Origin of the sequence: Photobacterium sp., from assembly GCF_033720175.1 — a bacterium.
Lineage (GTDB): Bacteria > Pseudomonadota > Gammaproteobacteria > Enterobacterales > Vibrionaceae > Photobacterium.
The window spans coordinates 57,672-115,342 of the sequence record NZ_JAWWDA010000010.1 but is presented as its reverse complement, the minus strand read 5'-3'; the positions used below and the strand labels follow the sequence as shown (position 1 = coordinate 115,342).

Genomic DNA, 57,671 nt, shown 5'->3' with positions numbered 1-57,671 from the left:
CAGCTTTACGTACAGCCAACTCGGTTAGTAAGGTCACATTAATCACCGGATCGGTAGTCGAAACCTCTTTAGCTGCTTGAATAGATCCTATTAATTGGGTCAATTCACCAGAGGCTTCATCAATATATTCCCCCCCGCTGGCTTCAATACGTATTACCCCTTGATACTGGCTACTCAGTGGCAATAAGTAATAGCCCTTAGCATCAGTGTCCGTAGTACCTAGCTGGTTACCTGCAGCATCAAAAGCCACAATATTAGCCTGCGCTAAGGGGCCTTTAAACACCTGACCAGATATCTTTGTGAAAGTAATAGGTACAGACGGATGAGCGCTGCCATCATTTTCAGAGTGTCCATGCCAGCGACAGCCTGTCAAACTGATAGCAGAAGCGAGCAACAGAGCTCGCTTTATATTTAAAGATGTAAACATTGATTTGTCTCAAGTTCTAGTGCTTCATGATTAAGTATCATTGAGCATATAAAGAAAATTAAATGACGAAATGACATGGGTGATTTAAAACCCATCGGTGTGTTGACTTATTATTACAAGTAATAAATCACACAGAGAAATTTAGCCCTAGCAGGGTATTCCTCTATCACATAAAGAGAGATATTTTCCTATTACATAGGATGATTGTTATCAGCGTTAGCCGGTTATTTTACCTATGCGTGTACAAGGCTAATCTACTCCTTTCATATGAAAATCCAGATAAAGCGTCTATTAAATACAATAAATTTAAACTCATTTACGAAGTTTATGATTAAAAATGTATTATAAACAGATGCATTACTCTAAAAAAGCAGTATTTTTTTCTATCTTCATGCTTAATTCCCACCGCTGCGCAATATATTCCAATGGAAAAATCTGTAATCAATTGATTTAAAATATAATATTGTTTTTTTAGTGCGCTATAACAGTGAGAGATCGTCATATCATTTTAATAAATTCGATTTAATGTTTGTATTAAAGGTTTGTTTCATAGAGCTGGCTGGAAAAATGATTTTTTGAAGCTTAAGCGAAGCGACGTTCAGTTAAAAATCACCGTAACATTGAATATCTGGATTAAGATGGCGGAACGATCCCATACCGTCAGTGAACTGAGGAATTATTCAAGATCGATCTGTTCTGATTCGTTTTGTTTTTCTTTTTGCTAATGTCAGAGACCATATAATTCACTGCTTATCTATAAATATCATCCAAATTCTACATTCCACCACCGTGAATAAATCAAGCAGAACTTGGCATAATTACGGCAGGTTTTAGCTAGTGTTTTGGTGTCAATATTTCTAATATCAAACCATCACTGCATGAGTATCCCGGGACTCCTCTTGGCACTGACACAACTTAATATGTTAATTGAGAGGATCAGAGCATGGCAAAGACAGTCGCACGTCCCTGGAATGATACCAAATCACCAAAACAGGTTATTCTTGGTCTGGCCGATCGCTGCTGTGTACCGCCACCAGACCCCTCAATGGCATCACAAGTGATTATTCCTTCTTCTTCAACTCTTGCAGGGACTCGCCAGAGTAACCATGTGGTTGGCAAAGAAGCGGACGATTATTCTACGGATATCAGAGTAAGATCCGCACGGCTGGCCGATCTTGATGCTATTGAAAGCATGGTGCAGTACTGGGCTGAATTAGGTGAAAATTTACCCCGTGAGCAACAGGAAATTGTGCGTGAGATTGGATTTTTTGTGGTTGTAGAAGCACAGGGGATTGTGACAGGATGTGCCTCTTTATACGCTTATGATTCTCGCTTAGCTGAAATTCGCTCATTGGGCGTGTATCCGGGAGCTCAACGGAGAGGCCAAGGCAAGGCGCTTGTGGATCACTTGGTGGAAAAAGCCAGACAAATGGCAATCCAGAAAGTGTTTGTGCTGACCCGAACTCCCGAGTTCTTTAAGAAGCAAGGGTTTATTTTAACGTCACGTGCTCTGTTGCCTGAAAAAATCATGAAAGATTGCGAGCGTTGTACGAAGCAGCATGTATGTGATGAAGTGGCACTAGAAGTGTGTTTTGAGCAATAACCGTTTGGCGCATTCACTCCCTTAATGATTGACCACGAATTCAACCTGAAACCGGCCATTACCGAGGCTGGTGTCAGCCCTGGACGTCGGTTTAGACGCCTGCGGGGTGCTTGATAGTAACAGCATGGATACTCAGTGTTGGACATGAGCAGCAAGCCTGTACTTGTAAAGTATTGATTAATATTTATAATTCAGGGATAGGAGATCCATCATATTAATGAATAAGTCACTTTTTCTGACGGCCTTCAAGGCGACCGTTCCCGTTCTGTTTGGTTACATCCCACTGGGGATTGCGTTTGGGATCCTGTTCAACGAGCTTGGGTTTCACTGGGTTTACGCCACGTTGATGGCGACGGTGATCTACGCGGGTGCCGGGCAATTTATGGCGGTAGGCTTGCTGGCCAACCATGCTGGTTTGATGGAAGTGGCGATCACTACCTTGCTGTTGAATTCTCGGCATGTGTTTTACGGGATCTCGCTGATCAACAAGTTCAAGACCAACGGGTGGCGCAAGTTTTACCTGATCTTCGGGTTGACGGACGAGACCTATTCGCTGCTGACCGGCATCCGGCCGCCCGAAGATAAAGATGAGACCGACTTCTATCTGTTGATCACCGCATTGAATCATAGCTATTGGGTGCTCGGCTCGACCCTCGGTGCTATTTTGGGTGCCAATATAACGATTGATACCACAGGGCTCGATTTTACCCTTCCGGCGTTGTTTATGGTGCTGGCGATCGAGCAGTACAAGACGATCCGCGAGTCTCGACCTTTTGTGATGGCAGGAGCCGTGGCATTCCTGTCGATCTGGCTGTTCAGTCGGGACAATATGCTGCTGATGTCGATCCTGCTGTCTATTATTGTCCTGCTGGTCCTTCGCCGGGGACAAAAGCCTACCGAAGCGATCGCACAGGGATCTCTCTAGATGCAAGATATTCACTACTTGTTGCTGGTTATTGCGGTGATGGCCGTCGCGACTTTTATGACCCGGGCGCTGTCGTTCGTTCTGCTGTACAAGATCAGCGACCATCCGATGTTGCTCTACCTGGGGCGTTACCTGCCGCCGGTGATGATGGTGCTGTTGCTGATCTACTGTTTTCGCGACCTGCGCTTTACCACGTACACCGATGGCCCAGCAGAATTGCTGGCGCTTGCTCTGGTGGTGGTTTTGCATCTCTGGCGCGGCAATGCCCTGCTGAGCATCATGGCAGGCACCGGACTCTATATGTTTCTGTGCCAGTCATCCCTGCCGCTGCCTGGCGCATAATCAAGCTCTGTTCTACGGCAATGGGGCCGAACGCCGGAGGCCGATAGTGAAGTCGATCACACTATGATCACTTGGCCTCGGAGAGTCGGCTTGAGGGTGGGATATCAGTAAAATATGTGCTTATATGGTTGATAATAAATGTAATATCTAGAGCGTACTATGAAGATTGAGGCTGCTGTTCAAATGCCAATTCAATTCAACAACGCTATGACGGAAGATTTATGCCGTATTGCGTTATTTTCTCAGGTTAAAGACCGTTTTTCCCATCGAACACGCACAGAGTTGTTTCAAAAACTGACTTTTAAGCGTAAGGCACAGATTTTACAACTCAAACCAGAACTCCACAGCGCGAATCTGGCAACCATATTCAAAGCAGTTAACTATTCTGAACTATGCTTGGGGGATAGTGAGGGCCTGCCGGATGATCTGTTACTGATAGAGCAAGCGGCGTGTTTGTGGTATCCACACTGGCTAGCGTTTTGGTGTGATTACGAAATCCACGACGTGAAAGCCAAGTACGCCGAGGCGCCATTGAAGCGCTTATCCCCTGATCCCCTGACTTATGAAGACAAGGACTATCGAGGAGAGCTGATCGACAACATTGAAACTGATTGTCGTTTGTTCAATACCCTTTATGATGACGCGCCGATGAAACTCTGCGACGCAATATGCCTGATAAACCTAGAACTTTTTGTCCGTGGAGAAGAATGGTATGAAATGCTGTTTGCTCTGTCGCTTTCCAGGGAAGGGAAGCACTTCATACTGTTTAGCGACCAGGCCGATAGCGGAATACGAGTTATCGTCGCATCAGCGTTGATTCAAGATTGGAACCAAAAAGCAACCTGGTTGAGTCTGGCTCCGCAATTTGAAAGCGAAAAATGGACAATGTGCTTACCTCCTCATGCATATTGCGAGTTGAATCGGCACCAGTTATTTGATCCTCCGCTAATGAAAAGCTGTGATACGGCTTCAGAGTTTAATCAGATATTGGCGTTTAACCTTGATAATACGTCCTCAATCTGTGAAGTGTTGCGTTTGACCGTAAGTGGGACACATCAGCAAAGGCTGTATTACTTATATCTGACTCAGAAATTGCTGATGAGCACGTTGTGTAATGCGGGTTATGTGGTCGGTCTGACGATCATAGAGCAGCCATTTATGCTTAACTTCTATAAAGCCATTGATAAGAGAGCTTACTTCCATAGTTGCTATTGTGATATCAATGGTGAAGGCGTGATTACATATCGGGGTTTTTGGAACTTCGATTATATGGACAAAGTATTTGAGAATGTCTTATTCCGAGATTATAAGCGGGCGGTTTTAATTGGACGAAAGAATAAGGCGAACCTCTAGGTGACCAATGTTTGACTTGAACCTGCAATCAATTATGTATCCCAAAGCCATTATCCTACTGCTCGCTACCAGTATGGTCATGGCGTGGTTGCTTTACTACTGCTATACCCTGAAGTTAAAAAATGAAAAGATTTTAGGGACTTATCACGCAGCATATATTGCATATTCCAGCTGCATCACGTTGTGGATTTCAAGCAATGCTTATTTCCACACTGATCTGCTTGTCGAGTTTGGTGACGCTGGCGGCATATTCATGGCCAAATTGGCTAATCTGGCGTCCTTCTTTGCTTTTGCATTTGCGTTTTATTTTTCATGCCGTCTCTCAGCTGCAAAGGAAAAACGGCAGGTTTTTAAATGGCAATTTATTGTTTTTTATGGGCTTTCTTTCTACTCTCTGTATGTGAACCTACAACCAAATCTAACGGTAAAAAATGTTGCGATCGTGGCTCCAAGTGATTTCATTATCGACTTTGGACCCCAGACCTCCGTGTTCTTTATGAGCTTGATAACGCTGGTCGTACTCACCCTGACGAACCTTATCGCCATGCGCAGGCGGAGTAGTAAGCTCAGTCTGACCAAAAATAACTACATGATTGCTGGTATTGTGGTGTTCATGCTGTCAACGGCAACGATTCATCTGGGAATGACTTATTTCCTCGGTGATTTTTCCCTTACCTGGCTGCCACCCGCTTTCTCGATCAGCGAAATGCTGCTGATGGGTTACGCCTCGCTTACTTCCCGCTTTTACAGTATCAAATATTTGTTTTTCTTGGCTTTAACGGTAGCGGTGACCAGTGTGCTGTATTTGGTGCCGCTCTCCCTTGTGATGGATTTCACGGCGTACCAATTTGAGCTTATTGTTGCTTACAGCGTGATCCTTGGTCTCACATGGCAGAAACTGTTGAACCGAGTGAAAAAATACACCAGTTTAATGGTGTACAATTCCCCTATGCCACCAACAGAGCAAATATACTCTTTGGTTGAAGAGTTTCAATCATCACCGACAACGGCTATTCAGAAGCTGGCAACACTGTTGAATGTTCCCGGCAACAAAATGCAGCTAGTGAAAAACTCTCATGATTCAGATGTTTATACTCATTATTTAGCCAAAATCCGAGAACCCCTGGTATTTGAAGAGATTACCGATAAGCTCGATAACAGTACCGGCCAAGATACCCTTGCTGCATTACATTATAAAATGAGCCAGAACGAAGCGGCCGTTGTTATGCCGCTTTTTGACAGCCAGCAGATGATTTCGCATCTGTTGATTTCACCCCATAAGCAAGACGGTCGATTGTTTTCAAATGAAGAGTTAGTGGTATTAGAAAAAGTGCTGAAACAAGCGCAAGGTTACATCAATTTTGAGCGACGGATTTGTCAATCTCAGGCATTAGCAAATTCAATCGCGCATGAAATGCGCAACCCCCTGACTCAATTGCAACTCAACCTGGAAACACTCCAAATACAGGTGCAAACACAGGCTGATCTCAAGACGCTTCTGGATCAGATAGAAAAAGGTAAGATGGCAATTGACAGGGGGAGGCAGCTGATCAATATCATTTTGCGAGAAGTGAACAACTCATCGCTCGATCAAGAACCAATGACGACATCACCGATCAAGCGCTTATTGATGCAGGCCCTTAATCAATATGGTTTTGAGAGTGAACAAATTGAAAGCAGGGTGCATCTGAATATCAATGAAGACTTTTCTGTCAGGGTCAACGATACGTTATTTAACTTTGTGATTTTCAATTTATGCCGTAATTCGATTTACTATTTTGATTCCTATCCAGAGAGCCGCATTGAAATAACATCTTGTTCTAACGGTCACGAAAATAGGGTCGTTTTCAGAGATACCGGGCCAGGTATACCAGAGAATATCCGCACGCGGATCTTTGACGACTTTTTTAGTTATAACAAAAATGGTGGTAGTGGTCTTGGGCTCGGGTATTGTTTACGAGTCATGAACTCCTTTGGCGGCCGTATTCAGTGCAAATCAAAACATGGGGAGTACACCGAGTTCCATTTGATTTTCCCGATCTTGTCTGTTGAGAGTTCAATTTACGATGAGGTAGTGAACCATTCATCTGTGATAGACGCTGTGCAACGTCAGCCAGGTTCTGTTGCCAATCAACCGCTATCTACGCCGGCGACAGGAGATTATGGCGGAAAAACGATTCTGATCGTTGACGATCAAGAGGTTCAACGTGCCTTGATAAAGCTCTACCTCGAACAACTGGGTATTGATACGATTCAGGCAAATAATGGCAAAATCGCGGTCGATATATTCCAGAACAATCCTATCGATCTTGTTCTCATGGACATTCAAATGCCAGTGATGAATGGTTTTGATGCAGCAGCAAAAATCAAACAGCTCAGCCCTGCTACCCCCGTCATAGCGCTATCAGGCGAGTCTGGATCGCGAGAGCTGGAAATCATCAGCAACATGATGGATGGCTATCTGACTAAACCAGCCTCTAAGCCTGCCTTGACCGCAATGTTGAACCAATGGCTAACTGAAAAATCTCCTGTTAGCTGTTAGCTGTTAGCTGTTAGCTGTTAGCTAAATGCGATGCCGATGGCCAACCTGATCCAGCAGATATCCCGCGCTGCCAGTTGGCGTCAGCCAGGCTATAGACAGGCACAAAACGCTGGGATGCATAGGCGAGCCTTCCCTTTGCCGCACCAATGATGGCGAGGAATTGTCAAAATCTTGACCTCTGTCACTCTATTCGACATAAAAATTGATAAAACGCATAGCCCTTTGGTTGCGGCATGCATAATGTCTCTGATGTTCCGTTTTATTTAAGTTAAAGGTTACAAATATGTCTGATGTGCCAGTCTCTGTTGCAAATGCTGTCGATGTGGTTCAGCCGGTTGTTGAATCTTCAGGTTCAATTTGGGGGTATGTGGCAGGTGGTACTGTCTTACTGATTCTTGCGGGTTTCTACGGTTATCGGAAATTAAACACGCCTGGATTTATCATTAAGCAAGTAAGAAAGCGAAACCTGAAAGAGATGAAGAAGCAGGGTGTAGAGAACTCTGACTTTATGCTTGATTTGGATAAGTTGTTTGATTCTGTTCTTGAGTATGCCAATAAGTACAACAAAACGGGCGGGGATGTTGTTAAAATCATCAGTCCGCTAAACGACGCTGCACGCATCAAAACACCACGCGATATGTACCAGTCGATGATTTATATCGCGAACGAAATGCACGATGTGGCATTGGCTCGTGAGTTTAAGGCTAAGTCTAAACAGGTGAAGGCAAGCTCACCATTGATGACTGGCTTGTTAAAGCGTGCAGGCATCTAACCTGACTAATGAATCTGAGGTTGTTGGGCAGGTCCTAGCACTTGCTTAAGTCATCACAAGCAATCTCAGTTTTACCTTCTATCCTCGTGTAAAGCCAAGCCGTCGCTCTTCCCCCCCGGCGCACTCAAACTTCCATCGCATCTATCTTCTCTTTTATTTGCAGGTAGTATCCAGATCTACTTGATACAGCTTAATAAGCTAATATTAATCTATGAGGGTTATTTGAGGTATTAATATGGCTGACTTCACTGAGCGTATGCGTCTGAAGGGAAAGGCGGAAGAAGATATCTATTTTGCCGAACTAAACCGAAAGTTAATTGATGCTCTGCATGAAAAACAAGCGGAGAAACAAAAGCTTGTTGAAGATGATGCTGATGATATTGGGCTTGAGGATAAAGTGAATAAATAAAATATCATCGCACTTTTTTTTTGTTTTTCCCTCGCTACTTTCAATCAACGCCACATATTCGCTAAGCCTTTGGCTAATTAAGCCAAACGTGGGAATGTAGATAGAAAGGCAGGCATGGCTGTCTTGTAAATTTTATTATCGTTTACTAATCTGGAATGTAGATGGCCAAGGATTAGTGTGCTTATGACAACGATAAAAATATCAATGATAAGTGCCGTGCTTATCCTTTGTTCTTCATCTTTTTTTCCTCAATCAGCCTATTGTGCTGAGAAAGTCTTATCGATTCTAAACTGGAGTGAATACCTTGACCCCGAGCTTGTTCAGCGTTTTGAACAACAGTATCAGGCCAAAGTGGTTGAAATATACTTCGGCTCTGATCAACAGCGATCTGAAATGTTGCTGCAAAATAATGCTGAAGGGTATGATCTGATCCTTTCTTCCGGTGTTGATCTGGCAAGCTATATCAAGCGCGGTTGGCTGGCTGAGCTGGAACAAGAGAAACTCCCTACCTTACAACATATCAACCCGGAGTGGCGAAGTACCTTCTCAGGGGCAGAGCAGTATGCAGTCCCTTACTTCTGGGGAACCGTGGGTATTATCTACCGGCATGACTTACTTGAAGAGCCAATCACCCGCTGGCAGCAACTTTATCATCCCATTCCTGAGCTACGAGGTAAAATTGGCATGTTTGAGGATACCCGTGATCTGATTGGTATGGGGTTGAAATCACTGGGCTATTCGGCCAATAGCGAAGAGAGTACCGAACTTAAAGAGGTCGAAGCAGTGTTGCATGCCCAAAAAAACATGGTTAATTCCTATATTTACATGACACTTGATGAAACTTCACCCATCGTATCCGGGACGATTCTGGCGTCGATGGTTTATAACGGTGATGCCGTGATGGTACAGAAGCACAGTGAAAATCTGACTTTTGTGCTGCCTGAAGAGGGAGGTGGGATCTGGGTCGACTATTTAACTATCGGCGCGAACGCAAAACAGCCTGAACTGGCCTATGCCTTTCTCAACTTTATCAACCAGCCGGAGAATGCGGCCCAACTGGCCCAATTTGTTTGCAATGCCTCACCCAATTTGGCGGCGGAAAAGCTGTTACCTGAGGCGTTTTTGAGCAACGAGGCGATTTACCCGGACCCGGACAGCCTGAAAAAATCCGAGTTTTATAAGTTACTTTCAGCCGATGCGCAGCGTCAACGCAATAGGCTTGCCATCAGTATTATTCAGTAGCTTTCGCGATGAAACTAAAAGTCAAGCTGCCAATCCTTCTTGTACTGTTGCTTTGCATACCGCAAGTGCTGCTAGGTACCATTGCTTTTGTTGAACTCAGAAGCACTGCAGAGCAGGGCAGTGTGACTCAGATAACAAAATTTCTTGAGCAAATTGTTGCTCAGACCGACAGGCTTGTGAAAACAGCACAAGCCAATGTCGAACTGATCACGGAAGACGATTTATTAAGAAACTATATACTGACCGATGATAAAGAAGAGCGCTATACGTTGATGCAGCGCCCTTTGTTAAGCAAGCTGAAAAGTATTATGCAGGTATTTCCCGAGTATTATGAAATGCGGGTGATATTGCCCGATGGTTATGAAGATCTCCGGTTAACGGTTCCTTTTATTCCGAACCAGACAGAAACCGAACAGGGGAGCGTATTGTTTTCGGCCATCGCGAAAAATGAGAATAATCACCATGCGAAATTTATGGTTAATCCAGACAATGGTGAATTCAGCCTGTATGTTTCTAAACGGCTAGATATTATCAACAAGGCGGTCGATTCTTTTACCGCCCTTCCGAAAGTGCGTGGTTACCTGGTAATAACCGTAAACTTGGAGGTGTTAAATGATGCCTTGAGTGATTTTTCCTGGAGTGGGGGACGTTTTTTAATCACCGAACAATCGGGGGAAGTCGTATTACCTTATTCGGCAAAAAATGCGAAAACTATAACGCCACTTGATTTAGCATCGAAATTAAAATCGGCCGAAGAGAGCACTTTTAATCTTCTCGATATAGAGGGAAAAGATTACTACCACACCAGCGTTAACCTGCAACATCAATTACGGCTTCATGCACTGCTACCGTATAAGGTCTTATTACAATCGAGCCGTAATATCAGTATGCTTGTGGCCATCATTACTCTGTTTTCTATTATAATATTTATCCCCTTGCTGGTTTCTTTCAGCCATTTTCAAATTGTCCGGCCACTGAAAAATCTGCATCAGGCTTTTTTACGCTTAAGTCATGACAATGAATTGGTTCAGGTGAAAACGTCGGGAGATGACGAACTGAATGAGCTAGGCCATGAATTTAATCGAATGAGCTTTAAACTCTTTAAATCGAATGAAAAGATCCGCGATCTGGCATTCAATGATTTCCTGACGGGCTTACCTAACCGTTTCATGTTTACCAAGCATCTCAACAGAACGTTAGAAAGCGCAATTAATGATAATAGTCATCTTGCCGTCATGTTCATCGACTTAGATAATTTTAAGCAGATCAATGACAGCCTTGGTCATTGCGCCGGTGATCAGCTGCTTCACGAGGTGGCGCTTCGTATTCATAAAAATCTGCGCGAGAAAGATTGCATCAGTTATATCAACGAAAGAGATATGATTGCCAGACTTGGCGGCGATGAGTTTACGGTGCTGCTTACTGGCGATTCCGCGGTGGCTGGTGTGGAAAAAGTCGCTCAACGAATTCTTGATGTGATTGCTTTACCAATCAAGATTGACGATAAAAATTATTATATCAGCGGCAGTATTGGTATCGCGTGTTATCCCGAGAACGGCATTACGACCCAGGAGCTGATAAAAAATGCCGATATTGCTATGTATCATGCTAAAAAAATGGGTAGAGGGAGATACCAGAACTTCACTGATATGCTTAGCCAGCAGAATTATGAGTTTTCGAACATCGGGCAAAAAATGCATGAAGCGATAGAAAGAGAGGTGTTTGAACTTTATTTCCAGCCAATCATCGATGGCCGTACCCATCATATTACTTCACTGGAAGCCCTTATTCGCTGGAATGATCCAGAATTAGGTTGGATCCCACCCGATCTGTTTATTCCGTTAGCCGAAAAAAATGGTTTGATCACGGCCATTGGTGACTGGGTTATTCGAGAAGCATGCCGTCAACTAAAAGTTTGGCAGGATATGGGGATTACCGAGATCCAGCTGGCAATCAACGTATCTGCAATACAACTGAATAACCTTAATTTTGCTGAAGAGTTAAGTGATTGCATTATGAACAGTGGAATCATTCCGGGCTCACTCTATATTGAGTTAACAGAAACAGCCATTATAAATGGCGAGCAGGACGTTTTCGCCATGCTGGAGCGGTTGCATGATAAAAATATTAACATTGCACTTGATGATTTTGGAACCGGTTATTCTTCTCTTAGCTACCTGAGAAACCTGCCCATTGATATTCTTAAGATAGACAGAAGTTTTATGTGTGAAATTAATAACAGGAATAACAATGTGATTTTATCTGCCGTTATCACCATGGCCCATGCTCTGGGGTTTAAGGTGGTGGCGGAGGGGGTTGAAGAGCCGGAACACCTAGCCTTTTTGCTCAAGGAAGGCTGCGATATGCTGCAAGGCTATATGTTCAGTCGACCCAAGCCGGCAGGGGAAATCACCACATTGCTGGTTAATGAGCTAACGGGCAAGACCAAGAGAGGAGCCGGAATGACAGTGCCTGATTATTTTTAAGTTGCCCAGAACGCCGCCCGTCACGGGCCAGTAATCCAGTAAGTTCAGCTTACCGAACCGTGTTTTTTCCGGACATACCTTCTCTGAGAATGTCTTCGCCGGAAAGATCTTCTCCGAAATGCCGCTGGGCCAACGCGCGAAATGCATTGAGGGCTGGCCCCGCTTCTTTCCCGCGGGTGATGCAAATCACTGTATCGTGATGCTTAAGGCCAAGCAGGGTGATTTTATTGATGCTTTTGGCATTGATTTGCTGCCCACCTTTGCTGAGCCATACGTCGGCATCAAACGGACTGACGGCGGTGACAATGGCTGCGGCCGAACGGAGGTGGATACCGTGTGGATTTTGGATCTGCCATGAAAACTGCAATTGCTCAGCAGGCTGCGGGATCACCGCTTTTCGAGTATCGGTTGAAAGAGGCGCGGCTACGAGAGATGCAGCCGATGGCTTTTCAGCGGGTAGCGGCATGGTTTGATTCAGTTGTCGGTATTTGGCGGCAAGCGCTCCGTGGGCTTCATGGATCACTTGTTCAATCGGCATGCCGGCCGCGGCGGCGACACTGGCGGCAATAGAGCCTTCAACCAGTGGTGCGGCACAAACGTATACGGCTTTTGCCTGTTCACTACCGAGTAATTCCAGCGCCATATCTGCACTGAGAATGGCACTGCCCATATCAACCAGCACCAATACCCCGTCAGCGGAATAGACCTGCTCAATGGCTGACATGACAGCAACGACATCGGTACCGAGGCCGTTTTTTTTGTCGTTGTCGGGCTCGTCGATACCTGCGGCAATGGCCATTTTTATTCGTCCGCGGGTCATTTGAACGGCCAGCTCTACAACGCCTTCAGCTAAACGCCGGCTATGAGAAACAATGACAATATTTACCATGTTAAACCTTGGTCAGACCTTACCGTGACAGTAATACATTGTCACACAGGGCGGTAAATAAGAAGTATGACGAGGTTGCTCCGGGATCTTGGTGGCCGATAGAGCGTTCACCCAGATAGCTTGCCCGCCCTTTACGAGCTTGCATTTCTATAGTGGCTTTCATGCCTTGTTCAGCCGCTTGTGCTGCGTGTTCCAGCGCGAGGTCCATTTCACTACCTGGTTGCTGTCGTAGGCTGTTGATCACCGCGAGCCAGGTGTCAACCATGGTTTTATCGCCCGCGACAGCCTTACCTCGTAGCTGCACGCCTTTGACACCGTCATCGAGTATTGTCACAAGCTCCTCTAATGTCAGTTCTTCTTTTCCCATAACGCTGGATGCTGCGCGAATGAAGAAGGTGCCATACAGCGGCCCGCTGGCACCGCCGATGCTTGACAGCAGTGTCATTCCGGTGGCTTTTAATATGCTCCCAATGTCTTTGTCGGCCACGGCTGGGAGCTTCTCCATCACTTTTCGAAAACCACGATTCATATTTAAGCCATGATCGGCATCGCCAATCTGACGGTCTAATTCGGTGAGAAAATTCTCCTGCCGGGAAAAAATATCAGCGGCGGTTTCCAGCCATTTAACAATGTGCTGCTTAGTCACTATCATGTTGGCCTCCATCATTCGCTTTAGCTAACAGCCCCAGCGTAGCACTGGTGTATTTACGGGCCTATCCCACAGTGACAGCATTTCATCATCGACTTTCAGAACGGTAATCGAGACACCTTGCATATCAAGTGATGTGCAGTAAGCGCCGATCAGGTTACGCTTGATGGTAATACCTTGTTGCTCAAGTAATTCAGCGACTTTACGGAAGACACAATAGAGTTCAGAAATAGGGGTGCCGCCGAGGCTATTAACCAGCACAATCACTTTATCGCCCCTATTCAGGGCTTCCGTCGTCCAGCTTTCTTCTTGCCATTCGCCGGTGTCGTTGTTCCAGCGGCGAATGGTGCGTTGATATGGGGCGTTATCAAATATTTCTGCCATCATCTCGGTGGTAACGGTGTCGCTGTCAGTGAAAGGCGCTCGTCTGATCCCGGGTTCGCCATGAATGCCGACACCAAATTCAATTTCGTTGTCTGCCAAATCAAAGCCCGGTTTACCGACTGCCGGCACGGTACAGGCAGACAGGGCAATACCTATTGAGCGGCCACGGTTAGTGATGCGTTTAGCGAGTTTGGTGCATTGCTCCAGGGTATAGCCTTCTTCTGTCGCGGCGCCCAATATTTTTTCTGCCAGCACGGTAGCGGCGACACCGCGCCGGCCTGCAGTGTATAAACTGTCTTTTACGGCGACATCGTCATCGATCAATGCGGCTTGAACTGCAATGCCGTCGCCATGAAGCAGCTCGACGGCGGTTTCAAAATTCAGCACATCGCCGGTATAGTTTTTAACTAAAAACAGAACCCCTTTTCCGGAATTAACCTGCTGGCCGCATTCGTACATTTGATCCGGGGTTGGTGACGTAAACATTTCCCCCGGGCATGCGCCGTCTAACATGCCAAAACCGACATAGCCGCCATGCATCGGCTCGTGACCGCTACCGCCGCCTGAAATCAGTGCGACTTTAGGCTTGCCGCGTGTTTTGCGACAGATATAAAAAGGTTCAAAGTTTACCTGTAGTTCCGGGTACGCCTTAGCGATCCCTTCCAGTTGCTCTCTTACGATGTTATCAACATGATTAATCATCTTTTTCATCATAGTGTCCTTATGTACTCCGGGGCGGCATGCAACATATTTAAGTGTATACCTAAGTGATCTCAATATGCTGTCTCTGTGATAATTTCCAGGCACTAAGGTCGGGCGCAGATCTGCAGATATTATTCTTATTCGAGCCTTTACAGGAACAAGTTACTATTGCACACTGTTTCTTTTTTGAAGTGTGAATCCGTTCGTTGTTTTTGTTTTAGAGGAGTCATTTGTTTTTATTGATATTTTTAACACCTTTTCATAAAGGCTAATATGCTGATTAATTTATATATATGGGACTAAAAACATGAGGCAAGGCATTATATCGAGAATAGTTGTATTGTTTTCTTTGGCTATAGTTTTGATTGGTTGCAGCCAAACCAATCTTGCTGAGCAGAAACCGATAGTGCCAGATCCGGATTGGCAACAAGGTGTGCTGACCAACGGGATGAAATACCACTTTCACCCTAAAGCCGGTGAGCCGGTAGAAATTCGCTTTTTGATCCACGCCGGTAGCCTGCAAGAAACAGAGCAGCAGCAGGGGTATGCCCATTTCCTCGAACACATGGCATTTAACGGCAGTCAGCACTTCAGCGAAAATGACGTTGTCGCCTTGTTTGAAAAGGTCGGTGTTGATTTTGGTAACGACCTGAATGCTTATACTTATTATGACCATACGGTTTATCAGATAGCGCTGCCTGATCAAACTGAACTGCAGCCGGCCCTGACCTGGTTCAGAGATGTTGCTGACGGCCTGTTATTAACCCCCGACGCCATTGAAGCCGAAAAAGGAGTGGTGTTAGGTGAAATTCGTCAATCACGACCAAATGAAATGCCGCTTGATCTGCAGGCGCATTTTGCTTTGTTGGCTAATAGTGAACACAGTAAGCATGATGTACTGGGAACCAAAGCTTCAATTGAAAATATTGATCCTGCAGAATTAGCGGCCTTCTATGCAAGCTGGTATCAGCCTAATAATGCTGAACTGGTTATTTCCGGCGACTTTACGGCAATGCAAGCCGAGCAACTTGTCAGTGAGATGTTTACGAGCTGGCAGCAAGATCCGGGTGCCCAGCAAGCAGAAGATTTTAAGGTGAATCCTGTCGGTGAGAATCCGATAGCCCTGATTGCTCCGCAAGGTCAGCTTGCAACCATGAGTATCGTGTTTGATCTTGAGGCGAGGGCATTTAGCTCTCATGCCGATCAGCAGAAGATCATGAATGATAATTTGCTGAATATTCTGATTGAGCAACGATTACGTGAACGGATGTTAGCCACCAATACCCCGATCCACGCAGTAATGGTTATGCCGTTTGATCTGCTTGATCGCAAGCAGGTAGTGATTGATATTTCATTTAACGCATCAGATCGCATACAGAGTCAGGCTTTCTTGGCCAAGGAGTTGGCGAGCCTGCGCGATCACGGGGTGGGAGCTGTTGAGTTAAGCACAGCATTAGCCCTGTTTAACCGTGATTTGGAAAATATTGACGGTGACTGGCGGCAGATGACGTCGGGTAAAATGGCGGATGTCAAAGTATATGCATTGATTGATCAAATGCCTGTTCAGGCAAAAGAGGATTATAAAGCCAACCTGACAGCCTTTATTGAATCCAACGAGTTAGCGAAAACAAATAAGGCACTAAAAAACAGGCTGAGCAAAAAGTCTACAACACCCTTTTTTGGTATCGAAAAGCAAGAGCAACCCTTTGAGCTGGAGCTGACTAACCAAGCTTATAAGGTACTTTTCGATGCTGAAGGGGCGCCTCTGCTTATGGCTAAAACCATGACGGATTTTCCGGTTCCGTCAACATTGGGAGCCATTGTAAGCACTGAGCAAATAAGTCCAGATACCACGAAGTGGCAATTAGGCAATGGGGTGGAAGTGTGGCTGAAGCAGATGCCGGCCGCCGAAAAGCAAGTCTATATGTATTACTCATCGTTGGGGGGAATAGCGGCATTGGATCCTGCTTTGTATGCGGCCTCTAATTTAACCGTAAATACATTTCTTCGCAGCGGGTTGGGCGATTTTAACGCGGCACAGCTGAATCAATATATGACGCGTAATGAAACGATGCTCAATCCGTTTATCGATGAAACCCAACACGGTTTTTACCTTCAGACTCGTTACGAAAAAGTACCGCTGGCTTTCGCGGCATTGCGAGAAGCGGCAAGCCATGCAAAGGTAAATGAAGTTCAGTTTAAGCAAGTACAGCAACAATTTGCCAGCGAGCGTGATAATTGGTTGGCATCGTCTGGCGGCAGGTTTAATGCAGAGATCTATAGTCATCTCTATACGCCTGATAGCCTGCGTTATATTCATGACGGTAAGACCTATCAAGGCGTGAGTGCAGGGCAGGTTCAGCAAGTTTATCGGCAATTGTTTGGTCAGAACCGAGGTTTCAAGCTGGTGGTTGTCGGTAATATTGAAGCCGATGAGCTCGTACCGCTACTGACCCGCTATGTTGCGAATATCCCTATGGCGAAGCCAAGTGATAACCACCATATTATTGAATTTGATAAGCAGCCAGAGGATATTTTACTGCCGATATCCAATGAATCCGGCATGTTTTACGGGGTGAGCTTTCTGGCCGAAGGTAACGCCAAAACCGTCGAGGATGTCTTTGCCGAAGATATGATGCTGAGGGTATTTTCTCAGCGAGCGATAACGTTATTACGTGAGAAATATGGCTTGGGTTATTCGCCGACGGCCTTTAATATCATGCCTGATGGAAGTAAAGTTTCGCGGTTGATACTTGAAATTAATGCCGATGCCGGGAAATTGGATCTGGTGCGCAGCGCGATGGCCGAACTTATCGGTGATTTACGTTCAGGTATTACCGAGGAGGAGCGAGATTCTGCCGCGAAACAGCTGGCCAGTGACTTGAAGCCAATGGCGACCAATGCACAAGAAATGTCCTGGTTTATGACGCGCTATCTGGTACATGGTTATGGTCTGGATGCGGTTAATGATCCTGACAAGCAGATCGAGCAGATCAGCAGAGATGACATTAACCATTTAATCGAGCGGTTAATGGGCAGTAAAACAACGCAGCTTGAACATGTCTTAATGCCTAAATCTTAATTTATTCCGGGAAAAATAACAAAGAGCCTTTGCTGAGCAAAGGCTCTTTTTTTATCCAATAGAAGGTCTTGGGTTAACTTGTCGTTTCAGCGGTGATTTCTGCCGTTGCATTCTCAACAGGAGTCTCCGTTGCTGAAACCTCCGTTTTTTGTACCGGCTTTTGGTCTGCTTCAGTATTTTTCACCGGAGAGACTTGCTCTGGCTGGACGGCTTGGGGTGATTTAGCCCGGTTAAGCTGTGCCGACAGCTCGGCAACCTGCTGTAAATAGCGATTCTTTTCTTCGCTGAGCATCCGGCGCTCTTTGGCGGATGTTGCTTTGAGTTCGGCGATTTCCAGCTGTAGAGCGCTGTTCTGATCGTGTTTGTTTTCTAACTTGGCTTCGGCTTCTTTCTGCGCCATCAGGCTGTCGTTTTGCCCTTGCAGGTTAGTTTTGATGTGATTGACCAGATGCTTGCCTTGCAGGGATATCGGCTGATCACGCAGATCACCAGAGCCGAGAGCGACGCTGACTTCCAGCAGAATTTTTTCATAGCTGACAATGTGGCGCTCATAATCGCTTTGCGGCATCGCTTTCAGCTTTTGCACGGCCGTAGCAACTTGCTGTGAATGGGCAAGGGCAAAGCGGGCTTCTTCTGCTTTATCAGCAATGCGCGAGATGGCTCTTGGTTCAGCGTTAATAAACGCTTCGGCCGCTTTTAGTGTTGCTTCAGCATGGCGCAGGGTCTCTGGTGCATGCCTGCTGATATTCGCTGTTTTCTGGCGTATTAGCTCTTTCTGACTTTCAGACAGGTAAATGTTGGTAACTGTTTTGACCTCCAGAACGCGCTGTTTTCGCACGAGTTCTGGTTGGTATTTGATTGCATTTTCAGCGTTGTCATCGGCAACGTAATTAACCAATTTCTTTAGTTGCTGTTCTAATTGTTTAGTTGTGCTCGGGTAATATTTCTCAGCCTCAATGCTATCCAGTTGCTTGCGATAACTAAAGGCTTCTTCTAATACCGTTAAAGCTTCACTACGGATAGCGTTAGCCTTTTGAATATAAACATTAAATTGTGCTAATGCATCTTGAGTTTCCTGAATATTGGTTTTAGAACTGAATATTCCTGCACTGCTATTTGCCTCTGATGGATCATGTTCAAATTCAGCAAAATACTCTTTGGCTTCATTCAGGGCATCGACGGCATCTTTTACTTGTTCTGTTGCAAACCAAGCTAATTCTATTTTGTGTGATTCTTCTAATGTATTGTTCGCGAAATCAAGTGCTTGGGTGACATCCTGAAGTTGAGTCTCGTTTTGAGCCTGATTGGTTTCTAATGGTAGACTGGTTGTTGAATTAGAATCTGACGCACAACCTGATAGCGTAATGGCTGCAACAATCGCAGCGATACGAAATTCCTTCTTCATGAATAAACCTTAGTGATGAAAAATAAGTATTAGCCATCATTATTATTGAGTGATATTTAATGATGATCTGAGAAGCCCATTCTATTTATTTTCGAATCAAGATGAAATGATATTTTAAATAATGTGCTGTCAGCACAAAAAACGTTAATTATATGGCGATCAATTAAACAAATGGTCAATTTTATGACTCTTTATTTGAGCTGGAATGAATAAGAGCAAAGAATGAATCTTTACCCTAACTTAGCTTCCAGATCTTTCTTTACGATCTCCAGGGCTGAAAGAGCCACCTGCGGTTCGATTTCATTACTTTCTAGCAGATAAATGAGATCGACAGCCAATTGAGTGTCTTCAGGGGCTTCTGCCAGCGATGCTGAGGGATTGTCTTTTGTCATACTGACCTTTCTTATGGATGAGTGTGGTGTACGAGTTGCCGGGGAACAGGGCGCAGTAAAGCCTTTTACCCTTTTCGCTCACGATGAGTAATGCTCTTTTCAATGCTTACCAGCGCAGTACGACAGCGTGATAATCGCCCTTCAAGCGCCAGAATTTCTTGTTGTAGATTTTGCTGTTCAGTCATTGTCGAGCAGTGGCGGAATAACAGTTCTTTATCCCGTAGCATTGCTGCCAAACGGCGCTCCCAGTCTTTGTGCTGGGACAGGTCCTGATAGAGCTCATTGATTGGACGGCGCCAGCTACCTGGCCTTTTGGGTTCATTTTTACGGATTTTCAACGTCGCCAGTTCGCGTTGGATCGCCTGAATTTGAGCGATGACTTTCTCGCAGATATGTTGAGTCCGAGAGGGGAGCAGCTTTCCGGCCTGGCGCTCTTTACGCAATGCTGTTATTTCATGGTGGATTTCATCAACACACGGTGTTAGTAGCTTGCTGCGGCAACGAAATAATTGCTCATCAAACAAAGGCCGTAAGGCCTCACCACGCTGGCGGTCAATTTGAGCTGCTTCGGTCGTCAGTTGGTTAATGATAGCTTCTAAGCGAGCGAGATCAGACATTGGCGTGTACCTTGAATATTCGTGTCTATTCTATGGCCAAAGCGGCCCTCTAAGCGAGTACCGAGAATCTCGGTCGTTACTACTTTTAAGTATATTCAATCACACGCTTAAAAGGCGGCAGGGCATCAAGCAATGCCTTGCCATAACGGCGATTGATCACCCGGCGGTCAAGCAGCACGACTCTACCAGAATCATCTTCTTTTCGCAGTAAACGTCCTGCCGATTGGATCAGCTTTTTACTGGCTTCAGGCACTGAAATTTGTAAAAACGGATTGCCGCCACGACTTTCAATGTATTCCGCATGCGCTTCTTCAACCGGAGATGTCGGCACTGCGAATGGGATCTTGGTAATAATGAGATTGGTAAGTAAATCACCTGGTAAATCAAGGCCCTCAGAGAAACTCCCCGTACCAAAGAGGATGCTTATTATGCCGTTTTTACAGTTTTCTTTATGTTTTTTTAGAATAATATGGCGAGACTCTTCGCCCTGAACCAGTAATTGCCACTTGTTTTTTTTCGCCAGAGGGCGAAGCTGTTCTGTGACCTTGTTCATTTGCCAATAGGAAGAGAAAAGGACCAGACTGGCCGTTTCCCCTTCTAAGTATTCCGGCAACGTTTTGATCAGCAAATCGGTAAACTTATCTGCCTGTGGTTCCAGTGGCAATGCAGGGATGACTAAGCGGGCGTTATTCTGGTAGTCAAACGGGGAGGCTAAAGCCAGAAAGCGAGTACCGTCATTTTCTGAGATACCGGCCTGACGGCAGAAATAGCTAAATTGATTCAGCGCGCGCAGCGTTGCTGATACCAAGATTGAGCCAGCCGCGCGGCTCCACAGTAACTGATCGAGGCGATAACCCACTTCAAGGGGAGAGACTTCTACAATGAAATCATTTTCCCGCTCCGGACTTTTTTCTATCCAGCGTGCTAAAGGCGCGCCTTTATCCTTGCTCGGCTGAGCCATTAATGTCCAGACCTTTTCCAGGTTTTCAAGACGCTGTAGGTAGAACCCGGATTCAGCCAGGGCTTGCTCACCCAATCGAGGCACTATCTCGTTCTCTTTTAACCGTTCGGAAATTAAATCATGGATCTTACCCAGTGATTGCCCTGCTTTTTTACTCGCCTCTTTACAGCCTTTGGCTTCTTCTTCCAGCCAGGCTGGTAGTTCACCGTGTTCGAAGCGATAGACTCCATCTTTATTTAACAAGGCGGGATCAATATTCGTGGCCATTTGACGCAGCGTAGGGATCAGATGCTGGATATTTTCTTGTAAGGTAGTCTGAAAGCGCCCGGATTTACTGTATTCAGCCAGATCGGCCAGTTTGCTGACGGACTGGTTCAGCTTTTCCAGCCAGCTTGCCGCGCCTTTAAGACTGGCGGCGGCAGAGGAGAAATCTCGCGCGACCTGCGGCAAGTGGTGCGCTTCGTCAATAATATAAATTGTATTCTCGGGCTCAGGCAGGATCACGCCCCCGCCAAGCTCTATATCCGCCATCAGCAGGGCATGGTTGGCTATAATAACGTCGGCTTTATCCATATGCTCTCTGGCTTTGGCAAACGGACAGCTACGGTGTTTGGGCATACCGGCATGGCAACTGTGCTTGTCGGCCATAATCTGTTGCCAGACGCGATCGGGGATCGTTGTCGGCCAGCTGTCACGATCACCATCCCATTTCCTTTCCTGGCTGGCTGTTAGCATTCGTCGCAAAAGTTCTAAATCAGACTTTTTAGGTTTTTCTTCCCATAATGCCACTTGCGGGTCGCTGTCTGTGGTACAGCATGCTTCCAGTTTATGGGTGCAACAATAACGTTGACGACCTTTTGCCAGAATGAAGCTGAACTCTCGAGGATAAATTCGGTTGAACAGGGGAAGATCTTTGTTTATCAACTGCTCTTGTAATGCCACTGTTGCCGTCGAGATTAGTAATTTTTTGTTATTAAATTGTGCAAAAGGGATCCCACCCAGCAAATAAGCCAGCGATTTACCAATACCCGTCCCCGCTTCTGCCACGAGCATTCGGTGTTTCGGATCATATTCACCAGCCAGAGTTTTGGCGATTTCTGCAACCAGGTAGTTTTGTGCTCGACGGGGAATAAAATTGTCCAGCTGGTTTCCCAGGTTCTCATAGCATTGTTTGATATCACTTTTGATCTGGCTGTGTAACATTTCTTAAACTTCGTTTTGGCAGGGATGGGGATTATAGCATGAAGCCCTAAATGTGAGCGGTGACAAATTTCCGAATAGTTTATAAATAAAATGAGAATCTCATCACGAAATAAGATTGAACCTTTGTCGGGAGTACCGTTGAGCGGTTCAAAAACAATGATATATCCATTAATGGTACTTTTTTGTGGTAATTTAGGTTTATTTGCTGTTTTATGGTGGCCATATCGGGATTATATTCTGTTTATTTTATCGTGTTAAAAAGTGAACCTTGATTTATCAACGCTTAATTGTGTTTGATAATTAATCTCAATTAGCTCCAACTCATTGGTTTTTAGTTAGTTTTATGTTTTTTGAGCATGCTATTAGAATATTTGACATGCAGTTTGAAGTTCTGCAGGATGAGTTCCACAAGTTACTCACTCTTGGTTGTTTTTTCTCTTGATGCTTAAAGCAGATGGATGACCGGGGGAATATAAGAAAAGGAATTCTGGAAACGGAAATTCCATACTCAATAAGAATAAGGCAGTGGATATCATGAAAAAGACTCTATTAGCACTAGCTGTACCAGCTCTACTAGCTGCAGGTTCTGCATCAGCAGGCGTTACTCTGTATGATCAAGACGGCGTTTTCGTTGACCTGTCAGCTGCAGCTGAAGTTCAGTACTTTCAGGCAATTCAAAAAGACACGTCTAACGACGATGCAGGTTTTCACCTTGATGACGGTGACCTAGCGCTTAACACAACTATCGCGCTTACTGGTGATCTAAACGCAGTTGCCGGTATTGGTTTTGCGTTTGAGAAATCAGACGTAACTAACGATGATCTATGGGTTGGTCTGAGTGGCGACTTCGGTACGTTTACTTTTGGTCGTCAGCTGCTTATCTCTGATGATGCAGGCGTCGGTAAAGACTACGAGCTAGGTTTTGAGCAAATTAGCTTTGGCGATACTGAAGGTTCTGAAACTGTTAAATATGTATTTGACAACGGTCAGTTCTACTTTGGTCTTTCACACGATTTAGATGCTGAAGGTGCAAAAGGTGCAACAGATTTCTTGAACACAAATGGTACCATCACCGATGGTCGTCTAGGTGCACGTTTTGGTGACTTGGACGTTCGTGCTTACTTCTACACATCTGAAACTGCATCAACTGCTGCAACTAAGCAAGAAAATGAAGCTTTCAATCTTGAAGGCGCATACAACATGGGTGCATTCTCGTTTGCAGCGTCTTATGGTGAAGTTGAAGTGAAGAAGGGCGGCTCTGTTGATGAAGATACTTCATTAATCGAACTGAACGGTTCTTACACTATGGACAGAACGACTTTTGCTCTAGGTTATAACCGTGCTGATCAAGATAAAGCTAACAACACAATTGATAACGTTTATGCAAACGTGACTCAGCAGTTGCACAGCAACGTTAAAGTTTATGCTGAAGTTGGTTATGCTGACGCTGACAATGCTGATTACGACTTCGGTTACCTAGCTGGTATGGAAGTTAAATTCTAAGATTGATGTAATCTGAGAATACTTCATAAAAAAGCCGCCTTTTTGGGCGGCTTTTTGCTATTTTGAGTGAATTGTTTTTATTCATATTTAAGGGTGTAAATGAAAAAGTTAACATTGGCTGCTTTATTCATGCTGTCGGCAAGTGTGCATGCTGCAACATTATCGACCAGTGAAAATATCGAATTACTGGTGGTTGATGGCAAGAAAGTCTTATCTTCATATTGGTCACCCACCAAAAGTATCGAATTGACTAATGGCAAGCATCAGATCGTGGTTCGGTTTGACGGCGAAGTTAAAAATGGCTCCAAAGGGACGATATTTACCACCCGGCCTTATCTGTTCGATTTCAATGTGGCCGATAAAGATGCCACGATTGTTCTGCCGAATTTGACGACACTGTCACAGGCAAAAGCACACTTTGAGCGCGGTGCCGACTGGTCGCTGGAATATGCGGATGGGATGAAAGAAACCATCAAATATACTGAACTTCAGGGGGCAGGGTTTGCAGCTTTCAGCGATATGGAAGCGTTAGTGGCTGACTATAATAGTCAGAATGGTATTGTCTTTGAGCAGGGCTATGCGGTTGATCTGGAAAAAGTTGCCGTTCAGGTTACCGAGCAGGGAGAGGTAAAAATCACCGGAGACTCGCTGACTCAGCTTAAAATGTGGTACACCAAAGCGTCTGATAAAGAGAAAAAAGCCTTTAAAATCTGGATGGCTGAGCACGACTTTAATTAATCAGGCTATTGTATCGTCAGGTATAGAGATCTGTGTTTACAGCAAAACTATTTTTATACCTGAATATGCCTGATATCTAATAATGGTGGTCTGGGTTATAGCATAGAGCGACGGGCAACAGATCCGCTTTGCTGGGTTGCCCTCAATTAGACTGATTTAACCCAGCAAAGTCTGTGGTCAGTCATGGTGATACCGGCTGTGATCACGGCAGGCTCGGCAGCGAGGCTGAGCCGGGTCTTCTAACAAGTCATCAATCTCAATTTCCTCTTCACAATCGACGCACAAGCCATACATCCCTAATTTGACCGAGCAGACTGCAGCATCAACTTTTTCCACTCTGATCGCCAGATCAAATAAGTCCGGAATAAAAGAAGACTTTGCCATCATGATCAAATCATTGAGATCTGCGGTTTCGATTGTCGTCACCGAAGGCGCCAAGGTGTTTAAAAGCATCTCGTGTTTGAGTTCTTTGGTCAGCGCAATGTGCTGTTGCTCCAAAGTGGTTTGTAATTGCTGATAAATAGCTTCTGACGTTGTCATAGTTGTTTTTTTATTTATTGGTGATGAATTTAGTCTAAAACGCTTTTATTGTTTGATTGTGATTTGAATCAAATCTTTATGACTCTTCGCCCGAATACCCGTATTTTCCTTCGGTTTTTGTCAGTTTCATCCCCTGATATAGTCCATTTACAAATAAATCGAGCTCAAAGAAGCTTCAGACCGTTATATCAGCCGCTCAAATAGACTTAAAAAGGAAGTACATAATGGAACACAGTTATAAAGATCCGTACAATTTCACTTACTTTGTCGGATTTATTTTTGCATTGCTTTTTGCAACCTTACCGGCGAGCTTAACCTGTATCAGGATACTGACACAGTAATCTGACTATAAGGCTATACCCAAGTAACCTGTATCTTGAGGTTACTTGGTTATATAACGCATTAAAATTTCGGTTACTATTGAGTAAAGGGGATTAGAAGGAGTAGGTAGTGAAAGCGCTGATCAAGCGAACCATACTGGTCATTTGTGGTTGGCTGTGTGTGGTTTTAGGTGTGACAGGGATTTTTCTTCCCTTATTGCCGACGACCCCTTTTTTGCTATTGGCCAGCGCCTGTTTTATGCGCGGCTCGCCCCGGCTGAGTCGCTGGTTGCATAAGCATCCACATTTAGGCCCGGTTCTGATTAACTGGCACGAAAACCGGGCGTTATCACCAACGGTGAAGCGGCGTGCCAATATTTCGATAGTACTTAGTTTTGCCCTCTCTGTTACCCTGGTGCCTCACCTCTGGCATAAAATTATGCTGATTGTGATCGGCGCAACATTACTTCTCTGGTTTAATCGTTTGCCAATCATAGAGTCAGTTGCTCCCGTGAAAAAAAATCAATAGTATTGCGTGCTGACATAATGTCATTGGTATTAGGAACCCCGCTCTTGCTTCTGGCACTTTACAGTCGCGGGCGTTTAACTCGATTTAAGCACCTGGCCTGTAGAAGGGCGAACTTTGGTGCACGGAAAACAATTATGACTCAAGAATACGCGACTCAAGACCAGTTAACCCTGATTAAAAATAGCATCAAATCTATTCCTGACTACCCAAAGCCAGGCATATTGTTTCGTGATGTCACCAGTCTGATGGAAGATTCTGCAGCATATCGCGCCACAGTTCAGGTACTGTTTGAGCAATACCGCGATAAAGGAATTACTAAAATCATCGGTACCGAAGCGCGCGGTTTTCTGTTCGGTGCTCCATTGGCGCTTGAGTTAGGCGTAGGCTTCGTACCCGTTCGCAAACCAGGGAAATTACCGCGTGAAGTGATTTCCGAGAGTTATGAGCTTGAATATGGCAAAGATACGTTAGAAATTCATATTGATGCGATTGTTGAAGGCGATAAGATCTTGCTCGTCGATGATTTGTTAGCAACGGGCGGCACGATTGAGGCGACAACTAAGCTGGTACGCCGCTTAGGTGGTCTGGTTGAAGATGCGGCGTTTGTGATTAATCTGCCTGATATCGGCGGAGAAGAGCGTTTGAACGGCATGGGACTGAATGTGTTTAGCCTGTGTAGTTTTGACGGTCACTAATATTGGTTTATATAAAACTGAAAACGTTAACGGTCAGGTTTGTGTGAAGTTGGCTAATGATTGGGCGCTCACGATTGTGCCCTCTCGCTCCATTTTTCTCTCTGTGTTAATATTGACGGCTTGAATTGCTACGGAAATATACTGAATAATTACGTTTCAGTAAGGTATATCACATGAGTTATCAGGTTCTGGCACGTAAATGGCGGCCACATCAATTTAGTGATGTGGTAGGACAGTCCCATGTATTAACAGCACTGGCCAACGCGCTCGCACATAACCGTCTTCATCACGCTTATTTATTCAGCGGTACCCGGGGTGTGGGTAAAACGACAATTGCGCGTATTTTTGCCAAAGGATTGAACTGTGAGCAGGGAGTTACGGCAACACCTTGTGGTCAGTGTGATACTTGTCGTGAAATTGACGAAGGTCGTTTTGTTGATCTGTTAGAAATTGATGCGGCATCAAGAACAAAAGTTGAAGATACCCGCGAACTGCTTGATAACGTTCAGTATAAACCGGCCCGCGGTCGCTTTAAGGTTTACCTTATTGACGAAGTACATATGTTATCTCGTCATAGTTTCAATGCGCTGCTGAAAACCCTTGAAGAGCCACCGGAATACGTCAAATTTATTCTCGCAACGACTGATCCGCAAAAATTACCGGCGACGATTTTATCCCGCTGCTTGCAATTCCACCTTAAGCATCTGGATAACGCCCAGATCCAAACTCAGCTTGATAATGTATTAAATCAAGAAAATGTTGAATTTGAACAGAAGGCGTTAAACCTGCTGGCACGTGCAGCTGAAGGCAGTATGCGTGATGCATTGAGCCTGACCGATCAAGCCATTGCGCTGGGTAATGGTCAGATAGATGCAGCTTCTGTCTCAGCGATGCTCGGAACCCTGAATACCGATCAAGCCTTATATTTGCTGGAAGCAGTCGCTCTGGGTCATGCGAAACCGGCGATGGCGAGTCTTGAACAGCTGGCAAATGTCGGCGTTGAGTGGGATAGCCTGCTGCGTGAACTGGCTGCACAATTACATCGGGTCGCGATGTATCAGGCATTACCGGCTGCGCTGGATCAAAGCGCCCCCGATGCTGAGCGTATTGTTACCTTAAGTACGGCGATGTCTCCACAAGATGTACAGCTATGCTATCAGATCGCCCTGCAAGGCCGTCAGGATTTGGCTTTTGCCCCTGATGGGCGTACCGGGTTAGAGATGGTGTTGCTACGGATGCTGGCTTTCCGTCCAGTTGCAGGGCAGGGGATCATCCCTCAGGCAATTGCCGTTCCGACAAGTGAGCCGCCGGTTCCTGTCAACTCGGCCCCTGCCAACATGGCACCAGTGAATGCTGCCCATTCAAATCAGGAACAGTTGGCGCCACAACAGCAGATACCGCAGCAGGGGATACAGCGCGTTCAAGCATTGAAAGCACAGATGAACTCACAGCCTCAGGTTCCGGTTCAACCTAGCCATCCAGAGACCGTCCCCGCTGCTCCTCAGTCGGCGATGACATCGTCTGAAATGGCACCGCCACCTGAACCAACGGTTACTCTGGCGCAACCGTTACAGCCCCAATCGGCGGCGTCCGGTTTGCTGGCCGCGCGTAATAAACTACGCAGCCATACTAAACGCGGCAATGACGAGCAATCGCCAAAAAAAAATGAATCGACGTTAGCTAAAAAAGTCGCAACGAATGTGTTAGATCGGATTGCCAATAAGCATTCTGGCTCGCACTTACCGGACTCAGGACGAACTGCTCCTGTCTCGGGAAACCCTGCGATGCCGGCGTCGATGGCTCCACCTCAATCTGATCATTTTTCTCCAGGCGAAACGCCATTAGAAGAGGATGGGTATCGCTGGAAACCGATGGTGGCAGCAGAGCCTGAAGCGATGAAGGTTGATGTCGCCCCTCGTAATATCAAGCAGGCATTAGAGCATGAAAAAACGCCAGAGATGGCGAAATTGCTTGTCAAAGAAGCGGCAAATCAGGATAGTTGGTCCGATTTAGTGACTAAGCTAGATGTAGGGCGGTTGGTCCAGCAGTTAGCGTTGAATTCAGCGTTTGAACAGAATGGCAATCTGGTTATTTTGTCATTACGCCAGTCACAGGCACATCTGGATAGCCCTAAAGCCCGGGAGCAGTTGACGCAAGCACTGAATGGGTTACTGGCAGTACCGGTAGAATTATCGATTGAGCTGAGTGAAAGGGGCCAATCGCCACTTGAATGGCGAGAAGCGCTTTATCAACAGAAGCTTAATCAAGCGAAACAGAGTTTATTGAGTGATCCAAATGTGAACTTTATCTGTCAGCGCTTTGCCGCTGTTTTGGATGAAGACAGCGTTAGGCCGTTATAAATTAACCAGACCAATAGAGAGAGATAATATGTTTGGTAAAGGTGGTATGGGCAACATGATGAAGCAGGCGCAGCAAATGCAAGAGCGCATGCAGAAGATGCAAGAAGAAATTGCCAATATGGAAGTCACTGGTGAATCTGGTGCTGGCCTGGTAAAAATAACCATTACCGGCAGCCACAGTGTTCGCCGCGTCGAGCTGGATGACAGCTTGATGGAAGATGACAAAGACATGCTGGAAGATTTGATCGCAGCTGCGTTTAATGACGCAGCCCGCCGTGTCGAAGATGCTCAGAAAGAAAAAATGGCTGGTGTTACCGGTGGCATGAACTTGCCGGCTGGCTTTAAGATGCCATTTTAATCAATGCGCACCAGTCAATTACTGGAACAATTAATGGAGGCCTTACGTTGCTTGCCTGGGGTTGGCCCCAAGTCAGCGCAGCGGATGGCCTTCAATTTGTTGCAACGAAATCGTCAGGGTGGTCTGCAACTTGCGGATGCCCTTACCAAAGCAATGACGGAAATCGGCCACTGTAAAGATTGCCGTACTTTTACCGAAGACGATATCTGCGCGGTTTGTGCCAACCCCCGACGTCAGGAAAATGGCTTGATCTGTGTTGTCGAAACGCCAGCAGATATTGTTGCCGTTGAGGCGACCGGACAGTTTTCGGGACGCTATTTTGTGCTAATGGGGCACTTGTCGCCGTTAGACGGTATAGGCCCTTCAGATATCGGTTTAGATGTACTTGAGTTTCGTCTGCAAAAAGAACGGATTGTTGAGTTGATCCTGGCGACGAACCCGACAGTTGAAGGTGAAGCGACGGCACATTACATTGCTGAGTTATGTAATGAGTATGGCGTGACGGCAACCCGAATTGCTCACGGTGTTCCGGTTGGTGGTGAATTAGAGCTGGTGGACGGTACCACGCTGTCTCACTCTATCGCGGGTCGCCATAAGTTATATTAAGGCAGCCTGTGAGTATAAGTACCAATCGCCAGAGTGATTCTGACGGTTGGTATTTTTTTATCTGAAAGATCGCTGATAAATATAAAAAAAGGAGCTTTGGCTCCTTTTTTGTTCTTTGGCCTCAGGTGCTCCCTGACCGCTTACTGAGTATAAATTATAATGAATGAAGAATACTCGACCCGTAAGTCAGGCTGGTTAACAGCATTGATTTTTCATTAAGTATATCAATGCGACGGCTCTTCTGTGCATCCATCCGGAATATCTTCTTCACAGTGGTTAGATCTTGTTTCTGAAAGTCTTCATTATGACCTGAAGTGATGTCTTTAAATTCGACGGGCTCTGTCAGCAAGTAACCACCACTGACATCCCATTTACCTGATTCGGAAATATGCAGTATCAGCGGTTGATCAGTGGCACTGAACAGTTTTATCTGGGTAATGCGTGAATACATTTTATTCGGCAGATAAACCATATGGCTGGCTTGCTCGATACGACGCAGCATACCGAGTTGGTCCAGTTGGGTCTTTTCGATTCGGCTCACGGTATTCGATTGCCATTCACGCGAGATTAACAGCCGCTCTTGCTTGTAGTCGCTCGAGTAATACAGCCAAGTACTGAAAATGGCAGAGCAGGCTAAAACAATAAACGGCCAGAAGCGTTTTAATCGTGCCGGTATTTGCGCGGGTTTACGTTTTATCGACATAAGTTGGAATTATCCTCTTGGCTTGTCAGCAAGCGAAGCGTAACGTTTTCATCCGGAACTGCTGTATCGTGAATGTAGTTGAGCCAAAGTTGATTATTTTGGCCGCCAGTTACAATGACTTTAACCGGCCGAATCTTATCTTGATGATATCCGAGATAAGCATGAACACAGCTGGCAATTATCGGCTGCCAATCTGAAAGCACAGGGTGATTTTTCGGTGTTAAGACTTGCACGCCTTCGACATCAAAAAGAGGTTCAAAAGCGGCTGATTTAGGCGGAAAGCCCATGTTGACCAGCAGTGGTAACAGGAACGCAACAACGAGAGCCAGCCGGGCCCAAAGCCCCATTTTTTCTGACAATTGAACGGGGTTAGCGGCACTCTTTTGACCGTCAGGGCTGGTCGTTGTCTTCGCACTATCTTGCAGCTGAGCATGCTCAGAGTCCGATAATGCTGCCTGTGCTGTTGGCTGCTCACTGAAAGTCTCATGCAAAACTGTGGCGGGTATGTGTTGGTACTCATTTACAACGGCTATCATCTGATAGCCCCGTTTTGGTACAGTTTTAATGAACCCCGGAGATTTTGTAGAATCTTTCAAAGCCTTACGCAACGTAGATATTGCCTGTGTCAGGCTGGAGTCGTCAACTTCAAAGCCTTGTTCTCGCCAAACGTATTCATGTAAGCGCGTGCGGGTAATGATCGCTCCCGGCTCTTCAATCAACAGACTTAAGGCTCTGCTCTCATTGCTGCCAAGGCGTGTCAGTGCATTATTTTCATGTTGATCAATCAGGCTGTTGTCGTAAGGGTCAAAAAGGAAGCGTTGCCCGATCAGGAGCTTGGTGGGTATCTTATGCATTTTTTGCCCCGGAGATATAATTCAGACATCTGTATACCATGTTTCGCTGAACATAATCTGAATGTAAAAAAATGAAAAATCGAACTGAAAAAAAGTAAAGCATGTGAAAGCCATTTTATAGCTTGAAAACCAATCCAATGACCACATATATGTAAGGAATTACGTAAAATGATTACTTTGGAGTTTAGATGAGCGAACAAGAGCTACATAAAAATAAGGAAACCCGTGGTTTTCAATCGGAAGTGAAACAGCTTCTGCATCTGATGATTCACTCTTTATATTCAAATAAAGAGATTTTTTTACGTGAATTGATTTCCAATGCCTCAGATGCTGCCGATAAGCTTCGGTTCCGTGTACTTTCTCAACCTGATCTCTACGAAAATGATGCAGATATCGGGGTTAAATTGTCTTTCAATGCAGAGGCCGGCACGTTAACCATCAGTGATAATGGCATCGGCATGACGCGTGACGATGTGATCGAGCATTTGGGTACCATTGCAAAATCTGGTACGAAAGACTTCTTTGCCAAGCTAAGTGAAGATCAGTCTAAAGAATCACAATTAATCGGCCAGTTCGGTGTGGGTTTCTATTCCGCCTTTATTGTTGCAGATTCTGTTACCGTTAACACACGTGCAGCGGGCGTACCTGCCGATCAAGCCGTTAGCTGGCACTCTGCTGGCGAGGGTGATTACACGGTTGAAGACATTACTAAAGCCGGCCGTGGTACCGAGATCATTCTTCATCTTCGTGATGATGAAAAAGAATTTTTAGATGAACACCGTCTGCGCAGCATTATTGGTAAGTATTCTGATCATATTGGTATTCCTGTTCATATTCAGACGACTGAATATGATGAGGAAGGTAAGCCAACTGGGGTCAAGTGGGAACAGATCAATAAAGCGCAGGCCCTGTGGACGCGAAATAAGTCGGATATCACAGACGAAGAATATAATGAATTCTATAAGCATGTGTCTCACGACTTTGCTGAGCCGCTAAGCTGGAGCCACAACCGCGTTGAAGGCACCCAGGATTACACCAGCCTGCTTTATATTCCGTCTAAAGCGCCGTGGGACATGAATAACCGCGATAGCAAGCACGGCCTTAAGCTGTATGTTCAGCGAGTCTTCATTATGGATGACGCGCAGCAGTTCATGCCGAGCTACTTACGCTTCATGCGTGGCTTGATTGATTCCAATGATTTACCGCTGAATGTATCCCGTGAAATTCTTCAGGACAACAAAGTAACTCAGGCCCTGCGTAAGGCATGCACTAAGCGTGCCCTGACGATGCTTGAGCGCCTGGCAAAGAATGACGAAGAGAAATACCAGACATTCTGGACGGAATTTGGTCAGGTACTGAAAGAAGGCCCGGTGGAAGACTTCTCTAATCGTGAAAAGATTGCCAACTTACTGCGTTTCAGCTCTACGCATAACGATACCGCCGAGCAGAATGTCTCACTGGCGGCGTATGTAGAACGCATGAAAGAAGGCCAGGATAAAATTTATTTCCTGACGGCAGATAGCTTTACTGCTGCGAAGAACAGCCCCCACCTGGAACAATTCCGTTCGAAAGGCTTAGAAGTGATCCTTATGTACGACCGTATCGATGAGTGGTTGATGGGTCATCTGGCGGATTTCGACGGTAAGCCATTCCAGGCGATTACTAAAGCGGATCTTGATCTGTCTAAGTTTGAAAACGAAGAAGAAAAAGAGAAGCACAAAGAAACTGAAGAAGAGTTCAAGTCGGTCGTTGAGCGAGCTAAAGGGTATTTGGGCGAACGCGTTAAAGATGTGCGCGCAACGTTTAAGTTACACGATACCCCGGCTGTTGTGGTAACTGATGAGAACGAGATGGGTACACAAATGGCGAAATTGCTAGCGGCCGCTGGCCACGATGCGCCTGAAGTGAAGTACATCTTTGAATTGAACCCGGAGCACGCACTGGTTAAGCAAATGGCAGATGAAGCAGATGAAGAAACCTTCGGACGCTGGGTTGAACTACTGCTGGGTCAGGCAATGCTGGCCGAACGAGGTTCAATGGAAGATCCATCACAGTTTGTTGCCGCAGTGAACAAGCTTCTGACTAAGGCCTAATCGTTTTTAATCTTAGTCGCCATTCATATGGCGATAAGTAATGTGATATCAAAGAGTATTCTGATAAAGCATGTAATCAAGCCCGGCCATGGTACCGGGCTTGCGACAGCTGGCTAATCAGTGTATTTTGCATGTTTTTGAGAAGCGACGATTTTTGATAAATTCAGCTTATTTTTGAGAGAGGATCACGATGCGCATCATTCTTCTGGGCGCTCCAGGTGCAGGTAAAGGTACACAGGCACAATTCATCATGGAGAAATTTGGCATTCCTCAGATTTCTACCGGTGACATGCTACGTGCAGCGATCAAAGCAGGTACTGAGCTAGGTAAACAAGCAAAATCAGTCATCGATGCTGGTCAGTTGGTGTCTGACGATATCATTCTTGGTCTGGTTAAAGAGCGTATTGCCCAAGACGATTGTGCAAAAGGTTTTCTACTAGATGGTTTCCCTCGCACTATTCCTCAGGCTGACGGCCTGAAGGAAAATGGCGTTGCTGTTGATTACGTTATCGAATTTGATGTGGCTGACGATGTTATCGTTGAGCGTATGACGGGTCGTCGTGCTCATCTGGCATCTGGTCGTACTTATCATGTTGTTTACAACCCGCCGAAGGTTGAAGGCAAAGATGACGAAACAGGTGAAGATCTTGTTGTTCGTGAAGACGACAAAGCGGAAACAGTTCTAGCACGTCTAGGCGTTTATCATGAGCAGACTGCTCCGCTGATCGCTTACTACGGTAAAGAGGCTGAAGCTGGTAACACTAAGTACATCAAAATCGATGGTACTCAGGACGTTGCAGCTGTTAGTGCCGAGCTAGAAAAAAAACTTGCTTAATTATTGGTAGTTTCTACCAATAAAAAAACGGGCGATACCTCTTGGTATCGCCCGTTTTTATATATGGTGAAATGATCGACTTGTTTTATCTAACGTATTAATACCAAATACATTAATTAGAAGTCACACATGTGGCAGTAATCTTTTAATTAGGCCTTTAGTGTTAATCGCTTAGTGGTAACATAAGCTTTTTCAGATTACATAAGTACTCAGTAGGTGGGAATGACTATTAATAAATATGGTGTGCTACTCGTTAACCTTGGTACCCCAGACGAAGCAACCCCTTCCGCGGTCAAACGTTTTTTATCTGAATTTTTACATGATCAACGTGTTGTCGATATGACCCGCTGGCTGTGGTGCCCCATTTTACATGGCGTGATATTGCCTATTCGCGCGCCCAAAGTCGCTAAATTATACCAAGCGGTCTGGATGGATGAGGGATCACCGCTGATGGTCTATTCCCGCCGTCAGCAGCAACAATTAGCTCAGCGTCTTGATGTTCCTGTTGCATTGGGCATGACATATGGCCAGCCAGATATTAAATCGGCTTTGCAAGAGTTGAAACAACAGGGGTGTCAGAAAGTACTGGTGTTACCGCTATACCCTCAATACTCGCGCACGACGACGGCGGCGGTGTTTGATAAAATCGCTAAGGTATTGAAAGAAAAGCCCGAGATTCCAGAGCTTCGCTTTGTTAACCATTACTTTGATCATCCGGATTATATTGATGCGTTGGCTAGGTCGGTCAATGAACTGTGGGCGGAAAAAGGTGAGCCTGATTATCTGCTCTGTTCTTATCACGGTATTCCGAAGCGCTATGCCGATAATGGTGACCCATACCCGGAGCACTGTAATGGTACCACGGCGAAGCTGACGGAAAAGTTAGCACTGAGCCGTGACAAGATGAGCATGAGCTATCAGTCGATCTTTGGTCGTGAAGAATGGCTACAGCCATACACCGATAAAACCATTGAAGCACTGGCGAAAAAAGGCGTTAAGCGTTTGGATGTAATATGTCCGGCGTTCTCTGTCGATTGTTTAGAAACATTAGAAGAGATTGCTGAAGAGTGTAAAGCAGCGTTTATCGAAGCCGGAGGCGAGGAGTTTAATTTAATTCCATGCCTGAATGATAGCCCGGCCCATATTGATATGATGGTCAGTTTAGTCGAACAGCATAGCCAAGGTTGGTAGCCATACCTCGAGCTGGTTTGGGTATTAACTGTATTAAAAAGTTTCCTGTTGAAGCGAGAAAGCTCTCACAAACTGCGAGAGCTTTTCCTTTTTTGTTCTATATTCTGTGATAGAATCCGCAAAAATTCACAACTGACAGCTCATTCCCATGAAATTTCCAGGCCAACGTAAATCAAAGCATTACTTTCCTGTACATGCGCGTGATCCACTTATTAGTCAAACTAAACCAGAAAAGCGTCTGACACGCGCCCACGTGGTGGGTATTGATCAGACCTTGGTTGATATTGAAGCGTATGTGGGTGATGAATTCCTGGAGCGCTATGAGCTGAGTAAAGGCCACTCATTGGTCATTACGGATGATAAAGCGGAAGCACTTTATCAAGAGTTAAAAGAAAACGATTTGATCACCCACGAGTTTGCGGGCGGCACGATTGGTAACACTTTGCATAACTATTCTGTACTGGCCGATGATAAATCGGTGCTGTTAGGCGTCATGAGCAAAGATATTGAAATTGGCAGCTATGCCTACCGCTATCTTTGCAACACCTCAAGCCGTATGGATATGAATTACCTGCAGGCCGTTGATGGTGCGATAGGTCGCTGTTTTGCTCTGATTTCCAAAGATGGTGAGCGTACCTTCGCAATTAATGAAGGCCGCATGAACCAACTGCATCCTGATAGTATCTCGGAAGATATTTTCAAACGTGCGTCGGCGCTGGTATTAACGGCTTATCTGGTACGTTGTAAAGACGGCGATCCGATGCCTGATGCTACCATGCGTGCTATTGAATATGCGAAGAAATACGATGTGCCAGTTGTTCTGACATTAGGCACCAAGTTTGTGATTGCTGACGATCCGCAGTGGTGGCGTGATTTCTTACGCGATCATGTCACGGTGGTTGCGATGAATGAAGATGAAGCCGAAGCACTGACGGGCGAGTCAGATCCATTGCTCGCGTCAGATAAAACACTGGAATGGGTTGATTTAGTACTGTGTACCGCCGGTCCTATTGGGTTATATACCGCAGGCTATACTGAGGAATCAGCGAAGCGTGAAACGAGTTTGCCTCTGCTGCCTGGTGACATTCCTGAATTCAACCGCTATGAGTTCAGCCGTCCGATGGTTAAGTCCGGTTGTGAGAATCCAATTAAGGTGTACTCACACATTGCACCATACATGGGTGGCCCAGAGCGTATTAAGAATACCAATGGTGCCGGTGATGGCGCACTGTCAGCCGTACTGCATGATATGTCGGCGAACCGTTATCACAAAGACAACGTGCCGAATTCCAGCAAGCATCAGCATAACTTCCTGACCTATTCATCGTTTTCACAGGTTTGTCTGTACGCAAACCGTGTGAGCTATGAAGTACTGGCTCAGCACTCGCCGCGTTTATCTCGTGGTTTACCAGAGCGCGAAGACAGCCTGGAAGAAGCATACTGGGAAAGATAAGAGCGGATCCTAGGAAGAGCAGGTTCTAGGTCCTAGGAAAAGCAACGTAGTATTCCAAATAAAAAAAACCGCCGTAGTTGGCGGTTTTTTATTTCCTCAAGGCTGCGAGTCTCTTTTCTCGAAACGCGCACCTGATAACTCTACTCTATTTTTTAATAGGCTTCGTTGTGCACGGCTGCAATGGCGCGGCCAGATGGATCGGCACTGTTTTTAAAGCTTTCATCCCATTCAATAGCTTTAGCACTTGAGCACGCAATCGACGGGCCGCCAGGTACACATTTCGCAGCATCCTCCAGAGGGAAAAGCTCTTCGAAGATTTCACGGTACGCATACCCCTCTTTCGTGGTTGGCGTATTGTACGGGAAGCGGAAACTAGCTGTTTCCAGTTGCTTATCCGTAATTTTTGCTTCTGCCACTTCTTTTAGCGTATCAATCCAGCTGTAGCCTACGCCATCAGAGAACTGCTCTTTTTGACGCCATGCAACAGATTCTGGCAGGTAATGGCCAAAACATTCCCGGATGATGTGTTTCTCCATTTTGCCATTGCCGCACATTTTATCTTCAGGGTTTAAACGCATAGCGACTTCTAGGAAATCTTTATCCAGGAACGGTACTCGCGCTTCAATGCCCCAGGCCGCCATCGACTTGTTGGCCCGCGCGCAGTCAAACATATTCAGCGCAAGGAGTTTACGTACCGTCTCTTCGTGGAACTCCCTGGCGTTAGGCGCTTTATGGAAGTACAGGTAACCGCCAAATATTTCGTCAGCCCCTTCACCTGATAACACCATCTTGATCCCCATCGCACGGATCTTACGCGCCATCAGGTACATTGGCGTTGAGGCGCGAATGGTGGTCACGTCGTAGGTTTCGATGTGGTAAATCACGTCACGGATCGCATCCAGTCCTTCCTGAACGGTGTATTTCAGTTCATGGTGAACAGTACCGATGCTGTCCGCCACGACTTTGGCGGCCTTTAGATCCGGTGCGCCTTCAAGACCAATGGCAAATGAGTGCAGGGTAGGCCACCAGGCCTGTGACTGCTCATTATCTTCAATACGGCGTGCCGCAAATTTCTTGGTGATAGCTGAAATAACGGAAGAATCGAGACCGCCTGATAATAGAACGCCGTAGGGTACATCGGTCATTAACTGGCGTTTTACCGCACTTTCCATTGCGTTTATCAGGGCGACTTTGTCTGTTTTTGCCTCAGCAACCGTGTCATATTCCATCCAGTCACGTTTGTAGTAACGCACTGGTTCGCCTTTTTTACTCCACAGAAAGTGGCCCGGAGGAAATTCGGTGATGGATTTACAGACTGGTACCAAAGCTTTCATTTCAGAGGCTATATAGTAGTTACCGTGCTCATCGTAGCCTTGATACAGAGGAATGATACCAATATGGTCACGACCAATCAGGTAAGCATCTTGTTCTGCATCGTAGAGAATAAAACCAAAAATACCGTTCAGATAATCAAGCAGCTCAGGGCCTTTTTCTTTATAAAGTGCAAGAATGATTTCGCAATCTGACTCGGTTTGGAATGGGTAATCCGATGCAAACTCGGCACTCAGCTCTTTGTGGTTGTAGATTTCACCATTAACGGCCAAAGCGTGGGTTTTGTCTTGGTTGTAAAGTGGTTGCTCACCGCTATTCAGGTCAACGATAGCAAGACGCTCGTGGACTAAAATCGCTTTTTCTGATGAATAGATCCCAGACCAGTCAGGGCCTCGGTGACGCATTTTTTTTGACATTTCCAGTGCTGTAGCACGCAGTGCTGCTGGATCACTTTTAATGTCTAAGATACCGAATACTGAACACATACTTTCCACTCCAACCTTAATATTTTTGGTGCAATCCCTAATTCTTTCGAGGGAGTTGAGTTTTAGTGGCGAGTTTCTAGTTTCTAGTTTCTAGTTTCTAGTCACTCGCCTCTCGCTTCACCCCTTGCTTGTTTGTTAAAATTGCGTATTCGGTAACTAAATGCAATAAAAAACCCTCAATCAATTAAAGAAAAGACTAGTTGGTGAATAGTATTCGTTTATCCTTTATTTTTCCGAATGCGGTCTATTTGTTGGCGTTTTTTGACCGTAAAAACAAACGGCAGCCTTGGCTGCCGTTTGTTGAGCCAGATATACGAGCTATTGAATACAGGAATTAAATTTGCTTGATATCAGGTGTTAAGATTTTACAAACATGGCGTGCAAAACCGCTTCCGGCTTCATTATAGATATTAAAAGCCGCATCAACCCCCAGCTCATAGAGCAGCTCTTCATCATCATCGTATTTGGCGATGGCTGCTATTTTACCCTTATAGTCGCGCAGGTGAATTTGCTCCAGGGCAAAGGTGTTGGCCTGGCTGTGTGGCATGGCAAGTAAAACCAATTTGACACGATGATTAGCCATCACTCTAGCCCAGAAATCAGGGTCGGTTGCATCACCATGGATCACGTTACGACCTTCAGTCCGGTGGCCTTCAACAGAGTCTTCGCGAGTATCGATACCAATCACCTGTTTCCCATAACGCAGGACCAGTTCGTCATAGGCTCCGCTGCCGATTCGCCCCATCCCTAAAATTAAAATATTGGCATCACCCAGGTCGATCAACTTATCACTGGCATTCAGTTTTGCCGGTTCATATTCTTTTAGCCATTTTGCGGCTTCTGTATAGAGTTTGTGGCCCATGCTGTTGAGTGGTGCGGAAATTAAAAAGGAGAGTGAAACCGATATGGCAATTGCAACCAACAGACTGCCGGGCAGCCAGCCTAGTTTATAGGCCATTCCACCGACAATAAGACCGAACTCACTGTAGTTAAACAGGGTGAGTGTGCCAAGTAATGAGGTGCGGACGCGATAACGGCTCAGGCTGAAAATAAGATAATAAAGGAGCCCTTTGATCGGAAGCAGCAAAAGCAGCACAACCGCCATTAGGAAGCCATCAAGCGTCGGTTCTTCTGCTAAACCAATGTTGAGGAAGAAGCAGACCAGCAACAGCTCTTTAAGATTAAAGAGAGTCTTGGACATCTCTGAGGCTTTAGGGTGTGCGGCCAGTAGCATGCCGAGAATGAGGGCGCCAAGATCAGCCTTGATACCGACCAGTTCAAATAAGCCAGCCCCGGCAACCAAAGCCAGGAAGATGGCATACAGAACCAGCATTTCACCGTGTCCCGCCTTGTCAAGGATCCTGAACAATAATGGCCGCAGTAGGGGCAGGGCAAACAGGCCTAATGCGGTGATATCCGGTATTTTCCCCATTGAGACTGTCAGGAAGACAACGGCAAAGATATCCTGCATGACCAGAATACCAATAGCTAAGGTACCGTAGGTGGCGTTAAGTTCCCCCTTCTCTTGCAGGGCTTTAATGGCAAAGACCGTACTGGAAAAAGACAAGGCAAAGCCGAGCAGGACAAGTTGCGCGATGTCGAGATCGGTGAGCATACCAAGGCCAAGTTGTTTTAAACCGAGCAATGACAAGGTAAACAGGGCGGTTGAGAGTAGGTTGTGAATCGTCGCCCCGCCCCATATTTCTTTAGCTAACAAGGTCTTAACGTCTAATTTCAGACCGATGGTAAACAGTAGAAGGGTGACACCCAGATCTGCCAATGTCGTGAGGGTTTCGGTCGAATGAAAGCCAGCACTATTGAGGGCAAAACCAGCAACCAGAAAACCGACTAAAGGGGGAAGTTTACATCGCAGTGCGATGAAACCAGCCAGAAAAGCGGCAATGATGAAGACGAGTTCCATAGCTGAAGTGACAATCCTTAGTGAGTGAAACGGGCGCTCAATATAGCACAAGGGGGATGTGTCTGTCTGACCCATCCCCCGATAAAGTGTTATAAATTAGGCTGCTACAAGACAACTTATGGCCCTGAATTAGTCTTCAAGCATACGCTGCAGTAATACGCCGTTTAACATCGCACGTTTAATCATCGAAAAAGCGCCAATGGTTGGCTGACCATAAAGTTCCGATGCGACAATCGGTAGATCTTTGTGGAACGTGGAAAGAGACTGGGTTTCGACACACCGTCGAATTGCTGGGAAAACAATGTCTTGTGCCAGGGTAATATTGCCCGCCACAACAATTTTTTGTGGATTAAATAAGTTGATGGTCATAGCCAGCGCTTTACCTAACTGGTTGCCCACTTTTATTAATGCCTGAGTGGCCAGTTCGTCACCTTTGTTTGCGGCTTCGCAGATCACGGGCATCGTGAGATCTTCCAATTCCTGTAAGCTGCTCGGGTAGCCTTGATTAAGTAACGTCTGTACGTGCTTAATAACGGCTGGATCGGCGGCGACGGTTTCCAAACAGCCGAAGTTGCCGCATTGGCATTTATCACCTAGAGGATCAATCTGGATGTGACCAATTTCACCGACATTACGGTTATAGCCCAGGAATACCTGGCCATTAACAATAATGCCGGCACCGGTACCATGATGCATACTGATTAAAATCGAGTCTTCGCAATCCCGGCTGGAGCCAAAATAGTGCTCGGCCAGCGCCAGGCCACGGATATCGTTGCCAAGAAAACAAGATACGCCAAATTTGTCTCGGATAATTTCCGCCAGCGGAAAATGATCAACCTCGATATTGGGCATGTACTCGACAATCCCTTTCTCAGGATCAATCAGACCTGGCAGGGTAATACCAAATGCGACCAGCTCTCTCATGACACTCTGGTTATCTGAGATAAATTTACGAATGTGACCAAGTAAACCCTCGGTCAGCTCTTGCTGGGTGGAGTAGGTGAACGGATCTGCTGCGCCTGCAACATATTTTCCGCTCAGATCATAGAGGGTTATTTCGATGTAATTACGTCCGAGACGGATCGCAATGGAATGAAAAGGTGCTGACTCGGTTGTCAGCGATATGGCACGTCTACCACCGGTAGATGCTTGCTGCGCGACTTCTTTTATTAGCCCGCGCTCAAGCAATTGGCGGGTGATTTTAGTAACACTTGCCGGAGCAAGATGACTCACGTCTGCAACCTGAATTCGTGAAATAGGGCCTTGCAAGTCTATTAGTCTGTAAACAGCAGCACTGTTAAGCTGTTTAACTAGATCTACATTACCAATTTGTCCGCCTGTCATATGTTCTGCTCGTATTCACCGTTAACAACAGTCGCCTGAACGTTATAGTCACGATCAAAAATAGCAAGGTTTGCAACCATGCCTTTTTTGATGGCCCCCAGTTTTTTCTCAACACTAATTGCGCGTGCCGGATAAAGAGTTGCCATACGAATCGCTTCGTCCAGGGCGATACCTGCATGCTCGACACTGTTTTGAACCGCTTCAATCATGGTAAGCGCCGAGCCACCAAGTGTGCCATTTTCGTCCACACACTTGCCATCCCGATAATATACTTTCTTACCGACAAAAATAAAGTGATCCATGTCTGCTCCTGCAGGTGCAGTTGCATCAGTCACTAAAACAAGTTTTTCGCCTTTCATGCGATGTGCCATGCGAATATTGGCATAATCAACGTGGAAACCATCGGCAATAATGCCGGCATAGACATCTGGCGTGTCATAGATTGCGCCAACCATCCCCGGTTCACGCCCGGCGATGGGTGTCATGGCATTGAACAGGTGAGTCGCAAAGCTGATACCTGCAGCAAAACCCTTACGAGCTTCTTTATAAGATGCATTGGTGTGGCCTGCTGAAACAACAATACCGGCTTCAACCAGCTGTTCAATATGTTCTTGAGCGTTTTGTTCTGGGGCAAGAGTTACTTTGGTCACGATGTCTGCGTTTTCACAGATGGTTTGGATCATTGCATCATCAGAACGACGGATGTGGTCAACGCTGTGAATACCTTTCTTCATCACATTCAGGTAAGGGCCTTCAAGGTGTAAACCCAGTGAATGGTTCTGATACCGGCTGTGATATTCGCGAGCTGCGGCGATGACCGTTTTCATATCTTCATCAGACGAGGTGATCAGAGTCGGCAGAAAGCTCGTGCAACCAGATTTCAGATTGGCACGGTGCATGGTATGAATAGTGTCGGCATTGATTTTGTCATTTAGCATCACACCGCCACAACCATTTAGCTGCAGGTCGATGAAACCAGGGGTCAGGTTAGCCCCTTTAAGATCAACAGATTTGATATTTTTGGGCAGATCAGCTACCGGGAAAACAGCGTGAATGTTCACGCCGTCGATCATGACGGCGTGGTTATCCAGCACATCGCTACCGGTAAAAATACGGCAATTGGTAAGCGCGTACATGAACATTTCCTTTTATGTTAAAGGTTATTGTAACGATTCACCTTCTTGCTATCCTGTCCAGTAGCGATAGTGAAGGTGATCATTTATAGTTATAGATTATTAATATTTTTTGCTTCCAGTTCCTGGAAGTATTTAACCGTTTTCACTTTCAGTTCCTGGGTCGCTGGTTCATCACAGACAACCAGTGACTTGGGATGCAGTTGCAGTGCCGATACCGTCCATAGGTGGTTTACTGAGCCTTCAACAGCAGCTTGAAGAGCTTGCGCCTTGTTATGCCCAGTCACTAAAATCATGATTTCAGCAGAATCAAGCAGGGTACCGACACCAATAGTAAGGGCGTATTTCGGAACTTGATTGATGTCACCATCAAAGAAGCGAGAATTCGCGATACGGGTATCTTGGGTCAGTGTTTTGATACGAGTACGAGAGGCTAATGAAGATGCCGGCTCATTAAATGCGATATGACCATCGTTGCCGACACCGCCCATGAACAGGTTAATTCTGCCGTAAGATTTAATTTTATCTTCATAACGCTGACACTCAATTTGGTGATTTTCAGCGTTGCCGTCAAGAAGGTTGATGTTTTCTTCTTGAATGTCGATATGGTTAAAGAAATTATTGTGCATGAAGCTGCGATAGGACTCAGGATGATCAGCAGGAATGCCAATATATTCGTCCATATTAAAAGTCACGACATGCTTGAAACTTACTTCACCCGCCACATAAAGCTCAATAAGGCGCTTATATGTAGTTAGAGGGGTACCACCAGTAGGTAAACCAAGAACAAAAGGACGCTCTGCTGTTGGCCCAAATTTATTAATAGAATCAGCAATATAGCGGGCAGACCACAAGCCGACATCTTTCGCGTTATTCAGTGGAATTAGTCTCACAGTGACACCTCATTCAAGATAGATAAAACAAAATAATTATAGCGGTATAGCGCCTTTGTTTTGAATCATAAAATAAGTTTTATGATCGGGCTAGCAAAATCGCCTAGATCTTACTCTGCGAGGTGACTGAGATCACAATTGGCAACGTTTTAATTTGCGGTGCGAAATAAACTTCTTACACTGATGAGGACTTTATCAAATAGCTAAAGTAAGTTATCTGATAATCAAATCTAAGAAACCAATTAGGGGGAACTAACGGTGAATATTCTTGGATACATGCAAAAACTAGGGAAGGCTTTAATGCTTCCAATTGCAGTACTGCCAGTTGCTGGTCTGTTACTGCGGTTAGGACAACCGGATGTGCTTGATATTCCATTTATGGCTCAAGCTGGCGGCGCAATCTTCGGTCAGTTACCTTTACTATTTGGTCTGGGTATCGCGATCGGTCTTTCTAAAGATGGCTCTGGTGCTGCAGGCCTTGCGGGTGCTGTTGCTTATTTTGTACTTGACGCTACAGCTAAAACAATCGACCCATCAATTAATATGTCGTTCTTCGGCGGTATTATCGCAGGTATCGTTGCTGGCCATTCTTATAACCGTTTTTACGAGACAAGCCTTCCTTCATGGCTAGCGTTCTTTGCTGGTAAACGTCTTGTACCGATTATGTCTGGTCTGTTCGCATTAGTACTTGGTGCTATTTCCGGTGAAGTATGGCCGCATATTCAAGCAGGACTTGATGCACTGGCACACGCCGTTTCAAGTTCTGGTGCAATCGGTCAGTTCGTATACGGTGTACTAAACCGTGGTCTAATTCCTGTTGGTCTTCACCATGTACTTAACTCTTACTTCTGGTTTGGTATGGGCTCTTGTCAGGTGATCAATGTTGAACCGGTAGCAGTTCTAAACGGTATTACTCAGCTATGTGTTGATCCTTCACTTGCTAAAGAGCTGGTTGTAGGTCAGTCTCACCTATTTGAATTTAAAAACGCTGTAACTCCAGAAATAACAGCAGTAGTTAAAGAAGTGACTGAAACAATCAAAACGGGTGACCTGCACAGCTTCTTCGGTGGTGACAAGTCTGCTGGTACATTCATGAACGGCTTCTTTCCTATAATGATGTTTGGTCTGCCAGGTGCTGCTCTTGCTATGATCCTTGCTGCTCCTAAGCACAAGCGTAGTCAAGTTATGGGTGCCCTAGGTTCAGTAGCATTCTGTTCTTTCCTGACTGGTATCACTGAGCCGCTAGAATTCATGTTCGTATTCCTGGCACCTGCACTGTATGCAATGCATGCGGTATTCACTGGTCTCGCGCTAGTTGTTGCTAACATGTTTGGTACGCTTCACGGCTTTACTTTCTCTGCGGGTCTAATTGACTTCGTATTGAACTGGGGTCTAGCAACTAAACCGGTAACGCTTCTGTTCATCGGTTTTGCTTTCTTTATCCTGTACTTCGCTACTTTCAGCTTAGCAATTCGTGCCTTCAACCTGAAGTCACCAGGTCGTGAAGATGACGAGGTTGAAGAAAGTGGTATTACCGGTTCAAAAGAAACTGGCGAACTGGCTAAGCAATACCTGAAAGCGCTTGGCGGCCATGGCAACCTGGATAACATCGATGCGTGTATCACGCGTCTGCGCCTTACACTGAAAGATAGCAGCCTGGCTAATGAGAAGACGTTGAAAGCGTTAGGTGCAATGGGTGTGGTTAAGCTGGGTTCAAATAACCTGCAGGTTATCCTTGGCCCTCTAGCCGAAATTGTTGCCGGCGAAATGAAAAAAATCCCGGCATCAGAAGATCTGTCTTCGGTGAAATTGCCTTAATTACTTCGCTATTAAAGTAATTTAAAAGATAGTCACTATGTAACAACTGGCTCCCGATCGGGAGCCGGTTTCTTAATAGGCTTACCCCTGCGAGCTTATCAAGAAGCTACTGAGGTGGTTGGGGTATACCATCCTTGAGGTGGATTCCTGAGTGAAATGTCGTTGCTTGGCACCTAAATTGGGGACCATAAAACAATCCGATGTACTTAACCCTGCTTTTGCGGGGTTTTTTTATACATATCGATAAACAATGCATACTATTTGTTGAGTAGTGACCCATATTTATGGATCATAGTGAGTTCTAAAATCCTGTAAGCACACGAGGTCTAATTGATGAGTGATTCTGAAGCTCGTCCAACTAACTTTATCCGCCAAATTATTGATGCGGATTTAGCAAGTGGCAAACATACAAGCGTACATACCCGATTCCCGCCGGAGCCGAATGGCTACCTGCATATCGGTCATGCTAAATCAATTTGTTTGAACTTCGGTATTGCTCAGGACTATCAGGGACAATGTAATCTTCGCTTTGATGATACGAACCCTGAGAAAGAAGACATCGAATACGTTGAGTCTATTAAGAACGATGTTAACTGGTTGGGCTTTGAGTGGAGCGGTGAGATTTGTTACTCATCAAACTATTTCGATAAGCTATACGGGTTTGCTATTGAATTAATTAATAAAGGCTTAGCGTATGTTGATGAGCTAAGTCCCGAGCAAATGCGTGAGTACCGCGGCAACCTGACCGAGCCCGGTAAAAATAGTCCATACCGCGATCGTAGCGTAGAAGAAAACCTTCAGCAGTTCGAAAAGATGAAGAACGGCGAAATCGAAGAAGGTAAAATGTGTCTTCGTGCGAAAATTGATATGGCATCACCGTTTATGGTTATGCGCGATCCGGTTATCTACCGTGTGCGTTTTGCCGATCATCACCAGACCGGTGATAAGTGGTGTATCTATCCTATGTATGACTTCACGCACTGTATTTCAGATGCGCTGGAAGGTATTACGCACTCTATCTGTACGCTAGAGTTTATGGATAACCGCCGTCTGTACGATTGGGTACTGGACAATGTCACTATCGACTGCCACCCGCATCAGTACGAGTTCAGCCGCCTGAACCTTGAATACACGGTAATGTCAAAACGCAAACTGAACCAGCTGGTGACGGATAAACTGGTTTCAGGTTGGGATGATCCGCGTATGCCTACGATTTCTGGCCTGCGCCGTCGTGGTTTCACTTCTGCTTCAATTCGCGAATTCTGTAAGCGAATCGGGGTAACGAAGCAAGAAAATACCATTGAAATGAGTTCATTAGAATCTTGTATTCGTGACGATCTGAACGAAAATGCACCTCGTGCAATGGCTGTGCTTGATCCTGTGAAGGTGGTGATTGAAAACTTTACCGGCGGTGCTGAAACATTGACCGTAAGCAATCATCCAAACAAGCCAGAAATGGGTACGCGTGAAGTTCCTTTCACCCGTGAAGTTTGGATCGAACGTGAGGACTTTCGCGAAGAAGCGAACAAGAAGTACAAGCGTCTGGTACTAGGTAAAGAAGTGCGTTTGCGCGGCGCTTATGTCATTAAAGCTGAGCGTATCGAAAAAGATGCGGAAGGTCATATTACGACCATTTTCTGTACGTACGACAGTGAAACATTGGGCCAAAACCCTACTGACGGCCGTAAAGTGAAAGGTGTGATTCACTGGGTGTCTGCTGAGGCCGGTGTTCCAGCAGAAATTCGTTTATATGATCGCCTGTTTACAGTACCGAATCCTGCGGCAGAAGATGACTTTGTCTCGGTTATCAACCCTGAGTCACTCACCGTGAAGCAAGGGTTTGTTGAACCAAACCTGATGAATGCAGAAGCAGAAAAAGCGTTCCAGTTTGAACGCATGGGCTACTTCTGTGCGGATAACAAAGACTCTTCTGCAGAGAATCTTGTCTTTAACCGTACCGTAGGTTTGCGCGATACTTGGGCTAAGATCGGCGACTAAAGCGAGTTAAAATGACCAAATAAAAAACCAGCCACGTGGCTGGTTTTTTTATGGGCAGTCGGGGCTGGTTATGAGGCCCTGCTTGCAGAAGATCTTATTTGACCCGATGCAGGCTTGGATCTTCATTACAATCACCTTCCATACAGTGACCATACAGATATAGGCTATGGTTAGTCAGACGTACATTGAAATTTGACGCGATCTCTTTTTGGCGTTGTTCGATGATTTCATCAGAAAACTCGATAACTTTGCCACAATCGAGACAAACCAGATGGTCGTGATGATGTTGAGTCGCGAGTTCGAAAACGGATTTACCGCCTTCGAAGTGGTGGCGCGTTACAATGCCGGCATCATCAAATTGGTTTAGTACGCGGTAAACCGTCGCCAAACCAATTTCTTCACCAATATCGATCAGTTTCTTATACAAATCTTCAGCACTAATGTGTTGGCAGTCAGGTTTTTGCAGCACTTCTAGGATCTTAAGGCGTGGAAGTGTAACTTTTAAGCCTGCTTGCTTAAGCGCTTGATTATTATCTGACATTCGAGTTTCCTGTTGGCTATCCGCAAAAAAAAAGCTGAGATAGTCTTTCGCATATCTGCTCATTATAAGTGACCACAGGGTAACAATAAACCTTAATAAGAAATGAATCTATGAGATATGTAACTTTTCTTTAGTTTATGAAAATGTTGGGTATTTGTATTTGCATGTCATCGATATACGCAGATTAGTAATCTAATAAGTTAAACGGATACGGTATAACGAAAAAGTACGCTATCGCTGGAAGGACGAAACTGCAAATGAAGAGGCAGGTTTTTAGGATGAGGAAAATATCTGATTGAGCAGTAGAAAAACGCGCCTGTTTGGCGCGTTTCATTATTTTTCGAAGAGGTTTGGGTATAAACGGCTACGAATTAGTCAGCTAATTCAGCAAGGCACATTTCTTCGTAAATTTGCTTAACCCATTTTTCAACGCGTTCTTCAGTGAGTTCTGGCTGGCGATCTTCGTCAATACATAGGCCGACAAAGGTGTTGTCGTCAACCAAAGCTTTAGACGCTTCAAACTCAAAGCCATCCGTTGGGAAGTGGCCAACAATCGTTGCGCCGCGCGCTTCAACGATATCACGAACAGTCCCCATGGCATCGCAGAAGTACTCTGCGTAATCTTCCTGATCACCACAACCAAAAATAGCGACAAGTTTGGTTGAGAAGTCAATACCTTCAAGCTCAGGGAAGAAGTCATCCCAATCACATTGTGCTTCGCCGTAGTACCATGTTGGGATACCCAGAAGCAGTAGATCAAAATTATCGATATCTTCTTTGCTGCTTTTCGCGATATCTTTTACTTCAACCAGGTTTTTACCTAGTTGTTTCTGAATCATTTTCGCGACAGCTTCGGTATTACCTGTGTCGCTACCAAAGAAGATTCCTACACTCGCCATAGTAGAGATTACCCGTATATTAATTATTGGCCGTTATTATACCGATCTCGCTAATTAAGTGAACAACCCAGCGTTGCATCAGCCGTCTGTTAACGAGTTAAATTGTTGAGGACATCGCGATTGAGCATTGAAACAAGCGATTACGTCAATCAGATAGGGTTGGTCCGAGATTGACCAAGACAATCATTGCTGCTCGTAATTATCTGCTTATCAAGATTTAACTTAGGCCGGTACCTTCCCAGAAAAGCTGAATGAGCCCCTTGGTAATAAAGCCTGCACAGCCTAAGAATAGCACCAGCCAAACGATCTTACGGCCAAATGGTGGAACGTTGCCTTGTTTCAAGACGTCTTTTATAGCCATGCCGATAAAGAAGAAGATTGCTGCAAATAATAAATCTAGCCCGATAGACTCAAGCAAATCCATGTATTCATATAGCATACTTATCCCTGACAATATTTTAACTAAGTGCAGACTATAACATGACTGTAACGTTAAAGGCGCTGTAAAAAGGTGAGAATGATCCGATTCACGGTTTCTGGTTTTTCGGCATGCAGCCAGTGGCCGGTATTTGCCACCATATGGGCTTTTGCCTGTGGAAATTGTTTTGAAATCGCTTCGCGGTGTTCCGGTAAAATGTATTCAGATCCTTGACCTTTGATGAATAAAGTCTTGCCGTCAAACGGTGGCAGTTCATTCCAACCCATAATGGTGTCGTAATTGGCAATTAATCCTTCAACATTAAAACGCCAGCGGTAACCGTTTTCGCTTTTAGCAAATGACTTCAGCAAAAACTGCCGAACACCCGGTTCGATAATATGCTGGGCCAGGTAAGTCTCAGCTTCACTGCGGCTACTCACGGTATGATTTGCCACCTCACGCAGACCGGCAAAGACATTTTGATGGCGATGTACCAGATAATGAACCGGCGCGATATCAAGTACGATAAGGTGATTCATCCGCGCTGCAGCTAATTCCGTCAGCGCCATCGCAACCTTGCCGCCCATTGAATGCCCTATCACTGAGAATCGCTCTATATCTAACTGTTCAACGACGGTTAAGATGTCACCAGCCATTTCGTGATAGGTGAAAGTTTCAGTGTGAGGGGATTGGCCATGATTACGAAGATCGATGCTGATCACTTTGTAATTATCTTTCAAGGCTCTGGCGAGCAGCCCCAGATTGTCTGAACTGCCAAACAAACCATGGATCAAAATGACCGCATCACCCTGGCCTTCAACACGATAATGAAGATTCACTGACTATTTTCTCTTATTAGGTATGGTATTTACCGTAGAGTATAACCCCGGTTCACGTTATAATCTCACCGTGATTTTTAAACGGAACGATAATGAACACTACGATGAAGACTATTGAAGTAGACGAAGAGCTATATCGTTATATCGCCAGTCAAACCCAGCATATCGGCGAAAGCGCATCCGATATTTTGCGTCGTTTACTATTGATGACTGATGAGCAACAACGTGAGGTTGTGCTGCCTGTGCGTCCTAAAGGTATCGTGGTAAGCAAAGATGCGGGTAATGAGCCAAGAATAGATCGCGTGAAAGAAATGCGATCTTTGCTTATTTCTGATGAATTTGCGGCACAAGAGAAAGCGATAGGCCGTTTTATGCTGATCTTGTCTTCACTTTATCGCATCGATCCGGAAGGCTTTATTGAAGCTGCTTCGATTAAGGGTCGTACCCGCGTTTACTTTGCTGATAACGAAGAAACTTTACTTGCGAGTGGTAAAACGACCAAGCCGAAAGTTATTCCAGAAACTCCTTTCTGGGTGATCACGAATACCAATACAGATCGCAAACGGCAGATGGTTGATCAGTTTATGGCCAAAATGAGCTTTAATGCTGAGATTATCGAAAAAGTGTGCGGTGAAATATAACAGGCAATATGCCTTTCGTTTACAAGGATAAGTTAATGGCGATCCATCCTCGTGCTGGCCAACGCGCTCAGCAAGAAGATATGCATAATATCCCTGCATTAGTTGCAAACTATTTTCTCATTGAGCCGAGTGCTTCAAATCCACAGCAGCAAGTTGCCTTTGGTACTTCTGGTCATCGTGGAACGGCTGATAAAGGCACGTTTAACCAGCATCATATCTGGGCGATTGCGCAGGCGGTTGCTGAAGTGCGTGCTGAAAATGGTGTAACAGGTCCACTTTTCTTAGGTAAAGATACCCACGCATTATCAGAGCCTGCATTTACTTCAACCTTAGAAGTACTGGTTGCTAACAATGTCAGGGTTGTGATCCAGGAAGGTAGAGGCTATACCCCAACCCCAGGTGTTTCCCACGCGATTCTTTGCCACAACGAGGCAAATGCTGATAAAGCAGATGGCATTGTGATCACACCGTCTCACAACCCGCCTCAAGATGGTGGTATTAAATACAATCCTGTGCATGGTGGCCCCGCGGAAGGTGAGTTGACTTCTGCCATTGAAAAACGCGCCAATGAAATCATAGCCAATGGCCTGGTGGATGTTAAGCGTGTCTCTATCCAAGCTGCTTTTGCCAGCGATTTGGTTGTTGAGAAAGAGCTTGTTGCACCTTATGTTGACGACCTGGTCAATGTTATCGACATGGCAGCGATCCAAAAAGCGAATCTGAAAATTGGTGTTGATCCGCTTGGCGGTTCCGGTATCGAATACTGGCGTCAAATTGCGGCCCATTATGGTCTTGATCTGACATTGGTTGATGAATCTATCGACCCTTCATTCCGTTTTATGTCTCTCGACAAAGATGGTGTGGTACGTATGGATTGTTCTTCACCCTATGCAATGGCTGGGCTTCTCGCACACAAGGACAATTACGACTTAGCGTTTGGTAACGACCCTGATTATGATCGCCACGGTATTGTAACCCCTGCAGGCTTGATGAACCCTAACCATTTCTTAGCCGTTTCTATTGATTACCTGTACCGCCACCGTCCGGAGTGGAGCCAAAATGTTGCGGTTGGTAAAACATTAGTTTCAAGTGCACTGATCGACCGTGTTGTGGCTGATCTTGGCCGCGATTTGTGCGAAGTGCCCGTTGGCTTCAAATGGTTCGTTGAGGGATTGTACTCTGGCAAGCTTGGCTTTGGTGGTGAAGAAAGTGCCGGCGCCTCGTTCCTGCGTATGAATGGTACGCCATGGTCAACAGACAAAGACGGTATTCTGCTGTGTCTGCTTGCGGCAGAAATTACGGCAGTAACAGGTAAGAACCCGCAACAATACTACGACGAACTTGCTGCTAAGCATGGTGCCTCTGAGTATAACCGTCTACAAGCGGTGGCTAATGGTGAGCAGAAAGCGATCCTGAGTAAGTTGTCTCCTGAGATGGTTGCCGCTGAAACGTTAGCGGGTGATGCGATTACTGCACGCCTGACGCATGCGCCAGGCAACGGTGCGGCGATTGGTGGTCTGAAAGTCACGACTGATAACGGCTGGTTTGCTGCTCGTCCGTCAGGAACGGAAGATATTTACAAGATTTATTGTGAAAGCTTTAAAGGTAAGGACCACTTGAGCCTTATTGAAAAAGAAGCACAAGAAATTGTCAGTAAAGTCTTCGCTGATGCTGGCTTGTAATCCATTGTTAGCCTATTAATTACGCACAGTTATTAGCTAAAAATAGAGAAAACGCCCTCATTTAAACCATTGAGGGCGTTTTTTTATGGATGGAGATTTTTATATACTTTCATTCTGTGGCCAGTGATCGGGTACCACAAACCATACCTGATTATCAGCCGATACTGCCTGAGTCGGAGTGGTCAGCTTATTAATATCCAGCAGTTTTGACAGCTGATCATAGCGGGGCGGTGCTAACCATTGTGGCTTATCCAATATCTTTAATGGCATTTTTCCGGTCAGGATCTCATTTAAGTGAGAACGAAAACACCACCGGCCCGTTAATACGTTGGGGTTAATCGCTATTTCAGAACCCTGTTCGCGATCATTCTGGGAGCAAAACAAGCGGCCTTGCATGATCAGTCGTTTTACTTTTGGTTGACCGTACACACCTTGTAATTGCTCCTTATAAGCAGGATGCTCACACAGCATCAGCTGATGCTCAACCATCCGGGCTATCTTTTTATCAAGTCGATCGGCCGCATTCGGCCCCAGCCATTGTTTCTGATAAGCGAGATAAAATTTAATCGCAACTTCCCAATGCTCAAGTTGGTTGGTTTGCTGATTCAAAACAAAAAAGTCGATAGCCCCTAACGTTTTATGGTGCCAATGGAGTTGGATTTCTTCGGCAACTAACTGATAGTGAGGATGGGCTTCAATGATTTGCTGCCATAACCATTGGTAATAAAAGCCGAGACGCCTGTTTCCTTGATAGGGGGTGACTTCAGGTATCAACGCATTTTCTCTAAAATGGGCAAACCATGCCTCATCGACCTGGTAAGGTGTATTGAGAGTAAGAGGCGGGCAATGCAAAACTGCCTTGATGTTGTTTTCATATTGCTGGTGGTTTGTTGCGTCATTGTAAATAAACGACATCTTTATTCTCAGTGTCTTCTTTTTGCTCGAATATATCTTATTAATAGCCCAACATGGTCGATAATTAAACTGTATGTCATAGTGTTATTACAGTAAATGGATTAAAGTAATAACAGGTTAGACCAGTTTCAGGGGGCAAAATGTACACTCGATTTCCACTTTACAGCATCATCTTACGCCGTACTTTCGTTGTGTCTGCCGGAGTTCTGTCATTTCCGGTTGTTGTCTTCTTGCCGATCTCACTACGCTCACGATTTTACAGTTATCTCCACCGTGTCTGGTTGAAAACAAGCACAAAACCGGTCTGGTTAAAACAGACTGAACACGGTGCCAAAGAGCTTTTCTAATGTGAGAATCACATGTTCTAACATATTGAAAAGGCTGCAGCGGTGCAGCTTTTTTGCTATTTGGTATAAGCTGGTGGTCGATTTGATATAAAATATTGGTGACTGGAAAAAAGGATCAATAATGAATAACCTGAAATTGGAAACAGCATTAAATGCGCTGCTAAGTCCGCACCTGATCAAAGATTACTGCCCGAATGGCTTGCAGATTGAAGGTAAGTCAGAAATCAAAAAAGTCATTACCGGTGTTACTGCCTGCCAGGCATTGATTGATCGCGCGATTGAAGTAAACGCTGATGCCATTCTGGTACACCACGGTTTTTTCTGGAAAGGAGAGCCTGCTGAAATCCGAGGGATGAAATTCAAGCGTATTAAAGCACTGATTGAAAATGGCATTAATCTCTATGCCTATCACCTGCCGTTAGATGTGCACCCCGAATTGGGTAACAATGCGCGGTTAGGGCAGCTACTGGATTTTGAAGTCCTCGGTGGATTAGAAGAGGGCAATCCGCACTCTGTTGCCATTTACGGTCAGCTGGATGAAGCGGTGAGTGGTGAAGATCTTGCTTCTCGCATTGCGATTGCCCTGCATCGCGAACCCTTACATATTGGCGATAATGCACCGGCAAGTATTAAAACTGTCGGTTGGTGTACTGGAGGGGGGCAGGATTTTATTGAGCTGGCTGGTCAAAAAGGGCTTGATGCTTTTATATCTGGTGAGGTTTCAGAGCGAACCGTTCATATCGCGCGTGAAATGGGTATTCACTATTTCAGTGCCGGTCATCATGCTACCGAACGTTATGGCATAAAAGCCTTAGGGGAGTGGTTGGCCAGAGAGCATCAGTTGGAAGTGGGGTATATTGATATTGATAATCCGGTTTAGCATTTAAGTTGCGAGTGACGAGAATCAAGTTTCTCGTCACTCGCTTTTTCTAGTTACTCTCTTTCGTGAATAGGCTGAAATTCACGCTGAAGCTTACCGGTATAAAGCTGACGTGGTCGGCCAATACGGTTGGTTGGGTCATCATGCATTTCGCTCCAGTGCGCAATCCAGCCAACGGTGCGTGACATCGCAAAAATAACGGTAAACATCGAAATAGGAATACCGATCGCTTTCAGGATAAGACCAGAGTAGAAATCCACATTCGGATACAGTTTTTTGTCAATAAAGTACGGATCGGAAAGCGCGATGCGCTCCAGTTCCATCGCGATGTCAAGGAGTGGGTCCTGAATATTCAGCTCGTCTAAGACTTCATGACATGCTTCACGCATTACTGTGGCGCGTGGGTCATAGTTCTTATAAACGCGGTGACCGAAGCCCATAAGGCGGAATGGGTCATCTTTATCTTTCGCTCGCTCAACAAACTCAGGGATCTTATCAACGCTGCCAATTTCTTCCAGCATTTTCAGGCATGCTTCATTCGCACCACCATGCGCTGGACCCCATAGTGAGGCAATGCCCGCCGCAATACATGCAAATGGGTTGGCACCAGAAGAGCCGGCAAGACGGACTGTCGAGGTAGATGCGTTTTGTTCATGATCGGCATGCAGAGTAAAGATTTTATCCATTGCACGGGCAACGACAGGGCTGACTTCATACTCTTCACATGGGGTTGCGAACATCATGTGTAGAAAGTTCTCAGCGTAATCGAGATCGTTTCTTGGGAAAATGAATGGTTGACCGATTGAATACTTGTAACACATTGAAGCCAGTGTCGGCATTTTTGACAACAGGCGGAATGCCGTGATTTCACGGTGTTCATCATTATTGATATCTAGTGAATCATGGTAAAACGCCGCTAAGGCTCCAACCACACCACACATTACTGCCATAGGGTGAGCATCACGACGGAAGCCGTGGAAGAAGCTGGCAATTTGTTCATGGACCATGGTATGACGGGTAACCGTGGTTCGGAATTGCTGATACTCGTCGCGTGTAGGGACATCGCCGTATAAAAGTACGTAGCAGACTTCTAAATAGTCAGCGTTATTGGCTAATTGGTCGATAGGGTAACCGCGGTGAAGCAGAATACCTTTGTCACCATCAATGTAAGTAATTTGAGATTCACATGATGCAGTGGCTAGAAAACCAGGGTCGAATGTAAAGTAACCGTGAGCGCCAAGTTTACGCACATCAATGACTTCTGGCCCTTGGGAGCCCCCGATAATCGGCAGTTCGATAGGTGCTTTCCCTTCAATGTGAAGAGTAGCTTTCTTATCTGCCATAACAATCTCCTTTGCTATTTTTATAATCCTGATCCAAGACGGATGTATGCTAGTTGTACCGTTTGCCACGGCAGTTGTCAATTTTCGTGGTTTTTTGTATGCGCTTGTTAACAACTTTGAAGTAAATGGTACAAATATCTCAAATCGTGTTAGAGGTCATGTAACACGATTTGTGTTTGGTTGTTACGGGGCGTATACTCGCGGCAGGTCTCTGGTTATGCTGATGCCAGAAGTTAATGGATAAGTTATCAACAATATTAGTCACTTAGGTTGAAGGTTTTTTTTTGTCATTAAAAGCACAAAACTGCAACCAAAGGTTATGGGATTGTTACTCTTGTTCGTTGGCATAGCACTGAGCCGGAGAGTTTAATAAAAATAATATGCTTCAATGGAGCTGAGTGGGCAAACACGTGAAAGTTAAAAAGCCAAGACCTGTCAACCTCGACCTACAGACGATTCGCTTCCCTATTACGGCGATTGCGTCGATCTTACACCGTGTATCAGGCGTTATTACGTTTGTTTCTGTTGCAATTCTACTTTGGTTATTAGGCCTTTCCCTTTCTACCCCGGAAGGTTTCGCAAGTGCTGCCAACATTGTTGACAGTTTTTTCGTGAAATTCATTCTGTGGGGAGTGCTGACGGCATTGTTTTATCACATTGTGGTCGGTGTGCGTCATTTACTAATGGACATGGGATATTTTGAAGAAATGGATACCGGCATTGCGAGCACCAAAGTGAGCTTCGCAATTGTAGCGGTTCTTGCCGTCTTCGCCGGAGGCCTCGTATGGTAAACAATGTATCAACAGTCGGACGTAATGGTGTTCACGATTTTATCCTGATCCGCGCGACGGCAATCATCTTAACCTTTTACACCATCTATATGGTTGGATTTTTCGCCTTCGGCTCGGATCTGAGCTACGAAACCTGGACCGCTTTTTTTGGCAAGCTGAGTACCAAGGTCTTCACCATGCTGGCGTTGCTGTCAATTCTTATCCATGCCTGGATTGGCCTCTGGCAGGTGCTGACTGACTACATCAAGCTTGCGACATTGCGTGCGGGCATTCAGTTTGGCGTTGTCG

At 45.5% G+C, this 57,671-nt stretch carries 50 protein-coding genes and 1 pseudogene (2 of these 51 cut by a window edge); 29 read left to right on the top strand and 22 right to left on the bottom strand.

Features of this window, described 5'->3' with window-relative positions; genetic code table 11:
• On the bottom strand, positions 1–427 hold the beginning of the coding sequence (locus tag R3289_RS12950) for a leucine-rich repeat domain-containing protein (RefSeq protein WP_318926039.1). Its footprint begins 2,714 nt before the window's first position; 427 of the gene's 3,141 nt are visible here — the first part of the coding sequence; its start codon is at positions 425–427; its stop codon lies off the left edge, out of view.
• Positions 428–1,571: 1,144 nt separating this feature from the next.
• On the opposite strand from R3289_RS12950, the pseudogene R3289_RS12945 reads away from it, so the two are divergent.
• The 9 genes and pseudogenes from R3289_RS12945 to R3289_RS12905 all read left to right on the top strand — a co-directional run.
• Positions 1,572–2,030, top strand: a pseudogene (locus R3289_RS12945) (GNAT family N-acetyltransferase); the annotation flags it as partial.
• A 217-nt stretch (positions 2,031–2,247) separates the two neighbouring features.
• Positions 2,248–2,955 carry an AzlC family ABC transporter permease gene (locus R3289_RS12940; protein WP_318926038.1) on the top strand — a complete coding sequence of 236 codons (708 nt, stop codon included), beginning with the start codon at positions 2,248–2,250 and terminating at the stop codon, positions 2,953–2,955.
• Complete coding sequence (locus tag R3289_RS12935; RefSeq protein ID WP_318926037.1) at positions 2,956–3,297, top strand: branched-chain amino acid transporter permease; 342 nt, start codon at positions 2,956–2,958, stop codon at positions 3,295–3,297.
• Between the two features lie 159 nt (positions 3,298–3,456).
• A complete protein-coding gene (locus R3289_RS12930) occupies positions 3,457–4,650 on the top strand; it encodes an acyl-homoserine-lactone synthase (protein WP_318926036.1) in 1,194 nt (397 codons plus the stop codon).
• 7 nt (positions 4,651–4,657) lie between these two features.
• Positions 4,658–7,192 (top strand): hybrid sensor histidine kinase/response regulator, encoded by a 2,535-nt coding sequence (locus R3289_RS12925; RefSeq protein WP_318926035.1) that lies wholly within the window; start codon positions 4,658–4,660, stop codon positions 7,190–7,192.
• Between the two features lie 283 nt (positions 7,193–7,475).
• Complete coding sequence (locus R3289_RS12920; RefSeq protein ID WP_318926033.1) at positions 7,476–7,964, top strand: hypothetical protein; 489 nt, start codon at positions 7,476–7,478, stop codon at positions 7,962–7,964.
• Positions 7,965–8,199: 235 nt separating this feature from the next.
• Entirely contained in the window at positions 8,200–8,373 is a 174-nt protein-coding gene (locus R3289_RS12915) for a hypothetical protein (protein WP_318926032.1), read from the top strand.
• 183 nt (positions 8,374–8,556) lie between these two features.
• Positions 8,557–9,615: a spermidine/putrescine ABC transporter substrate-binding protein gene (locus R3289_RS12910; RefSeq protein WP_318926031.1), complete on the top strand. Its 1,059-nt coding sequence runs from the start codon at positions 8,557–8,559 to the stop codon at positions 9,613–9,615.
• Positions 9,616–9,623: 8 nt separating this feature from the next.
• Positions 9,624–12,101 carry an EAL domain-containing protein gene (locus R3289_RS12905; protein WP_318926030.1) on the top strand — a complete coding sequence of 826 codons (2,478 nt, stop codon included), beginning with the start codon at positions 9,624–9,626 and terminating at the stop codon, positions 12,099–12,101.
• Positions 12,102–12,150: 49 nt separating this feature from the next.
• Here R3289_RS12905 and dhaM read toward each other — a convergent pair whose 3' ends face one another.
• Genes dhaM through dhaK form a run of 3 tightly spaced genes read right to left on the bottom strand, consistent with a single transcriptional unit; the run spans position 12,151 to position 14,734 of the window.
• Positions 12,151–12,990, bottom strand: a complete 840-nt coding sequence (dhaM, locus tag R3289_RS12900; RefSeq protein WP_318926029.1) for a dihydroxyacetone kinase phosphoryl donor subunit DhaM — start codon at positions 12,988–12,990, stop codon at positions 12,151–12,153.
• Positions 12,991–13,009: 19 nt separating this feature from the next.
• Positions 13,010–13,642: a dihydroxyacetone kinase subunit DhaL gene (dhaL, locus tag R3289_RS12895; RefSeq protein WP_318926028.1), complete on the bottom strand. Its 633-nt coding sequence runs from the start codon at positions 13,640–13,642 to the stop codon at positions 13,010–13,012.
• Between the two features lie 24 nt (positions 13,643–13,666).
• Complete coding sequence (dhaK, locus tag R3289_RS12890) at positions 13,667–14,734, bottom strand: dihydroxyacetone kinase subunit DhaK (protein WP_318926027.1); 1,068 nt, start codon at positions 14,732–14,734, stop codon at positions 13,667–13,669.
• 352 nt (positions 14,735–15,086) lie between these two features.
• On the opposite strand from dhaK, the gene R3289_RS12885 reads away from it, so the two are divergent.
• Positions 15,087–17,807: a M16 family metallopeptidase gene (locus R3289_RS12885; protein WP_318926026.1), complete on the top strand. Its 2,721-nt coding sequence runs from the start codon at positions 15,087–15,089 to the stop codon at positions 17,805–17,807.
• 73 nt (positions 17,808–17,880) lie between these two features.
• Here R3289_RS12885 and R3289_RS12880 read toward each other — a convergent pair whose 3' ends face one another.
• From R3289_RS12880 to dinG, 4 genes are all read right to left on the bottom strand, one after another.
• Entirely contained in the window at positions 17,881–19,212 is a 1,332-nt protein-coding gene (locus R3289_RS12880; protein ID WP_318926025.1) for a hypothetical protein, read from the bottom strand.
• A gap of 230 nt (positions 19,213–19,442) precedes the next feature.
• Positions 19,443–19,604, bottom strand: a complete 162-nt coding sequence (rsmS, locus tag R3289_RS12875) for a pleiotropic regulatory protein RsmS (protein ID WP_318926024.1) — start codon at positions 19,602–19,604, stop codon at positions 19,443–19,445.
• A gap of 65 nt (positions 19,605–19,669) precedes the next feature.
• Positions 19,670–20,221 carry a primosomal replication protein gene (locus tag R3289_RS12870; RefSeq protein ID WP_318926022.1) on the bottom strand — a complete coding sequence of 184 codons (552 nt, stop codon included), beginning with the start codon at positions 20,219–20,221 and terminating at the stop codon, positions 19,670–19,672.
• Positions 20,222–20,306: 85 nt separating this feature from the next.
• Positions 20,307–22,385: an ATP-dependent DNA helicase DinG gene (gene dinG, locus R3289_RS12865; protein WP_318926021.1), complete on the bottom strand. Its 2,079-nt coding sequence runs from the start codon at positions 22,383–22,385 to the stop codon at positions 20,307–20,309.
• 534 nt (positions 22,386–22,919) lie between these two features.
• Between dinG and R3289_RS12860 the strand changes: the two genes are divergently transcribed.
• Positions 22,920–23,888 carry a porin gene (locus R3289_RS12860; RefSeq protein WP_318926019.1) on the top strand — a complete coding sequence of 323 codons (969 nt, stop codon included), beginning with the start codon at positions 22,920–22,922 and terminating at the stop codon, positions 23,886–23,888.
• A 99-nt stretch (positions 23,889–23,987) separates the two neighbouring features.
• On the top strand, positions 23,988–24,626 hold the full coding sequence (locus tag R3289_RS12855) for a DUF2057 domain-containing protein (protein WP_318926017.1): 639 nt from the start codon (positions 23,988–23,990) through the stop codon (positions 24,624–24,626).
• Positions 24,627–24,803: 177 nt separating this feature from the next.
• Here the strand turns inward: R3289_RS12855 and R3289_RS12850 are convergent, their stop codons facing one another.
• On the bottom strand, positions 24,804–25,166 hold the full coding sequence (locus R3289_RS12850; RefSeq protein WP_318926016.1) for a TraR/DksA C4-type zinc finger protein: 363 nt from the start codon (positions 25,164–25,166) through the stop codon (positions 24,804–24,806).
• 450 nt (positions 25,167–25,616) lie between these two features.
• Here R3289_RS12850 and R3289_RS12845 point away from each other — a divergent pair, with 450 nt between their 5' ends.
• The 5 genes from R3289_RS12845 to recR all read left to right on the top strand — a co-directional run bounded on the left by R3289_RS12845 (position 25,617) and on the right by recR (position 30,034).
• The gene (locus R3289_RS12845; protein ID WP_318926014.1) at positions 25,617–26,015 is read left to right on the top strand and encodes a YbaN family protein; all 399 of its coding nucleotides are present in this window, start codon (positions 25,617–25,619) and stop codon (positions 26,013–26,015) included.
• Positions 26,016–26,149: 134 nt separating this feature from the next.
• Complete coding sequence (gene apt, locus R3289_RS12840) at positions 26,150–26,710, top strand: adenine phosphoribosyltransferase (RefSeq protein WP_318926013.1); 561 nt, start codon at positions 26,150–26,152, stop codon at positions 26,708–26,710.
• 173 nt (positions 26,711–26,883) lie between these two features.
• Complete coding sequence (dnaX, locus tag R3289_RS12835; protein WP_318926012.1) at positions 26,884–29,070, top strand: DNA polymerase III subunit gamma/tau; 2,187 nt, start codon at positions 26,884–26,886, stop codon at positions 29,068–29,070.
• A 28-nt stretch (positions 29,071–29,098) separates the two neighbouring features.
• Positions 29,099–29,428, top strand: a complete 330-nt coding sequence (locus tag R3289_RS12830) for a YbaB/EbfC family nucleoid-associated protein (RefSeq protein WP_318926010.1) — start codon at positions 29,099–29,101, stop codon at positions 29,426–29,428.
• A 3-nt stretch (positions 29,429–29,431) separates the two neighbouring features.
• Positions 29,432–30,034, top strand: a complete 603-nt coding sequence (gene recR / locus R3289_RS12825) for a recombination mediator RecR (RefSeq protein ID WP_318926009.1) — start codon at positions 29,432–29,434, stop codon at positions 30,032–30,034.
• 154 nt (positions 30,035–30,188) lie between these two features.
• Here the strand turns inward: recR and R3289_RS12820 are convergent, their stop codons facing one another.
• Positions 30,189–30,737, bottom strand: a complete 549-nt coding sequence (locus tag R3289_RS12820) for a regulatory protein ToxS (protein WP_318926008.1) — start codon at positions 30,735–30,737, stop codon at positions 30,189–30,191.
• Entirely contained in the window at positions 30,728–31,591 is an 864-nt protein-coding gene (locus R3289_RS12815; RefSeq protein WP_318926007.1) for a transcriptional regulator, read from the bottom strand. Before R3289_RS12815 ends, R3289_RS12820 begins: the two co-directional genes overlap by 10 nt.
• A 188-nt stretch (positions 31,592–31,779) precedes the next feature.
• Between R3289_RS12815 and htpG the strand changes: the two genes are divergently transcribed.
• From htpG to R3289_RS12795, 4 genes are all read left to right on the top strand, one after another.
• Positions 31,780–33,684, top strand: coding sequence for a molecular chaperone HtpG (gene htpG / locus R3289_RS12810; protein ID WP_318926005.1), 1,905 nt, complete (start codon positions 31,780–31,782; stop codon positions 33,682–33,684).
• Positions 33,685–33,874: 190 nt separating this feature from the next.
• Positions 33,875–34,519 carry an adenylate kinase gene (adk, locus tag R3289_RS12805; protein ID WP_318926003.1) on the top strand — a complete coding sequence of 215 codons (645 nt, stop codon included), beginning with the start codon at positions 33,875–33,877 and terminating at the stop codon, positions 34,517–34,519.
• Positions 34,520–34,741: 222 nt separating this feature from the next.
• Entirely contained in the window at positions 34,742–35,710 is a 969-nt protein-coding gene (hemH, locus tag R3289_RS12800; protein ID WP_318926002.1) for a ferrochelatase, read from the top strand.
• A gap of 148 nt (positions 35,711–35,858) precedes the next feature.
• Entirely contained in the window at positions 35,859–37,163 is a 1,305-nt protein-coding gene (locus R3289_RS12795; RefSeq protein ID WP_318926000.1) for an inosine/guanosine kinase, read from the top strand.
• 152 nt (positions 37,164–37,315) lie between these two features.
• Here R3289_RS12795 and asnB read toward each other — a convergent pair whose 3' ends face one another.
• From asnB to nagB, 5 genes are all read right to left on the bottom strand, one after another.
• On the bottom strand, positions 37,316–38,980 hold the full coding sequence (asnB, locus tag R3289_RS12790; protein WP_318925999.1) for an asparagine synthase B: 1,665 nt from the start codon (positions 38,978–38,980) through the stop codon (positions 37,316–37,318).
• Positions 38,981–39,314: 334 nt separating this feature from the next.
• Positions 39,315–40,901: a cation:proton antiporter family protein gene (locus R3289_RS12785; RefSeq protein ID WP_318925998.1), complete on the bottom strand. Its 1,587-nt coding sequence runs from the start codon at positions 40,899–40,901 to the stop codon at positions 39,315–39,317.
• Between the two features lie 129 nt (positions 40,902–41,030).
• A complete protein-coding gene (gene nagC, locus R3289_RS12780) occupies positions 41,031–42,245 on the bottom strand; it encodes a DNA-binding transcriptional regulator NagC (RefSeq protein WP_318925996.1) in 1,215 nt (404 codons plus the stop codon).
• Positions 42,242–43,381 carry an N-acetylglucosamine-6-phosphate deacetylase gene (gene nagA, locus R3289_RS12775; RefSeq protein WP_318925995.1) on the bottom strand — a complete coding sequence of 380 codons (1,140 nt, stop codon included), beginning with the start codon at positions 43,379–43,381 and terminating at the stop codon, positions 42,242–42,244. The genes nagC and nagA overlap by 4 nt, the downstream gene beginning before the upstream one ends.
• 89 nt (positions 43,382–43,470) lie before the next feature.
• The gene (gene nagB / locus R3289_RS12770; RefSeq protein WP_318925993.1) at positions 43,471–44,271 is read right to left on the bottom strand and encodes a glucosamine-6-phosphate deaminase; all 801 of its coding nucleotides are present in this window, start codon (positions 44,269–44,271) and stop codon (positions 43,471–43,473) included.
• Positions 44,272–44,529: 258 nt separating this feature from the next.
• On the opposite strand from nagB, the gene nagE reads away from it, so the two are divergent.
• Positions 44,530–46,089 (top strand): N-acetylglucosamine-specific PTS transporter subunit IIBC, encoded by a 1,560-nt coding sequence (gene nagE, locus R3289_RS12765; protein WP_318925991.1) that lies wholly within the window; start codon positions 44,530–44,532, stop codon positions 46,087–46,089.
• Between the two features lie 333 nt (positions 46,090–46,422).
• Complete coding sequence (glnS, locus tag R3289_RS12760) at positions 46,423–48,087, top strand: glutamine--tRNA ligase (RefSeq protein ID WP_318925990.1); 1,665 nt, start codon at positions 46,423–46,425, stop codon at positions 48,085–48,087.
• A gap of 94 nt (positions 48,088–48,181) precedes the next feature.
• On the opposite strand, the gene fur is transcribed toward glnS, so the two are convergent.
• The 4 genes from fur to R3289_RS12740 form a co-directional block, all read right to left on the bottom strand.
• Complete coding sequence (gene fur, locus R3289_RS12755) at positions 48,182–48,628, bottom strand: ferric iron uptake transcriptional regulator (RefSeq protein WP_318925989.1); 447 nt, start codon at positions 48,626–48,628, stop codon at positions 48,182–48,184.
• A 371-nt stretch (positions 48,629–48,999) separates the two neighbouring features.
• Complete coding sequence (fldA, locus tag R3289_RS12750; RefSeq protein WP_318925986.1) at positions 49,000–49,527, bottom strand: flavodoxin FldA; 528 nt, start codon at positions 49,525–49,527, stop codon at positions 49,000–49,002.
• A 217-nt stretch (positions 49,528–49,744) separates the two neighbouring features.
• A complete protein-coding gene (locus R3289_RS12745; RefSeq protein WP_318925985.1) occupies positions 49,745–49,966 on the bottom strand; it encodes a DUF2788 domain-containing protein in 222 nt (73 codons plus the stop codon).
• Positions 49,967–50,019: 53 nt separating this feature from the next.
• Positions 50,020–50,784 (bottom strand): alpha/beta fold hydrolase, encoded by a 765-nt coding sequence (locus tag R3289_RS12740; protein ID WP_318925983.1) that lies wholly within the window; start codon positions 50,782–50,784, stop codon positions 50,020–50,022.
• A 104-nt stretch (positions 50,785–50,888) separates the two neighbouring features.
• On the opposite strand from R3289_RS12740, the gene seqA reads away from it, so the two are divergent.
• Both seqA and pgm read left to right on the top strand, forming a co-directional pair.
• Entirely contained in the window at positions 50,889–51,425 is a 537-nt protein-coding gene (gene seqA, locus R3289_RS12735) for a replication initiation negative regulator SeqA (protein ID WP_318926095.1), read from the top strand.
• 35 nt (positions 51,426–51,460) lie between these two features.
• Positions 51,461–53,107: a phosphoglucomutase (alpha-D-glucose-1,6-bisphosphate-dependent) gene (gene pgm / locus R3289_RS12730; RefSeq protein ID WP_318925982.1), complete on the top strand. Its 1,647-nt coding sequence runs from the start codon at positions 51,461–51,463 to the stop codon at positions 53,105–53,107.
• Between the two features lie 99 nt (positions 53,108–53,206).
• On the opposite strand, the gene R3289_RS12725 is transcribed toward pgm, so the two are convergent.
• On the bottom strand, positions 53,207–54,022 hold the full coding sequence (locus R3289_RS12725) for a DUF1853 family protein (RefSeq protein ID WP_318925980.1): 816 nt from the start codon (positions 54,020–54,022) through the stop codon (positions 53,207–53,209).
• 140 nt (positions 54,023–54,162) lie between these two features.
• Between R3289_RS12725 and R3289_RS12720 the strand changes: the two genes are divergently transcribed.
• Both R3289_RS12720 and R3289_RS12715 read left to right on the top strand, forming a co-directional pair.
• Complete coding sequence (locus R3289_RS12720) at positions 54,163–54,369, top strand: DUF2517 family protein (RefSeq protein WP_318925979.1); 207 nt, start codon at positions 54,163–54,165, stop codon at positions 54,367–54,369.
• A 121-nt stretch (positions 54,370–54,490) separates the two neighbouring features.
• Complete coding sequence (locus R3289_RS12715; protein ID WP_318925978.1) at positions 54,491–55,249, top strand: Nif3-like dinuclear metal center hexameric protein; 759 nt, start codon at positions 54,491–54,493, stop codon at positions 55,247–55,249.
• Positions 55,250–55,302: 53 nt separating this feature from the next.
• Here R3289_RS12715 and R3289_RS12710 read toward each other — a convergent pair whose 3' ends face one another.
• On the bottom strand, positions 55,303–56,592 hold the full coding sequence (locus R3289_RS12710; protein WP_318925977.1) for a citrate synthase: 1,290 nt from the start codon (positions 56,590–56,592) through the stop codon (positions 55,303–55,305).
• A gap of 398 nt (positions 56,593–56,990) precedes the next feature.
• Between R3289_RS12710 and sdhC the strand changes: the two genes are divergently transcribed.
• Together sdhC and sdhD are read left to right on the top strand one after the other, a co-directional pair.
• Positions 56,991–57,383 (top strand): succinate dehydrogenase cytochrome b556 subunit, encoded by a 393-nt coding sequence (gene sdhC, locus R3289_RS12705; RefSeq protein WP_318925975.1) that lies wholly within the window; start codon positions 56,991–56,993, stop codon positions 57,381–57,383.
• Positions 57,377–57,671, top strand: partial view of a succinate dehydrogenase, hydrophobic membrane anchor protein gene (sdhD, locus tag R3289_RS12700; RefSeq protein WP_318925973.1) — the 5' portion only. 53 nt of this gene lie beyond the right edge of the window; only the first 295 of its 348 coding nucleotides appear in the window; its start codon is at positions 57,377–57,379; its stop codon lies beyond the right edge, outside the window. Before sdhC ends, sdhD begins: the two co-directional genes overlap by 7 nt.

Coding starts and splice junctions, on each gene's coding strand:
- nagA (WP_318925995.1), bottom strand. CDS start 43,381: ATGTACGCGCTTACCAATTGCCGTATTTTTACCGGTAGCGATGTGCTG.
- dhaK (WP_318926027.1), bottom strand. CDS start 14,734: ATGAAAAAGATGATTAATCATGTTGATAACATCGTAAGAGAGCAACTG.
- R3289_RS12870 (WP_318926022.1), bottom strand. CDS start 20,221: ATGTCTGATCTCGCTCGCTTAGAAGCTATCATTAACCAACTGACGACC.
- R3289_RS12915 (WP_318926032.1), top strand. CDS start 8,200: ATGGCTGACTTCACTGAGCGTATGCGTCTGAAGGGAAAGGCGGAAGAA.
- R3289_RS12935 (WP_318926037.1), top strand. CDS start 2,956: ATGCAAGATATTCACTACTTGTTGCTGGTTATTGCGGTGATGGCCGTC.
- hemH (WP_318926002.1), top strand. CDS start 34,742: ATGACTATTAATAAATATGGTGTGCTACTCGTTAACCTTGGTACCCCA.
- R3289_RS12820 (WP_318926008.1), bottom strand. CDS start 30,737: ATGTCGATAAAACGTAAACCCGCGCAAATACCGGCACGATTAAAACGC.
- R3289_RS12920 (WP_318926033.1), top strand. CDS start 7,476: ATGTCTGATGTGCCAGTCTCTGTTGCAAATGCTGTCGATGTGGTTCAG.
- rsmS (WP_318926024.1), bottom strand. CDS start 19,604: ATGACAAAAGACAATCCCTCAGCATCGCTGGCAGAAGCCCCTGAAGAC.
- seqA (WP_318926095.1), top strand. CDS start 50,889: ATGAAGACTATTGAAGTAGACGAAGAGCTATATCGTTATATCGCCAGT.
- R3289_RS12880 (WP_318926025.1), bottom strand. CDS start 19,212: ATGAAGAAGGAATTTCGTATCGCTGCGATTGTTGCAGCCATTACGCTA.
- fur (WP_318925989.1), bottom strand. CDS start 48,628: ATGTCAGATAATAATCAAGCGCTTAAGCAAGCAGGCTTAAAAGTTACA.
- R3289_RS12795 (WP_318926000.1), top strand. CDS start 35,859: ATGAAATTTCCAGGCCAACGTAAATCAAAGCATTACTTTCCTGTACAT.
- dnaX (WP_318926012.1), top strand. CDS start 26,884: ATGAGTTATCAGGTTCTGGCACGTAAATGGCGGCCACATCAATTTAGT.
- R3289_RS12745 (WP_318925985.1), bottom strand. CDS start 49,966: ATGCTATATGAATACATGGATTTGCTTGAGTCTATCGGGCTAGATTTA.
- R3289_RS12715 (WP_318925978.1), top strand. CDS start 54,491: ATGAATAACCTGAAATTGGAAACAGCATTAAATGCGCTGCTAAGTCCG.
- R3289_RS12815 (WP_318926007.1), bottom strand. CDS start 31,591: ATGCATAAGATACCCACCAAGCTCCTGATCGGGCAACGCTTCCTTTTT.
- R3289_RS12720 (WP_318925979.1), top strand. CDS start 54,163: ATGTACACTCGATTTCCACTTTACAGCATCATCTTACGCCGTACTTTC.
- dinG (WP_318926021.1), bottom strand. CDS start 22,385: ATGTTACACAGCCAGATCAAAAGTGATATCAAACAATGCTATGAGAAC.
- R3289_RS12930 (WP_318926036.1), top strand. CDS start 3,457: ATGAAGATTGAGGCTGCTGTTCAAATGCCAATTCAATTCAACAACGCT.
- pgm (WP_318925982.1), top strand. CDS start 51,461: ATGGCGATCCATCCTCGTGCTGGCCAACGCGCTCAGCAAGAAGATATG.
- fldA (WP_318925986.1), bottom strand. CDS start 49,527: ATGGCGAGTGTAGGAATCTTCTTTGGTAGCGACACAGGTAATACCGAA.
- R3289_RS12725 (WP_318925980.1), bottom strand. CDS start 54,022: ATGTCGTTTATTTACAATGACGCAACAAACCACCAGCAATATGAAAAC.
- dhaM (WP_318926029.1), bottom strand. CDS start 12,990: ATGGTAAATATTGTCATTGTTTCTCATAGCCGGCGTTTAGCTGAAGGC.
- dhaL (WP_318926028.1), bottom strand. CDS start 13,642: ATGATAGTGACTAAGCAGCACATTGTTAAATGGCTGGAAACCGCCGCT.
- adk (WP_318926003.1), top strand. CDS start 33,875: ATGCGCATCATTCTTCTGGGCGCTCCAGGTGCAGGTAAAGGTACACAG.
- glnS (WP_318925990.1), top strand. CDS start 46,423: ATGAGTGATTCTGAAGCTCGTCCAACTAACTTTATCCGCCAAATTATT.
- nagC (WP_318925996.1), bottom strand. CDS start 42,245: ATGACAGGCGGACAAATTGGTAATGTAGATCTAGTTAAACAGCTTAAC.
- R3289_RS12860 (WP_318926019.1), top strand. CDS start 22,920: ATGAAAAAGACTCTATTAGCACTAGCTGTACCAGCTCTACTAGCTGCA.
- recR (WP_318926009.1), top strand. CDS start 29,432: ATGCGCACCAGTCAATTACTGGAACAATTAATGGAGGCCTTACGTTGC.
- R3289_RS12910 (WP_318926031.1), top strand. CDS start 8,557: ATGACAACGATAAAAATATCAATGATAAGTGCCGTGCTTATCCTTTGT.
- R3289_RS12710 (WP_318925977.1), bottom strand. CDS start 56,592: ATGGCAGATAAGAAAGCTACTCTTCACATTGAAGGGAAAGCACCTATC.
- R3289_RS12940 (WP_318926038.1), top strand. CDS start 2,248: ATGAATAAGTCACTTTTTCTGACGGCCTTCAAGGCGACCGTTCCCGTT.
- apt (WP_318926013.1), top strand. CDS start 26,150: ATGACTCAAGAATACGCGACTCAAGACCAGTTAACCCTGATTAAAAAT.
- R3289_RS12905 (WP_318926030.1), top strand. CDS start 9,624: ATGAAACTAAAAGTCAAGCTGCCAATCCTTCTTGTACTGTTGCTTTGC.
- R3289_RS12925 (WP_318926035.1), top strand. CDS start 4,658: ATGTTTGACTTGAACCTGCAATCAATTATGTATCCCAAAGCCATTATC.
- R3289_RS12855 (WP_318926017.1), top strand. CDS start 23,988: ATGAAAAAGTTAACATTGGCTGCTTTATTCATGCTGTCGGCAAGTGTG.
- R3289_RS12785 (WP_318925998.1), bottom strand. CDS start 40,901: ATGGAACTCGTCTTCATCATTGCCGCTTTTCTGGCTGGTTTCATCGCA.
- htpG (WP_318926005.1), top strand. CDS start 31,780: ATGAGCGAACAAGAGCTACATAAAAATAAGGAAACCCGTGGTTTTCAA.
- R3289_RS12830 (WP_318926010.1), top strand. CDS start 29,099: ATGTTTGGTAAAGGTGGTATGGGCAACATGATGAAGCAGGCGCAGCAA.
- asnB (WP_318925999.1), bottom strand. CDS start 38,980: ATGTGTTCAGTATTCGGTATCTTAGACATTAAAAGTGATCCAGCAGCA.
- R3289_RS12850 (WP_318926016.1), bottom strand. CDS start 25,166: ATGACAACGTCAGAAGCTATTTATCAGCAATTACAAACCACTTTGGAG.